52 protein-coding genes and 1 pseudogene are annotated in these 53,423 nt (G+C 73.6%); 17 read left to right on the forward strand and 36 right to left on the reverse strand.

Translation table 11 applies throughout. From position 1 onward, the window contains the following. The 5 genes from IE330_RS17850 to IE330_RS17870 all read right to left on the reverse strand — a co-directional run. On the reverse strand, nucleotides 1-1,833 hold a 1,833-nt coding region (locus IE330_RS17850; RefSeq protein ID WP_229925729.1), incomplete at its 3' end, for a DUF4135 domain-containing protein. A 219-nt stretch (nucleotides 1,834-2,052) separates the two neighbouring features. After that, entirely contained in the window at nucleotides 2,053-2,253 is a 201-nt protein-coding gene (locus IE330_RS17855) for a DUF6229 family protein (protein WP_190137033.1), read from the reverse strand. Nucleotides 2,254-2,439: 186 nt separating this feature from the next. Next, entirely contained in the window at nucleotides 2,440-2,904 is a 465-nt protein-coding gene (locus IE330_RS17860; protein WP_190137034.1) for a hypothetical protein, read from the reverse strand. Nucleotides 2,905-3,142: 238 nt separating this feature from the next. Next, nucleotides 3,143-4,975, reverse strand: a complete 1,833-nt coding sequence (htpG, locus tag IE330_RS17865) for a molecular chaperone HtpG (RefSeq protein WP_190137035.1) — start codon at nucleotides 4,973-4,975, stop codon at nucleotides 3,143-3,145. A gap of 138 nt (nucleotides 4,976-5,113) precedes the next feature. Further along, nucleotides 5,114-5,977 carry a dienelactone hydrolase family protein gene (locus tag IE330_RS17870; protein ID WP_190137036.1) on the reverse strand — a complete coding sequence of 288 codons (864 nt, stop codon included), beginning with the start codon at nucleotides 5,975-5,977 and terminating at the stop codon, nucleotides 5,114-5,116. 129 nt (nucleotides 5,978-6,106) lie between these two features. On the opposite strand from IE330_RS17870, the gene IE330_RS17875 reads away from it, so the two are divergent. Together IE330_RS17875 and IE330_RS17880 are read left to right on the forward strand one after the other, a co-directional pair. Then, nucleotides 6,107-7,096 (forward strand): GlxA family transcriptional regulator, encoded by a 990-nt coding sequence (locus IE330_RS17875; protein ID WP_229925730.1) that lies wholly within the window; start codon nucleotides 6,107-6,109, stop codon nucleotides 7,094-7,096. 155 nt (nucleotides 7,097-7,251) lie between these two features. Further along, complete coding sequence (locus IE330_RS17880) at nucleotides 7,252-8,310, forward strand: NHL repeat-containing protein (protein WP_229925731.1); 1,059 nt, start codon at nucleotides 7,252-7,254, stop codon at nucleotides 8,308-8,310. A gap of 13 nt (nucleotides 8,311-8,323) precedes the next feature. On the opposite strand, the gene IE330_RS17885 is transcribed toward IE330_RS17880, so the two are convergent. Then, nucleotides 8,324-9,496, reverse strand: a complete 1,173-nt coding sequence (locus IE330_RS17885; RefSeq protein WP_190137037.1) for an epoxide hydrolase family protein — start codon at nucleotides 9,494-9,496, stop codon at nucleotides 8,324-8,326. 103 nt (nucleotides 9,497-9,599) lie between these two features. Between IE330_RS17885 and IE330_RS17890 the strand changes: the two genes are divergently transcribed. Beyond that, entirely contained in the window at nucleotides 9,600-10,175 is a 576-nt protein-coding gene (locus tag IE330_RS17890) for a CGNR zinc finger domain-containing protein (RefSeq protein ID WP_190137038.1), read from the forward strand. A gap of 338 nt (nucleotides 10,176-10,513) precedes the next feature. Here IE330_RS17890 and IE330_RS17895 read toward each other — a convergent pair whose 3' ends face one another. Beyond that, a complete protein-coding gene (locus tag IE330_RS17895; protein WP_190137039.1) occupies nucleotides 10,514-11,179 on the reverse strand; it encodes a fasciclin domain-containing protein in 666 nt (221 codons plus the stop codon). 419 nt (nucleotides 11,180-11,598) lie between these two features. Between IE330_RS17895 and IE330_RS17900 the strand changes: the two genes are divergently transcribed. Next, nucleotides 11,599-13,374: a molybdopterin-dependent oxidoreductase gene (locus IE330_RS17900; protein ID WP_190137040.1), complete on the forward strand. Its 1,776-nt coding sequence runs from the start codon at nucleotides 11,599-11,601 to the stop codon at nucleotides 13,372-13,374. A gap of 90 nt (nucleotides 13,375-13,464) precedes the next feature. Here IE330_RS17900 and IE330_RS17905 read toward each other — a convergent pair whose 3' ends face one another. From IE330_RS17905 to IE330_RS17920, 4 genes are all read right to left on the reverse strand, one after another. Then, nucleotides 13,465-14,220, reverse strand: coding sequence for an anti-sigma factor (locus IE330_RS17905; RefSeq protein WP_190137041.1), 756 nt, complete (start codon nucleotides 14,218-14,220; stop codon nucleotides 13,465-13,467). Further along, nucleotides 14,217-14,801 carry a sigma-70 family RNA polymerase sigma factor gene (locus tag IE330_RS17910; RefSeq protein WP_190137042.1) on the reverse strand — a complete coding sequence of 195 codons (585 nt, stop codon included), beginning with the start codon at nucleotides 14,799-14,801 and terminating at the stop codon, nucleotides 14,217-14,219. The genes IE330_RS17905 and IE330_RS17910 overlap by 4 nt, the downstream gene beginning before the upstream one ends. A gap of 615 nt (nucleotides 14,802-15,416) precedes the next feature. Continuing rightward, a complete protein-coding gene (locus tag IE330_RS17915) occupies nucleotides 15,417-16,400 on the reverse strand; it encodes an L-threonylcarbamoyladenylate synthase (RefSeq protein WP_190137043.1) in 984 nt (327 codons plus the stop codon). Between the two features lie 129 nt (nucleotides 16,401-16,529). Continuing rightward, entirely contained in the window at nucleotides 16,530-17,171 is a 642-nt protein-coding gene (locus tag IE330_RS17920) for a carbonic anhydrase (RefSeq protein WP_190137044.1), read from the reverse strand. Nucleotides 17,172-17,416: 245 nt separating this feature from the next. Here IE330_RS17920 and IE330_RS17925 point away from each other — a divergent pair, with 245 nt between their 5' ends. Then, entirely contained in the window at nucleotides 17,417-17,914 is a 498-nt protein-coding gene (locus tag IE330_RS17925; RefSeq protein WP_190137045.1) for a hypothetical protein, read from the forward strand. Between the two features lie 49 nt (nucleotides 17,915-17,963). Here the strand turns inward: IE330_RS17925 and IE330_RS17930 are convergent, their stop codons facing one another. After that, a complete protein-coding gene (locus IE330_RS17930; RefSeq protein ID WP_190137046.1) occupies nucleotides 17,964-18,947 on the reverse strand; it encodes a helix-turn-helix transcriptional regulator in 984 nt (327 codons plus the stop codon). A 206-nt stretch (nucleotides 18,948-19,153) separates the two neighbouring features. Here IE330_RS17930 and IE330_RS17935 point away from each other — a divergent pair, with 206 nt between their 5' ends. Continuing rightward, nucleotides 19,154-20,443, forward strand: a complete 1,290-nt coding sequence (locus tag IE330_RS17935; RefSeq protein WP_190137047.1) for an ATP-grasp domain-containing protein — start codon at nucleotides 19,154-19,156, stop codon at nucleotides 20,441-20,443. After that, on the forward strand, nucleotides 20,440-21,690 hold the full coding sequence (locus IE330_RS17940; protein WP_190137048.1) for an MFS transporter: 1,251 nt from the start codon (nucleotides 20,440-20,442) through the stop codon (nucleotides 21,688-21,690). Before IE330_RS17935 ends, IE330_RS17940 begins: the two co-directional genes overlap by 4 nt. 133 nt (nucleotides 21,691-21,823) lie before the next feature. On the opposite strand, the gene IE330_RS17945 is transcribed toward IE330_RS17940, so the two are convergent. The 3 genes from IE330_RS17945 to IE330_RS17955 form a co-directional block, all read right to left on the reverse strand. Then, nucleotides 21,824-22,414, reverse strand: coding sequence for a lytic polysaccharide monooxygenase auxiliary activity family 9 protein (locus IE330_RS17945; protein ID WP_190137049.1), 591 nt, complete (start codon nucleotides 22,412-22,414; stop codon nucleotides 21,824-21,826). A gap of 240 nt (nucleotides 22,415-22,654) precedes the next feature. Beyond that, a complete protein-coding gene (locus IE330_RS17950; RefSeq protein WP_190137050.1) occupies nucleotides 22,655-23,500 on the reverse strand; it encodes an RNA polymerase sigma factor SigF in 846 nt (281 codons plus the stop codon). 170 nt (nucleotides 23,501-23,670) lie between these two features. After that, a complete protein-coding gene (locus tag IE330_RS17955; protein ID WP_190137051.1) occupies nucleotides 23,671-24,888 on the reverse strand; it encodes a phospholipase D-like domain-containing protein in 1,218 nt (405 codons plus the stop codon). Nucleotides 24,889-25,465: 577 nt separating this feature from the next. Here IE330_RS17955 and IE330_RS17960 point away from each other — a divergent pair. Together IE330_RS17960 and IE330_RS17965 are read left to right on the forward strand one after the other, a co-directional pair. Then, a complete protein-coding gene (locus IE330_RS17960; protein WP_190137052.1) occupies nucleotides 25,466-26,500 on the forward strand; it encodes an ArsR/SmtB family transcription factor in 1,035 nt (344 codons plus the stop codon). A gap of 188 nt (nucleotides 26,501-26,688) precedes the next feature. Next, nucleotides 26,689-27,540 (forward strand): hypothetical protein, encoded by an 852-nt coding sequence (locus IE330_RS17965; RefSeq protein WP_190137053.1) that lies wholly within the window; start codon nucleotides 26,689-26,691, stop codon nucleotides 27,538-27,540. A 24-nt stretch (nucleotides 27,541-27,564) separates the two neighbouring features. On the opposite strand, the gene IE330_RS17970 is transcribed toward IE330_RS17965, so the two are convergent. The 8 genes from IE330_RS17970 to IE330_RS18005 all read right to left on the reverse strand — a co-directional run bounded on the left by IE330_RS17970 (nucleotide 27,565) and on the right by IE330_RS18005 (nucleotide 33,872). After that, on the reverse strand, nucleotides 27,565-28,416 hold the full coding sequence (locus IE330_RS17970; RefSeq protein ID WP_229925732.1) for an ABC transporter permease: 852 nt from the start codon (nucleotides 28,414-28,416) through the stop codon (nucleotides 27,565-27,567). 89 nt (nucleotides 28,417-28,505) lie between these two features. Beyond that, the gene (locus IE330_RS17975; RefSeq protein WP_190137055.1) at nucleotides 28,506-29,522 is read right to left on the reverse strand and encodes an ATP-binding cassette domain-containing protein; all 1,017 of its coding nucleotides are present in this window, start codon (nucleotides 29,520-29,522) and stop codon (nucleotides 28,506-28,508) included. Continuing rightward, nucleotides 29,519-29,947, reverse strand: a complete 429-nt coding sequence (locus IE330_RS17980) for a lasso peptide biosynthesis B2 protein (RefSeq protein ID WP_190137056.1) — start codon at nucleotides 29,945-29,947, stop codon at nucleotides 29,519-29,521. Before IE330_RS17980 ends, IE330_RS17975 begins: the two co-directional genes overlap by 4 nt. Then, nucleotides 29,944-30,204: a lasso peptide biosynthesis PqqD family chaperone gene (locus IE330_RS17985; protein ID WP_190137057.1), complete on the reverse strand. Its 261-nt coding sequence runs from the start codon at nucleotides 30,202-30,204 to the stop codon at nucleotides 29,944-29,946. Before IE330_RS17985 ends, IE330_RS17980 begins: the two co-directional genes overlap by 4 nt. Beyond that, complete coding sequence (locus IE330_RS17990) at nucleotides 30,201-32,054, reverse strand: asparagine synthase-related protein (RefSeq protein WP_190137058.1); 1,854 nt, start codon at nucleotides 32,052-32,054, stop codon at nucleotides 30,201-30,203. Before IE330_RS17990 ends, IE330_RS17985 begins: the two co-directional genes overlap by 4 nt. Nucleotides 32,055-32,337: 283 nt before the next feature. Next, nucleotides 32,338-32,463 carry a lasso RiPP family leader peptide-containing protein gene (locus tag IE330_RS17995; RefSeq protein ID WP_190137059.1) on the reverse strand — a complete coding sequence of 42 codons (126 nt, stop codon included), beginning with the start codon at nucleotides 32,461-32,463 and terminating at the stop codon, nucleotides 32,338-32,340. Nucleotides 32,464-32,635: 172 nt separating this feature from the next. Next, a complete protein-coding gene (locus IE330_RS18000) occupies nucleotides 32,636-33,349 on the reverse strand; it encodes a response regulator (protein ID WP_229925733.1) in 714 nt (237 codons plus the stop codon). Between the two features lie 379 nt (nucleotides 33,350-33,728). After that, entirely contained in the window at nucleotides 33,729-33,872 is a 144-nt protein-coding gene (locus tag IE330_RS18005; protein WP_229925734.1) for a hypothetical protein, read from the reverse strand. Between IE330_RS18005 and IE330_RS18010 the strand changes: the two are divergent. Further along, nucleotides 33,873-34,286, forward strand: a pseudogene (locus IE330_RS18010) (dienelactone hydrolase family protein); the annotation flags it as partial. It lies immediately after the preceding gene. 74 nt (nucleotides 34,287-34,360) lie between these two features. On the opposite strand, the gene IE330_RS18015 reads toward IE330_RS18010, so the two are convergent. Further along, a complete protein-coding gene (locus IE330_RS18015; protein WP_190137060.1) occupies nucleotides 34,361-34,966 on the reverse strand; it encodes a TetR/AcrR family transcriptional regulator in 606 nt (201 codons plus the stop codon). Between the two features lie 275 nt (nucleotides 34,967-35,241). On the opposite strand from IE330_RS18015, the gene IE330_RS18020 reads away from it, so the two are divergent. Beyond that, nucleotides 35,242-35,916 (forward strand): peroxiredoxin-like family protein, encoded by a 675-nt coding sequence (locus IE330_RS18020; RefSeq protein ID WP_190137061.1) that lies wholly within the window; start codon nucleotides 35,242-35,244, stop codon nucleotides 35,914-35,916. Between the two features lie 37 nt (nucleotides 35,917-35,953). Here the strand turns inward: IE330_RS18020 and IE330_RS18025 are convergent, their stop codons facing one another. Then, nucleotides 35,954-38,590, reverse strand: coding sequence for a M48 family metalloprotease (locus IE330_RS18025; RefSeq protein WP_190137062.1), 2,637 nt, complete (start codon nucleotides 38,588-38,590; stop codon nucleotides 35,954-35,956). Between the two features lie 15 nt (nucleotides 38,591-38,605). Then, entirely contained in the window at nucleotides 38,606-39,190 is a 585-nt protein-coding gene (locus IE330_RS18030) for a hypothetical protein (protein WP_190137063.1), read from the reverse strand. Between the two features lie 402 nt (nucleotides 39,191-39,592). Here IE330_RS18030 and IE330_RS18035 point away from each other — a divergent pair, with 402 nt between their 5' ends. Next, complete coding sequence (locus IE330_RS18035) at nucleotides 39,593-39,784, forward strand: mycothiol transferase (protein WP_373314677.1); 192 nt, start codon at nucleotides 39,593-39,595, stop codon at nucleotides 39,782-39,784. A 509-nt stretch (nucleotides 39,785-40,293) separates the two neighbouring features. On the opposite strand, the gene IE330_RS18040 is transcribed toward IE330_RS18035, so the two are convergent. Further along, nucleotides 40,294-41,040: a phosphotransferase family protein gene (locus IE330_RS18040; protein WP_190137064.1), complete on the reverse strand. Its 747-nt coding sequence runs from the start codon at nucleotides 41,038-41,040 to the stop codon at nucleotides 40,294-40,296. 188 nt (nucleotides 41,041-41,228) lie between these two features. Between IE330_RS18040 and IE330_RS39000 the strand changes: the two genes are divergently transcribed. Then, on the forward strand, nucleotides 41,229-41,627 hold the full coding sequence (locus IE330_RS39000; protein WP_229925735.1) for a hypothetical protein: 399 nt from the start codon (nucleotides 41,229-41,231) through the stop codon (nucleotides 41,625-41,627). After that, on the forward strand, nucleotides 41,578-42,504 hold the full coding sequence (locus tag IE330_RS18045) for a hypothetical protein (protein ID WP_229925736.1): 927 nt from the start codon (nucleotides 41,578-41,580) through the stop codon (nucleotides 42,502-42,504). Before IE330_RS39000 ends, IE330_RS18045 begins: the two co-directional genes overlap by 50 nt. Nucleotides 42,505-42,761: 257 nt before the next feature. On the opposite strand, the gene IE330_RS18050 is transcribed toward IE330_RS18045, so the two are convergent. The 3 genes from IE330_RS18050 to IE330_RS18060 form a co-directional block, all read right to left on the reverse strand. Then, entirely contained in the window at nucleotides 42,762-43,577 is an 816-nt protein-coding gene (locus tag IE330_RS18050) for an SDR family NAD(P)-dependent oxidoreductase (RefSeq protein WP_190137065.1), read from the reverse strand. A 173-nt stretch (nucleotides 43,578-43,750) separates the two neighbouring features. Then, nucleotides 43,751-45,241, reverse strand: coding sequence for an alpha/beta hydrolase (locus IE330_RS18055; RefSeq protein WP_190137066.1), 1,491 nt, complete (start codon nucleotides 45,239-45,241; stop codon nucleotides 43,751-43,753). A gap of 204 nt (nucleotides 45,242-45,445) precedes the next feature. Next, nucleotides 45,446-46,555 carry an alpha/beta hydrolase family protein gene (locus IE330_RS18060; protein ID WP_190137067.1) on the reverse strand — a complete coding sequence of 370 codons (1,110 nt, stop codon included), beginning with the start codon at nucleotides 46,553-46,555 and terminating at the stop codon, nucleotides 45,446-45,448. Nucleotides 46,556-46,734: 179 nt separating this feature from the next. Between IE330_RS18060 and IE330_RS18065 the strand changes: the two genes are divergently transcribed. After that, nucleotides 46,735-47,391, forward strand: coding sequence for a GNAT family N-acetyltransferase (locus IE330_RS18065; RefSeq protein ID WP_190137068.1), 657 nt, complete (start codon nucleotides 46,735-46,737; stop codon nucleotides 47,389-47,391). A 107-nt stretch (nucleotides 47,392-47,498) separates the two neighbouring features. Next, a complete protein-coding gene (locus tag IE330_RS18070; RefSeq protein ID WP_229925737.1) occupies nucleotides 47,499-48,356 on the forward strand; it encodes a PaaX family transcriptional regulator C-terminal domain-containing protein in 858 nt (285 codons plus the stop codon). A gap of 79 nt (nucleotides 48,357-48,435) precedes the next feature. On the opposite strand, the gene IE330_RS18075 is transcribed toward IE330_RS18070, so the two are convergent. Beyond that, the gene (locus IE330_RS18075; protein WP_190137069.1) at nucleotides 48,436-48,885 is read right to left on the reverse strand and encodes a carboxymuconolactone decarboxylase family protein; all 450 of its coding nucleotides are present in this window, start codon (nucleotides 48,883-48,885) and stop codon (nucleotides 48,436-48,438) included. An 82-nt stretch (nucleotides 48,886-48,967) separates the two neighbouring features. Between IE330_RS18075 and IE330_RS18080 the strand changes: the two genes are divergently transcribed. Continuing rightward, complete coding sequence (locus tag IE330_RS18080) at nucleotides 48,968-49,846, forward strand: sigma-70 family RNA polymerase sigma factor (RefSeq protein ID WP_190137070.1); 879 nt, start codon at nucleotides 48,968-48,970, stop codon at nucleotides 49,844-49,846. Nucleotides 49,847-49,884: 38 nt separating this feature from the next. Here IE330_RS18080 and IE330_RS18085 read toward each other — a convergent pair whose 3' ends face one another. The 5 genes from IE330_RS18085 to IE330_RS18105 form a co-directional block, all read right to left on the reverse strand. Then, complete coding sequence (locus tag IE330_RS18085; RefSeq protein ID WP_190137071.1) at nucleotides 49,885-51,045, reverse strand: oxygenase MpaB family protein; 1,161 nt, start codon at nucleotides 51,043-51,045, stop codon at nucleotides 49,885-49,887. A 164-nt stretch (nucleotides 51,046-51,209) separates the two neighbouring features. Beyond that, nucleotides 51,210-52,262 (reverse strand): polyprenyl synthetase family protein, encoded by a 1,053-nt coding sequence (locus IE330_RS18090; RefSeq protein WP_190137072.1) that lies wholly within the window; start codon nucleotides 52,260-52,262, stop codon nucleotides 51,210-51,212. Beyond that, complete coding sequence (locus tag IE330_RS18095) at nucleotides 52,255-52,533, reverse strand: polyprenyl synthetase (RefSeq protein ID WP_190137073.1); 279 nt, start codon at nucleotides 52,531-52,533, stop codon at nucleotides 52,255-52,257. The genes IE330_RS18090 and IE330_RS18095 overlap by 8 nt, the downstream gene beginning before the upstream one ends. 153 nt (nucleotides 52,534-52,686) lie before the next feature. Then, the gene (locus tag IE330_RS18100) at nucleotides 52,687-53,064 is read right to left on the reverse strand and encodes a toxin Doc (RefSeq protein WP_190137074.1); all 378 of its coding nucleotides are present in this window, start codon (nucleotides 53,062-53,064) and stop codon (nucleotides 52,687-52,689) included. After that, on the reverse strand, nucleotides 53,064-53,294 hold the full coding sequence (locus IE330_RS18105; protein WP_190137075.1) for a type II TA system antitoxin, ParD family: 231 nt from the start codon (nucleotides 53,292-53,294) through the stop codon (nucleotides 53,064-53,066). The genes IE330_RS18100 and IE330_RS18105 overlap by 1 nt, the downstream gene beginning before the upstream one ends. Nucleotides 53,295-53,423: the final 129 nt, after the last annotated feature.

Genomic DNA, 53,423 nt, shown 5'->3' on the forward strand with positions numbered 1-53,423 from the left:
GTCGCGGGCGCGGCGGCGGCGCGCGCGGTCGCGGGCGTGCGGGGCGCGGGCGGGCTCCCGCGTCCGGCCGGGCAGCGTCCGCTCGTTGAGGTAGGCGCCCACCAGCGCGTCCTGGATCACCGTCTCCTCCAGCGCCAGGTCGGCGGTGCGCCAGTCCTCGACGGTGGCCCGTACGGCGGCCGCGTCGACGGTGAAGGTGACCATGGGCACGTCGCCGACCAGCAGGTCCGCGATCTCGCCGTCGACGGCGGCGCGGTCCGTGGGCGCGCCGGGCAGCACCTCGGCGTTGCGGCGCAGGATGTCCCGGGCCCGCGCGACGGCCGCCGGCTCGTCGTGCAGCGAGGCCGGGTGCCACAGCATCCTGCCGATGTCGACGTACGCCTGCGTCGGGCGCGGGATGCGCCGCGCGGTGACGCCCTCGAAGCGGCCCAGCAGGCGGTACGGGTCGCTCCCCGGCCGGCGCAGGTGCGCGGTCATCTCGCGGAACCCGGCGAGGACCCGGTCCCAGTACGCGCTCAGGACCGGTTCCGGGCCGGGGTGGTTGCCCGCGGCGGGCAGGGGCGCGAGGTCCACCCGGAAGCGGGCCGCCGCGGTGCCGCCGTCCGCGATCACCGGGTGCGGGATCAGCGGCTGCTGGCCGGGCAGCGCCCCGACGCCGGAGATGTCCACGCCGCCGAGGGCGAAGCCGGTGCCGCGTACGGGCAGCAGGCCGGTGCGCAGCACCGTGCGGCGGATGGCGGCGGCCGCGACGTCGACCGCGTCGCCGCGGCCGCTGGGCGGGAAGGGCGCGGGGGCGTCGAAGAGCGTCTCGGCGTCGACGATCACCGCCGCGGGACCCGCGGCGATCATGTTCTCGGCGTGCATGTCGGTGCCGCCGGTGAGGCGCAGGAGAGCCAGCCAGTGGCCGACGCCCCTGTAGAACGCGGCGAGTTCGGCGTCGTCCGCGCAGTAGCGGTGGCGGACGAAGGCGGCCCAGCCGTAGCCGTCGCGCGCCAGGGTCCGCGGCACCCGGATGCGCCGCTCCGGCGGCGGGGCGCCGGGGAAGTCCGCGAACACCTCGTCCAGGAGCGCGCCCAGCGCCACGTCGGCCCCGGACGGGCGGGGCTTGTACATGACGGTGCCACCGGTGAGGTCGACCCGGCTGACGGTCAGGCCGCCCCGGTGGCTGTCGCCCGCGCCGAAGGTGACCGCGCGCACCTCCCCCGGCGGGGCGCCGAGGAGCGGGCGCAGCAGGGCGCGGTCCGCGGCGAGGCGCCGCGCGAAGGTGGCCGTCGCCGCGACCGACAGGCGCGCCACGGAGGCGATCCGCGCGGCGAGGCCCGGGTAGCGGGGGGCCAGGGAGGCGAGGTAGCCGTCCTCGGAGGCCCGCTCGATGAACGCGGCCCACGTGGCGTGCCCGGCGTCGGCCGCCGGGCCCGGGGCGGTGGCCGCTTCGCCGCGGGCCGCGGGGCGCGGTGCCGTGGTTTCTTCACCGTGGGCCGCGGGGCCCGGGACGACGGTGGGTTCGCCCTGGGCCACCGGGCCCGGGCCCGTGGTTCCTTCGCCGCGGGCCCCGGGGCCCGGACCTGCGGCCCGTTCGCCCTCGGCCAGGCGCAGCGCGTGCAGCTCGATCAGGAAGAGGCGGGACAACTTCGCGTGCAGCGACTGGAGCAGGGCGGTGTGCCCGGCCTCCAGCACCACCTCCCGTTCTCCGGCGCCGAGCGCCGGGACGGAGGCCAGGCGGCGGGCGAGCTCGTCCCGCCAGGGCCGGGCGAGGGCGCGTACGGGCCGGTCGAACCACCGCCCCTCGTCACCGGAGGCCACCGACTCCTGCTCCGCCTGCCGGGGCGCCATCCGCTCCGGCTCCGCCTGCTGTGGCCCCGGTTCCTGCGGCTCCGCCGCCCTCGGCCCTTGTCTCCTCCGCCCGGCTGCCTTCGGCCCGGTTCCCGTCACTGTCCACCGCCCCCGTCCCCGCGCCCGCTGATGCCCTTGAGCGACCCCGGCGGGCGGGGCGCGACTGCCTGGTCAGACGGTCGCGCCCCGCCCGTCACGGGCCCCACGACAGCGCGGCGGTCAACAGCAGTAACTGCCGTGCGACCCGCTCGGGCTCGAGCAGTAGCCGTACAGGGAGTCGCTCGGGTCGGTGAGCGCGGCCTCGGCCGCGGCGCCGCCGACGTAGAGCGGCCCGGCCGGGTTCGTCTGGCCGTACGCGCTCTCGGCGCCGGACAGCCAGGCTTCGAGCACGGCGTCGGTGTGGGCACGGGTCTGGGGCATGAGCGGCCTCCGGGTACGGGGGGGGACAGGTTGCCGAGCCCGAGTATCACCGGACGCGGGTCCTCCGCAGGCGGCCTAACCGGCCACAGTCCCGCGGCCCCCGCGCGCTCCCGGACGTCCCGGTCCTCGACCTCGTCCCGGCCCCGTCCCCGTCCCCGGGCCCGTACGGCCCAAGACCCCGGCGGGTCACACGCCCATGGAGGCCAGCTCCATCGCGGTGCGGTAGTTGCGGGCCGCGTTGACGACGCAGACGCGGTAGGTGCGGTTCTCCTTGACGGCGAGGAAGTAGTCGCGGAGCTGCTTCCAGTAGGAGCGCAGATAGCTGAGCCCCGGCACGAACCCCGGCGGCCGCGGGACGAGCGCGAACGCCTCCGAGCAGCGCAGGATCTCCCCCGTGGCCTGGGAGAGGACGTCGGCGACGTCCGTGTTCATGTCCCAGCCCGCGGCCTGGTCGGGCCAGATCGCGGCCGCGATCTGGCGCAGGCGGTCCTGCTCCTCCGGGGGCAGGGAGCCGAACGCGACGGCCTGCGTGGACGCGGGAGGGGCCGCGCGGGTCACCGCGTAGGCCGTCCCCAGCGTGCCGGTGGCGAGCAGGCCGCCCACCACCAGGGCCGCCACCGCGGGTATCGGACGGATCCGCCGAGTCTTCATTCCTGCCCCCTCGCTCGTTCGACCGTACGTGCCAGCCGACCGTCACACGGCGGCGCGGCCCGGGCAACGGCAGCATCCCGTGATGGCCGGATCGCGCCCCTGGACGCCCGGCGCGGCACTGTTGCACGACGGCGGCGGGCCCCCGCTCCGTCCGGTGGAGGCGGGGGCCCGTCGCCCGGAGGCCGTCAGCCGCGGGCCGTCATGCGCGTCCGGACACGCCCAGATCGCGCGGGCACGCTCAGATCGTGCGGCTGAGGCGGTCGGCGAGCAGGGTGGCGAAGCGGGCCGGGTCCGCCAGGTCCCCTCCCTCCGCGAGCAGCGCCGTGCCGTACAGCAGCTCGGCCATGTCGGTCAGGTCCGGGTCGTCGGCGCGCTTCTCGTACGCGGACCGCAACCCGCTGACCAGGGGGTGCTGCGGGTTCAGCTCCAGGATGCGCTTGACCGGCGGGAAGCCCTGGCCCATCGCCTTGTACACCTTCTCCAGCGCGGGCGTCATGCCGTCGTTGTCGCTGACCAGGCAGGCCGGGGAGCTGGTCAGACGGGTCGTCAGGCGGACGTCCTTGACGTCGTCGAGGGTGTCGTTGAGCCAGCCGAGCACCGCCTTGTACGCCTCGGTGTCCTCCTCGGAGACCTCCTCCTCGGCGGAGACGTCGGACTCGCCCCGGGTGACGGACTGGAACTCCTTGCCGTCGTACTCGTGCACCGTGTCGACCCAGATGTCGTCCACCGGGTCGGTGAGCAGCAGGACCTCGTAGTCCTTGGCCTTCAGCGCCTCGATGTGCGGGGAGTTCTCGATCTGGGCGCGGCTCTCGCCGGTGACGTAGTAGATCTTGTTCTGGCCGTCCTTCATCCGGGAGACGTAGTCGGCCAGCGTGGTGGGCTCGTCGCCGGCGGTCGAGGCGAACGAGGCGATGTCGAGGATCGCCTTGTGGTTCTCGGACCCGTCGAGCAGCCCCTCCTTCACGGCGGCGCCGAACTCCCGCCAGAAGGTGCGGTACTTCTCGGCGTCGTTCGTCATGAGGTCCTTGATGGTGGACAGGACCTTCTTGGCGAGGCGGCGGCGGATGAGCTGAATGTGCCGGTCCTGCTGGAGGATCTCGCGGGAGACGTTCAGCGACAGGTCGGCGGCGTCCACGACGCCCTTGACGAAGCGCAGGTGGTCCGGCAGCAGCTCCCGGCTGTCGTCCATGATGAACACGCGCTTGACGTAGAGCTGGACGCCGTGGCGGGCGTCGCGCTGGAAGAGGTCGCGCGGGGCGCGGGACGGGATGAACAGCAGCGCCTCGTACTCGAAGGTGCCCTCCGCCCGCATCGGGATGATCTCCAGCGGGTCGGCCCAGTCGTGGGTGATGTGCCGGTAGAACTCGCGGTACTCCTCGTCCTTGACGTCGGACCGCGGGCGCGCCCACAGCGCCTTCATCGAGTTGAGGGTCTCCTCGCCCATGCGGATGGGGAAGGAGATGAAGTCCGAGTACCGCTTGACGACCTCGCGGATCTTCTGGTCGTCGGTGTAGTCGTGGAGGGCGTCCTCCTCGTCGGCGGGGCGCAGGTGGACGGTGACCGCCGTGCCCTCCGGCGCGTCCTCGACGGTCTCGATCGTGTACGTGCCGCCGCCGTCCGACTCCCAGCGGACGCCCTCGTCCTCGCCGGCCTTGCGCGTGAGCAGGGTGACCTTCTCCGCGACCATGAAGACGGAGTAGAAGCCCACGCCGAACTGGCCGATCAGCTCGGCCGACTCCTTGTTCTCCTTCAGCCGGCGCAGCATCTCGGCCGTACCGGAGCGGGCGATGGTGCCGATGAGGCCCACCACGTCCTCGCGCGACATGCCGATGCCGTTGTCCCGCACGGTCAGGGTGCGGGCCTCCTTGTCGACCTCGATGGCGATGTGCAGGTCGTCCGCGGCCTTGAGGCTCTCGTCCTTGAGGCCGGCGAGGCGCCGCTTGTCCAGGGCGTCGGAGGCATTGGAGATCAGCTCACGCAGGAAGACTTCCTTGTGGGAGTAGATCGAGTGGACCATCAACTGCAGGAGTTGCCGCGCTTCAGCCTGAAACTCCAGCGTCTCGGTGGTCATGGCATCCTTTCTCGTCAGGTGGTGCGCGCGGGTCCGGGGCGCGGTTCACCTTCTGCCGCTGAGGACGAAGCGACACCCCCGTTTCGCGCACCTCGAATTTTGACATGTCGGTCACCGTCCGACCGCGCGTACGGCACATCACCCGCTTCCCCGCACCTTCCGCTCCGGATCGCGCGCCTGCGCGCGCTCTTGGTGGAGCCGCTCCGCGAGGAAGGCGATGATCTCGTCGCGCGCCCGGGTGGTGGGGTGGCCCTCGCGGTCGACGAGGTGGGCCGTGACGACGCTGTGGGGGCAGCCGACGACGTCGCGGAAGAAGGGCGGCGGGTCGGTGTTCGCGGACGAGCCGGGCAGGACGCGGCCGTCGAAGGCGTCGCCCAGCAGTGCCCGGTAGGCCGCGAACCGGCGGCCGGTGCACCAGGTGTCGTCGTCGAAGCGGTAGGCCAGGACCGTCAGGCCGTCCCCGCGGACGCGGGCGGCGACGGCGGCCGCGTCGTCGGCGCTCAGCTCCAGGCCGCCGGGGTCGTCGAGCGGCAGCGACGGATGGTTCAGCACGGGGGCGACGACGACGGGTTCGAGGGCCATGGTCAGGGCGAAGTTGCCGGTGAAGCAGAGCCCCACGGCGCCGACGCCCGGCCCGCCGCACTCGGCGTGGGCGCGGCGGGCCAGGCCGCGCAGCCAGGCGGTGACGGGGCTGGTGCCGCCCCCGGCGAAGGCCCGGAACTCGGCGCTGACGCAGGCGCGCCGGACGACGGTGTCCACGGCCTCGGCGCGCGGGTAGGCACCGTCGACGCCGAACAGGGACGGCATGTACACGGTGAAGCCGGAGTCGCGCAGCCACCGCCCGAACCGCGCGACGTCGGGGCTGATGCCCGGCATCTCCGGCATCAGGACGACGGCGGGGCCCGCCCCGGACACGTACACGGTCTTGCTCGTGCCGTCGACGTCGACGGCCCTGCGGTCGAAGTCCCGCAAGGGGTCGCCGCGGCCTCGTTCGGTTGTCATGGCGGACAGGATGGCGAGAGGCTGTCCTCCCCCGGAAGCGGCGGCATCGCCAGGCTGCGGGGTGATACCGCCATCCCCGTCCACCGACCGCCCGTCGCCCGCCGCCCGCCTGCCCACCGGAGGTGCCCTGTGAGTCCGCTGCGCGTGAGTGTGCTGGCCTACCCCGGCTGCTTCGCGTCGGAGGTGTTCGGGGTCCTCGACCTGCTGACCATGGCCGGGCACGTGGCGGCGGCGCGGGGCGCGGACGGGCCGTCCTACGAGACGTCGGTCGTCTCGCCGCGCCGCCGGGTGTTCGCGTCCGGCGGCACACGCGTCGACGTCGCGGCGGTGCGGCCCGCGGACATGCTGCTCGTGCCGGGCTTCGCGCTCTCCCCCGCCCTCGACCTCGACGCGGTCCTGGCGGGCCTCGGGCCGGAGACCGCCGTGCTGCGCGCGCAGGCGGCGTCGGGGGCCGCGGTCGTCTCGATCTGCGTCGGCGCGTTCCTGCTCGCCGAAGCCGGCCTGCTGCGCGACCGCGAGGCGACGACGTCCTGGCTGTACGCGGACCGGTTCGGGCGCCGGTACGCCGACGTGCGCCTCCGCCCGGAGCGGCTGGTCGTCACCGACCGGGGGGTGACGACCACCGCGGCCTTCAGCGCGATGTACGACTTCGCGCTGCGGCTCGTCCGCGACCACGACGGCCCCGGCGTCGCCCGGGCCACGGCGCGCGTCGCGCTCCTCGACGACGCGCGGTCCACGCAGTCCGCCTACGTCGACCCTGCCCTGCTGCCGGCCGTGGGCAGCGGCTTCTCGCTCCGGGTCAGGCGGTGGCTCGACCAGAACCTCGCGGTCCGCTACGACCTGCCCGCCCTCGCCCGGGCCTTCGGCGTCAGCCCCCGCACCATGCTCCGCCGCTTCAAGGGCGAGACCGGTGAGACGCCGTTGACGTATCTGCACACCGCCCGGGTGCGCCGGGCCCGCCTCCTGCTGGAGACGACCGACCGGACCGTCGCGAGCGTCGCCGCCGCCGTCGGGTACGGCGACGCCGGGGCGTTCAGTACGGTGTTCACCCGGCACACGGGGCGCCGGCCGAGCGCGTACCGCACGGCCTTCCGCCGGTGCGACGACCGCGGGGAGTGAGGCGGCCCCGCCTCGACACGGCCGAGGTGTCCCGGCCGGGGGCCCGGGCGGGGCGGCCGTCGGTCCGCCTCCGCCGCGGGCGGAAAACGGCACGGTGGTACGCCCGTTGTGGTTCCGTGGGCGGGTCGGGTCCCCACTGCGGAAGGACGAAGGCCATGGCAGGCCCCCATCTCCATAACTCCTGTGTCTCCGGTGGCTGTTGCGTCTGCGGTGACTCCCGCGCGGCGCGTGCGGCGCGTGCTCCACAGGGGCCCCGGGTCTCCCGGCGGCAGGTGCTCGGCGCCGCGGGCCCCGCGGGCGCCGCGTCCGTGCCCGCGCCGAGCGCGGCGGCGGCCCGCGCCGAGTCCGCGGACGCCCTCTGGCCGACCGAGTTCCCGCTCCCCGACGGCTTCCGGCCCGAGGGCATCGCGGTCGGGCCGGGGCCCTACGCGTGGTTCGGGTCACTCGGGGGCGGCTCCCTGTACCGCGCGAGCCTCGCCACCGGCCGGGGCGAGACCGTGGACACCGGGACGGACGCGATGAGCATCGGCCTCAAGAGCGACCGGTACGGCCGGCTGTTCATCGCCGGCGGGCTCGCCCGCCACCTGCGCGTCGTCGAGGGCCGCAGCGGCCGGGTCCTCGCCACGTACGAGGTCGGCACCCCCGCCACCGTCGTCAACGACGTCGTCCTCACGCGCCGGGCCGCCTGGTTCACCGACTCCACCCAGCAGCAGGTGTACGGCCTGCCTCTGGGCCCGCGCGGTGAGCTGCCCGCCCCGCGGGACGTGGTGACGCTGCCGTTGCGGGGCGAGTGGGTCCAGGCCCCGGCCGACGGGTTCACCACCAACGGCCTGGCGCGGACGCCGGACGGCCGCGGCCTGCTCGTGATCAACGTCCACGCCCACGGCGGCAGCCTGTACTGCGTCGACCCGCGCACCGGTGACGCCCGCCGGGTCGACCTCGGCGCCCACAGGCTTCCCGACGGCGACGGCGCCCTCCTCCTCGGCCGCACCCTCTACGTCGTCCAGCAGCTCCAGAACGCCGTCGACGTGTTCCGCATGGACGCCACGGGCCTGCGCGGCACGGCGATCGCCCGGATCACGGACCCGCGCTTCCGCATCCCCACGACCGTCGCCGCGTACGGGAACCGGCTCTACCTGCCCAACTCCCGCTTCAACGAGGAGCCCACGCCGACGACGCCGTACAACGCGGTGGCGGTGCGCCGGGTGCGCTGAGGCCCAGTCGCGTTCACCGGCTGGCGGTGAGTACTGCCGCGAGGCCTTCTTGCAGGTCCTTGACGAAGTACTCGGGAACCTCCAGCGACGGGAAGTGTCCCCCGCTGTCGGGCGAGTTCCATCGGACGATCCGTCGGTACCGCTCCTGCGCCCAGGGGCGCGGACACTTCTCGGTGTCGCGGGGATAGGCAGTGATTGCCGCCGGGACGTCGACCCTGAGTTCGGGGTCGAGCGAGTTGTGGCTCTCGTAGTAGATGCGGGCGGCCGATGCGCCGGTCCGCGTCAGCCAGTACAGGGTGACGTTGTCGAGAACGCGGTCTCGGGAAATCGTCTCGAAGGGGCTGTCTTCGGTGTCCGACCACTCGGCGAACTTGTCGAGGATCCAGGCGAGGAGCCCGACCGGTGAGTCGACGAGCGAGTAGCCGATGGTCTGCGGTCGGGTCGCCTGCTGCTTCGCGTATGCCGACCGGTTGCGCCAGAAATCGCGCGTCTCCTCGGCCCACTGGCGCTCGGTCGCCGTCAGAACGTCCGTCGTCAGCCCGGGCGGCCCTTCCGCGAACGTGGTGTGGATGCCCAGAACGTGCGCCGGGAACCTGCCGCCGAGGATCGTGGTGATGTTGCCTCCCCAGTCGCCGCCGTGGGCCGCGAACCTGTGGTAGCCGAGCCTGCCCATCAGTTCCACCCAGGCGGCCGCGATCTTCTCGGTTCCCCAGCCGGTGGTGGTCGGCTTGTCGCTGTATCCGAAGCCCGGCAGCGACGGGGCCACGACGTGGAACGCCGGTGCGTCCGCGGCAGTCGGATCCGCCAGTTCGTCCACGACGTCGACGAACCGGGCAACGCTGTCCGGCCAGCCATGCGTCAGCAGCAGAGGAGTGGCATCCGCGCGCGCCGACCGGCGGTGCAGGAAGTGGATGCCCAGACCGTCAATGGTCGTGCGGAACTGGCCGATCCGGTTGAGGCGCTCCTCGAACGACCGCCAGTCGTAGCCGGTGCGCCAGTAGTCCACGACCTCGACGAGGTCAGCGAGAGGAACGCCCTGTTCCCACCGGCGGGGGCCGGGTGGGGCGCGATGGACGGTCTCGGCCTCCGGTAGCCGCGCCGCGGCCAGCCGCGCGCGCAGATCGTCGAGGTCGGCGTCAGTCGCGTGGGTTTCACATGCTTGTACGTCGCTGGTCGGACGGGGCATGGGACCTCCTGACCGTCGCGGAACCGGCTACGACCTATCGGGAACCGGCTAAGACGGTTCTAGCAGTTCTTCGGGCGGCGCCGCAACCGGCTATGGTGGTTCCATGCGTGCCGGGTTCCCTGACTTCCGCCTCGGTGCCGTGCTGGCGACCAGCTTCACGGGGACGCTGTCGGAGCGTCACGGCGACGCCGTGGAGCGCATTCCCACGCCGCACCGGCTCGTCGACTGGCTGGCGGTGTACGGCCTCGCCGTGGACTCGTGCACCACCGCCCAGCTCGAACTGGCACGGGAACTGAGGGAGTCGATCCACGCCGCCGCGACCGCGGCCGCGCTCCAGGACACTCTCCCCGCGTCCGCTGTCCACGTCATCAACGACCGCAGCGCTCAGGGCCGGGCGACGGCGATCCTGACGCCCGAGGGCAAGCGACGATGGCAGCTCGGCCCGGCTTCCCGCGTGGAAGACGCCCTCAGCGTGATCGCCGCCGACGCGATCAGCATCATCGCAGGCGAGCGAGACGGAAAACTGGCCTTGTGCGCATCGCCAACCTGTCAAGCCGCGTTCTTCGACACCAGCCGAAGCCGCACCCGCAAATGGTGCGACATGAACACATGCGGGAATCGGCAGAAGAAGGCACGCTTCCATGCCAACCGGCGCAAGAACCCCGGATCAGCGGACTGAAGGCCTGCCGGGCGCCCACGGAACGACGGCCCCTGTGCCGCTGAGAGGGGCGATCGTAGTTCCGTCTGACACGGACACCTTCCCGGCCGCCCGCACATGCCGCCGGCGCTTCGTCCGGCGTACCACCGCACCGGGCCCGAACTCGTCCTGCCGGTCCGGGACCTGGCCCGCGGCGAAGCCCCGACATCAGGCGGTAGGTGTTCGCTCCCGTCAGGTACGTGGCCTTGATCGGGCAGGCCTTGGCAGGCGTTGTCGGCTGGTGGCTCCGCGGTATGTGGAGCCACCAGCCGGGACGCGTAGGTGTGCAGGTCAGGCGTCAGGTGTGGGGACTGAGCGGGTCACTTCTTCGGCATGAGGACGGTGTCGATGATGTACACATGCGCGTTGGCGGTCTTCACCTGGCCGCACACGACGTCGGCGGAGTCGTTGACCTTGTAGGACTCCCCTGATCCCGTGGTGCTGATCTCACTCTTCTCCAGCGTCGGGAAAGTACCGTCCTCCAGGTCCGCGGGCGTCAGCTTCTGTCCCACGACGTGGTAGGTCAGGACCTTGGTGAGCTGCGCCTTGTCGTTGAGGACGTTGTCCAGGTCCTTCTTGGGGATCTTGGCGAAGGCGTCGTCGGTGGGGGCGAAGACGGTGATGTCCTTGGCGTTGTTGAGCGTGTCGACGAGTCCGGCCTTCTTGACCGCGGTGACCAGGGTGGACAGGGCCGGGTTGTTCGAGGCGGCCGTCGCGACCGGGTCCTCGGCCATGCCGTCGAAGCTGCCCGCCCCGTCCTCGGGGACCGAGGAGCACGCCGGACCGAAGGGTGCGTCCGTGCCCTTCATGCCGCTGGGGTCGGCCGGGGCTTCCTTGCTCGCGGAGTCCTGCGTGGCCGCGGACTTCTTGTCCGACGCACCGTCCTTGCTGTCGCTGTCGTCCGAGCAGGCCGTCAGGGACAGGGGCAGAACGGCCGCGGCGGTCAGGGCCAGCGCTGCGCGGCGGATGCGGAAGGTGGTGCTCATGTCTTTCTCCTCGGTAGGGGTGAACCGCGCATCTGCGCGCGGGGCGGTGTGCTGGGACCGGTCGTTGTCGTCGCACGCCGGGGAAGGGCCGTTCCGGACCGTCGAGGTGTCCGGAGGTTTCCGACTCGTCCGGGCGGGCCGGGCCTCGGAGCGTGGCCACGGCGTGGCGCGGCCTTGCGCAGTCCTTGTGCGAAGGGGGGCGCGGGGCGGGGGAGACCGGACTGCTGATCTGTGCACACCCTTGATTCGAAGCCGTGGGCCATCCGGCTTGGTTTTCATCCGCCCGGACTGACGTTCTTCTGTTCCGTGCAGGTCGGCAGGGTGCCGACGCCCAGCTTCACGATCTGCTCCACGAACGCTCCGGGCCCCCGACAGCGGGCGGTACCAATCCGCGGGGGCAGCGGCCACGGATGTCGGGCATGAGCGATGAACTGAGGGCGTCACGGCTCCGCTCCGCCTTGCGGCGTAATGGTCTGGGGGCGTTGAGCGGATTGCTGGCGGGCTACGCCGCGCTCGCGGTGGCCGAACTGGTGTCGACCGCTGTGCGGCCCCAGGCGGGTCCTGTGGTGGCGGTCGGTGGTGCGGCCATCGACCGGACTCCGTCGTCCGTCAAGGTGTGGGCGATCCGCGAATTCGGCACGAGCGACAAACTCGTCCTGCAAGGGGGCATCCTCGGCGTGCTGGCCCTGGTCGCACTCGCTCTGGGTGTCCTGGCCGTACGGCACCGGCGGGTGGGTTCCGCGGGTGTGCTGCTGTTCGGGGTCGTCGGGGCGCTCGCCGCGACCGGTCGTCCGGATTCCACGAGCGCCACGGACGCGTTGCCCTCCGCCGTCGGCGCCGTGGTGGGCGCCGGGCTCCTCCACTGGCTGGCAGGACGCGTGCCGACGCAACCACTTGCGGCCGGACGCACGAGTCAGCATCCGACGCCACGCGATGCGGCGGAGGACGGAGCCATCCCCGGACCCCCCGCGCTCGGTGCCGCCGCTCTCGGTGTCGGCGACGGCGGCACCGGCGACCCCAGGCATGAAGGCGAGGGAGCGACACCAGGGGGCCAGGGAGTGGCAGCGGTGCATACCGACCAGCCCCCGGCAACAGGCCCGGCGCCGTGGGACCGACGCGGGTTCGTCGTCGCGGCTGCGGCCGCAGCCGCCGCCTCGACAGGCGCTGGGCTGCTCGCACGAAGCCTGCACGGCACGATCGGCGAACGGGCCGACCGGTCCCGCAGCCGCGTGGTCCTGCCCTCGCCCGCCTCCCCGGCTGCTCCCGTCCCGAAGGGCAGCGCGCTGCGTGTCGCCGGCATCAGCTCCTTCATCACGCCCAACAAGGACTTCTACCGGGTCGACACCGCCCTGGTCGTGCCCAAGGTCGACGCCACGTCCTGGAGCCTGCGCATCCACGGCAAGGGTGTGGCCCGTGAACTGCGCCTGTCCTTCGACGACCTGCTGCGCATGCCCCTGATCGAGCGCGACATCACGCTGACCTGTGTCTCCAACGAAGTCGGCGGTCCCTACGCGGGCAACGCGCGCTGGATCGGCGTACCTCTCGAGGGGCTGCTCACCCGATGCGGTGTCAAGCCTCCGTCCCACGGCGGGCCGGCCGATCAGCTCGTCGCCCGCTCGGTCGACGGAATGACGCTGGGCACGCCCGTCGAGGACGTGATGGACGGCCGTGACGCCATGCTCGCCCTCGGCATGAACGGCGAACCGCTGCCCTTCGCCCACGGCTTCCCGGTACGCATGCTCGTCCCCGGCCTGTACGGGTACGTGTCCGCGTGCAAATGGATCGCGGACATCGAACTGGCCACCTTCGACGACTACGACACCTACTGGGTCAAGCGGGACTGGGCTCGGAAGGCGCCCGTCAAGACCCAGTCGCGCATCGACACGCCCAAGCCCTTCGCCCGCCTCGGAGCAGGCACCATCACGATCGCCGGTGTGGCCTGGGCCCAGCACCGCGGCATCGACAAGGTCGAGATCCGCGTCGACGACGGCCCCTGGCAGCAGGCCGACCTCGCCGCCGAGGACACCCGCGACACCTGGCGCCAGTGGTCCTTCCCGTGGCGGGCAGCACCCGGCAGCCACACCCTGGCTGTCCGTGCCACCGACCGTACGGGCACCACGCAGACGCAAGAACGCACCCGCACCATCCCCGACGGCGCGAGTGGCTGGCACTCCGTCCTCGTCACCGTCGACTGAAGCCCGCAGGAGGTGGGCGACCCGCTGCCGTCACTCGTCGCCGCCCGCCGTCGTTCCGCTCAGGACCATCGGCCCGGATGGCAGGCCCGCTCAGGTGGGAAGGGCCAGGAGGGCGACGGGCGGTGAGGTCGGCTCCGGGGAACCACCGGCGGGTTCGACGGTCATGCCCATGCCGGTGGCCTTGCCGACCGGGCCCTTCATCAGGGTCGCCGTGGTGGTGCTTTCGGGATCCAGCAGCCCGGCGGAGCGCATGGAACCCTGGTCCTGAAACCAGAGCTGGTAGACCTTACCGCGGGGTGGTTTCGCCATGCCGGCGGCCAGGAAGGCGGCTTGGTTGCGGCTGTCGGAGACGACGATCGTCGCGCTGGCACCACCGGCCAGCTTCGCGGTGCGCGTCCTGGCATCGGGGGCAGCCATCAAGCCCGCCAGGTCCTCGGACCGCTCCTGCGTCTGCCGGGCCCTCTCCCGCGCCTCGTCGGCCCGCTGATGCTGCCAGACGGTGGTGCCGCCCAGCGCGGTGGCCGCGGCGGCGCAGGCGGCCAGTGCCCAGCGCGACGCGTGACGCGCCCGGTGCCGCAGGGCGCGGGCCTGCCCTGCGGACTCCGTGAACGGTGGTTCCTGCCGTACGGTGGTGACGCGCCGGAGCACCTCGTCCTTCATGGTGCGGCGCGGCGAGGCGGCCGCCGCGAGTCCGAGCCGCGCGGCGGTAGCCGTCAGCTCCCGGACCTCCAGCAGGCACGACGGGCATCGCGTCAGATGCTCCTCGAACGTGCGACGCTCCTCGTCGCCCAGGGCGTCGGTGGCGTAGGCGCCGGTGAGCGTGTGAGGATCAACGCCGTGGGTCATGCGCTCACTCCCAAGCAGTCGCGCAGCCGGATGAGTCCGTCGCGCAGGCGGGTCTTGACGGTGCCCAGGGGCAGCGAGAGAAGTTCCGCGACCTGCCGGTAGGTCAGGCCCCGGTAGTAGGCCAGGGACACCGACTGCCGCTGCACCTCGGTGAGCGTACGCAGGCAGCGGCGGACCTGCTCCCGCTCCAGACGTGTCTCGACCTGCTCGCTGACCTCGTCGAACGCGGGAGTGTGCGCCAGCAGCGCCGCCTTGTGCTCACGGGCGGAGGCGGCCTCCACCGAGCGGACCCGGTCGATGGCGCGCCGATGCGCCAGGGTCAGGATCCAGTTCATGGCCGTGCCGCGGTCCTCGCGGTAGCGCGGCGCGGTGCGCCACACCTCGACCAGGACCTCTTGAGTGACCTCCTCGGACTGGGCGTGGTCACGCAGCACAGCGCGCACCACACCCAGTACGGGAGCGGCTACGACGTCGTAGACGTAGGAGAACGCCCGCTGGTCACCACGGGCCACCCGGGCCATCAACTCCTGCAGATCGGGCCCCGCAGCCGCCCGCGATCCGATGTGCACGACTTCCTTCACGCGATACCTCTCCAGGACGGCGATTGCTTCCACCCGTATTCCGAGGCTGACGGCGCAGCGGATTGGACGGCACTGACATTGCTTTTCGTCGTCGCGACGCCGAAGGATCGTGCCAAGCGTGGGGCGCCATGCACCACGGAGCGCACACCGTCATGCCGACCTATCGGCGGTGGCCACAGCAGCTTCGGGACGGTATCTCTTCGCGGCTCCCGGGCCGACCGCCTCTTCTCCTGGGGGCGACGCCCTGCTGAGCGGGCGACCCGGGTGTGTCAGCAACGCTTGTTGCTGTCTATGGTCCGGCCCTCCAGTGGGTCATCGGAGTGGCCGGTGGTGCAACCTCTGGCCTGTGGGGCTTGCTTCAAGCCGGAGCGGACAACGACACCCGGCCACTGCGGGAGGACAAGTGGTACTACGTCTGGGCCCTTTCGAGGAAGTGCTACAGCAACATGTTCTGACCATGCGCCGCGGCAGTACCGTCATCCGCAACGGCGTCCGGCCGCGCGCCCGCCGCACGAGGCGGGTCAGGAGGGTCTGCCATGCCGGTGGGCGACCATCTGAGCGTCATCCGTTCCTCCCCGTCTCCGGCGGAGCACGAAGGCGCGGTGCCTGGCGTGATCACACAGTGGTGCGCGGCCCCGCGGCGCGGCGGAGCCGGTTGGCGATCGCGAGGCCCAGGCCCTCCTCCGTGGGCAGGGACGCGAGGATGAGGTCGCACCCTTGCTGGTCGAGTGCGCGCAGGAACCCGTACAGCTCGCGCGCGTAGGCGCTCAGCGCAGCGGGGACCGCCACCTGGGCATGCGCCTTGACCGGGGCGTCGGCGAGGCAGGCGGGCAGGAAGACGCCCACTTGGTGCCCGAGCTCCTGCGCGCGCTCCGCTTCGGCGACGAGGTGCTCCGGCTCGACGAGGACGACGCGGGCGCGCGGCGCGTAGTGGGAGGGATGCTGGCCCGGCACGCGGACGCGGCTGGTGGAGGGGACCGCGAGCGGGCGCCCCAGGACCGCTTCGAGGTCCTCGCGTGTCACTCCGCCCGGCCGCAGGATGCTGGGGACGTCGCCCGTGACGTCGACGATGGTCGACTCGACGCCGACCCCGCAGGGGCCGCCGTCCAGCACGAAGTCGACACCGTCGCCGAGCTCGGCACGGACGTGGTCCGCCGTGGTGGGGCTGACCGAGCCGAAGCGGTTGGCGGAGGGTGCCGCGATGCCGCCGCCGAAGGCCTCCAGCAGCGTGAGCGCGACGGGATGGCCAGGCACGCGCACGGCCACCGTCTCAAGCCCGCCGGTCGCTTCGAGGGGCACCCGGTGCCCGCGCCGCAGGACCAGCGTGAGGGGGCCCGGCCAGAAGTGTTCGGCCAGCAGGCGCGCCGCCGTGGGCACGTCCTGGGCCCAGTCGCCGAGGTACTCCGCGCCGCCGATGTGCACGATCAGCGGATGAGTGGGCGGGCGCCCCTTGACCTGGAAGACACGCGCGAGGGCGGTGGGGTCCTCGGCGTTGGCGCCCAGCCCGTAGACGGTTTCGGTCGGCAGGGCCACCAGACCCCCGGCGCGCAGCACACCGGCCGCCTTGTCGATGTCGATGTCACTGGTTCGTGCGGTCACCCTCGCGATTATTTCACCGTTGTGCTCGCCGCATTCCGCGGACCGGGCTGCTCGTCGGCGCCTGCGACGAGCCGGGGGCGACAACACCGCGCGGGCCCGCCCGTACGACAGGGGCGGGCCCGCCGGGTACTACCGTGCGAAGGCGGCGGGCTCGCTCAGGCCGTGGGAGGCGACGAGCTGCGCGCTGCCGTCGGCCAGCCGGTAGGACAGGCCCACCACGGCGAGGCGGCCGGCCGCCACCTTCTCCGCCAGGACGCGGGAGCGGTCCAGCAGCAGGTCCGCGGTGTGCCGGATGTGCTCGTGCAGGATCTCCTCGTCCTGGCCGCGTCCGGCGGCGCGGGCCGCCAGCACGCTCGGGGTCACCCGCTCGACGACGTCACGGACGAAGCCGGCGGGCGCCCGGCCGCCGTCGGCGGCCTCCTTGGCTGCCGCGATCGCGCCGCACGAGTCGTGGCCCAGGACCACGACCAGCGGGCAGTCCAGCACGCTCGCCCCGTACTCGATGCTGCCCAGCACCTCCGAGCCGACCACGTGCCCGGCGGTGCGGACCACGAACAGGTCGCCCAGCCCCCGGTCGAAGATGATCTCGGCGGCCAGCCGGGAGTCGGAGCATCCGAACAGCACCGCGAAGGGACTCTGCCCCGGTGCGGTCGCGGCGCGGCGTGCGGCGTCCTGGTTGGGGTGCTCGGGCGAACCGGCGACGAACCGCTGGTTACCGGCCAGCAGCGTCTTCAAGGCGTCGTCGGGAGTCGGCGTCAGTGTCTCAGTCATGGCTGCAGGCTATGTGACGTCGAATGCAGTGGGCCGGGTCGGGCGGCCCACCCGAAGCCGACCGCGGCCACGGCAACGACGGGAGCAGGATCACCATCCGGCAGACGCCCCGGCACACCAGCGGCCTGCCCGACTTCCGCACCCACCTCCGACCGCAGGACGTCGTCCGGGACCCGCTGGCCCACCGCGCCCCCCGACCTGGTGTAGCCGGCGCTCGCCCCGCGCTCACCGCATAGGTTGCTCCCATGGGTCTCTTCAGTCGCTTCGAACGCGTCACGCGCCCTCCCGCGGGCAGCGTCCCCCGCTCGCCGGAGGAGGTTCGTGCGGCGCTGCTCGGCCTCAACAGGGCCGGCGCCCCATGGACCATACGTGCCGGGCTGCCCAAGGAGAAAGCCGACCTGGTGGCGCACTGGCACGTCACGGACCCCGCGTGGCGCGCGTACTTCTGCAGGGTCAGAGACGACTCGGTGCCGCAGACGCGGATGCGCTTGATGCCGGACGAGCACCAGGTCCGCTGCCTGGACTACCAGCGGCAGTTGGGCAACGAGAGCGGCGCCCTGTACACCTGGGGCCGAGGCCAGTACCGGTACGTGTCCTCCGCCTGGACGCTCGAACGCGGACCTGACGGGAAGCGCCGGTTCGAGAGGCAGGCAAGGACTGACACCGCGGACCTGAAGAACCCCCTGCGGGACGCGGTGCTCAGCGTCGGCTGGTCCTGGAGGGCCCGCATCTCGAGGCTGTGACCGCCTCAGGGCACATCCAGCGCTCCACCGACCCAGCACGGCGGGCGGCTCACCGTGCCCCGGCAGGGCCAGGCTCCGGCGCGCCCGGCGCGGCACCAAAGTTCACCGCCGCCGAGAAGCGGGCGGCCACCGCCGCCACCGCCGCGCGGAGTTCCGGGCCGCCCTCGACGCGGAACGGGAACGGCATCCTGGCCAGCCATTTTTCCGCGTACATGTCCGGCGTGCCCGTGCTGCCGCGCAGGACGCAGCGGTCGCCGGAGGCCTCCAGTCGTCCCATGGGGGGTCTGACCCAGGGGGCCACCTCGGACAGAGGGGCGTCGAAGACTACGTGGGTGCGGTACTCCCAGCCCGTGCCCAGGTTCTCCTCCAGGGCTGCCACCGGGTCGAGTCCTTCGGGTGGTGCGAAGGTGCGGGTCGTCTCCTGGACCGCGCCTATCCGGTCGACCCGGTACGTGCGGACGGCGTCCGCGCGGTGCGAGCGGCACAGCAGGTACCAGCGGCCGTGGCGGACGACCACCGCCCAGGGGTCCACCTCGTTCTCGGACTCGTTCCCCGCCTCGCTCCGGTACGCCACGCGCACGCTCCGCCGGGCGGCCGACGCCGTGACCAGCGCGCCGGTGACGGCCGGGTCGGGCCGCACCGAGCGCGGGTCGGGCGCGGCCGCCGCGTGGTCGCGCAGCGTCGCCGCCTGGCGGCCGAGCTGCTCCGGCAGGGCCCGGATGACCTTGCCCAGCGCCTGTCCCACGAGTTCGTCGGAGTCGTCGAGCGCGGCCATGACGAGGCCCAGCGCCTCCGCCTCCGTGAAGACCACCGGCGGCAGCCGCGTCCCGCGGCCCAGCCGGTACCCGCCGTACGGGCCCCGGGTCGACTCCACCGGGACGCCGGCCTCCTTGAGGATCGCGATGTAGCGGCGCGCGGCCCGCTCGGTGACCCCCAGCGCCGCGGCGAGCTCGTGCGCCGTCGCGCCGGGGCGGTTCCGGAGGATCTCCATGGTGCGCAGGGCCCGCGCGGTCGGGCTGAGTTCGGTCGGCACCCGAGCAGATTAGGCGGCCCCCTCCGGTACCGGAAGTCGATTGTCCGGAACCCGTCATAGCGTGATGCGGCCGCACGGGAGCCGTGGCCCGGGCCCGGTGCGCCGTGGGCGCAGGCCTGGGCGCCGTCGTGGCCCCGGGCCCGGCCGCGGCGGCACGCCGCCGGGCGAAGAAGCCGCCGGGAGGAAACGTGAGAGAGGGAGCCACCTTGTCCGACGATGTCGTCCCCACCGGCCGACGGTCCCCGGCGCGCACCGCCGGGCGGCCTCGCGTCCTGGTCGTCGGCGGCCGGAGCGCGCACGTGCGCAAGGCGTGGGAGCTGGGCCTGGACGTGGTCCACGTCCAGTACCCGGACGCGTACGACCGCGGCCACCACCCGTGCGTCGACCAGGCGCTGTTGCTCGACTACGGCGACGTCGACCGGCTCCTTACCCTGGTGCGGGCGCTGCACGCGGCGTACCCGTTCCGGGCGGCCGTGTCGCTGTTCGAGCCGGGGCTGCTGCCGGCGGCGCGGATCAACGAGGCGCTCGGCCTGCCGGGGACGTCCGTCGCCACCGTGGAACTGCTGCTGGACAAGGGGCGGCTGCGTCGGCACCTGGCCGCGCGCGGCATCAGTCCGGTGGCCTTCGCGATCGGCCGTCGTACTGAGGACGTACGGGAGTTCGCCGCGGCGCACGGGCTGCCGTTCGTCGTCAAGCCGCTCCGGGAGTCGGGCAGTCTGGGCGTCTTCCCCGTCCGCGACCGGGCCGACGTGGACGGCGTCGTGCGGCGGTTCCGGTCCCTCGGCGACAGGCCCTGGAGGGCCGGGGACCTCGCCGGTGCCGACTCCTTCGACGCGTTCCTCATGGAGGAGTTCCTGGACGGGCCGGAGGTCAGCGTGGAGACCCTGTCCTTCGACGGCCGGCACGTGGTCGTCGCGGTGACCGACAAGGAGTGCGGCGGCCCCGGTTTCGTCGAGGTCGGACACGCCCAGCCCAGCGCCCGCCCGGCCGGGACACTGCGCGAGGTCGCCTGGCTGGTGCGCGATGTCCTGGACGCGGTGGGGCTGCGCGACGGGCCCGCGCACACGGAGGTCAAGCTCACCGCGCGGGGCCCGCGGATCGTCGAGTCGCACAACCGCGTCGGCGGCGATCGGATCAACGAGCTGACGGAGACCGTCCACGGCGTCGACATGGAGCGGTACGCGCTGGGCGCCGCGTTCGGCCTGCTGGAACCGCTCGCCGCAGCACCCCCGCCCCGGGGCGGGGCGGCCGTACGGTTCCTCACGCCGCGGCCCGGGCGGGTCGTGGAGGTGACCGGCGCCGAGGCCGTGCGCGCGGACCCGGCGCTGGTGGAGCTTGAGGTGCGGGCGGTGCCGGGTGCGGTGGTGCCGCCGCTGACCTGGAACGAGGACAAGGCCGGGCACGTCGTCGCCCGGGGCGCCACCGCCGCCGAGGCGGTCGCGCACGGCAGACGGCTGGCCGCGGCCCTGCGTGTGCGGACGGAGCCGGTCGCGTGAGCGCGGCGCCTCCCCGGCCGCACGGGACCGAGCCGCGGTTCCGCGACGCGCTGCGTGGCCTGCCGGGCCGGGTGTGGGTCATCAGCCTCGGCATCCTGGTCAACCAGGTCGGCAACTTCCTGCCCGTGTTCCTCGTGCTCTACCTGACCGGGCGCGGCCACTCCGCCGGTGCCGCGGGTCTCGTCCTGGGCGCGTCCGGGGTGGGCAAGGTGCTCGGCAACGCCGTCGGCGGGCACCTCGCCGACCGGGTCGGCCGGCGCTGGACCATCGTGTTCTCCGCCGTGTCCACGTCGGGTCTCACGGCGCTCGTGCCGTACCTCGGCCCGCTGCCGGTCGTCGTCGCGGTGGTCGGTCTGATCGGGGTGACGTCCCAGGTCTACCGGCCGGCCGCGGCCGCCGCGCTGCTCGACTCCGTGGCGGCGTCCCACCAGGAACGGCTCGCCGCCTTCGGGGTGTTCCGGTTCGCGATGAACGTGGGCGCGGCCCTGGGCGGCGTCATCGGCGGTGTGCTCGCCGCCACCTCGTACGCGGGGCTGTTTCTGGGCAACGCGGTCGCGTGCCTGCTGTTCGGCGTGGTCGTGGGGGTGCTGCTGCGGGACCCGCCCGGGGCGCGGACCGGCCGCGGCGGCGCGCACGCGCGGGCCGACCGGGCGGCGGGGTACCGGGAGGTGCTCGCCGACCGCGCCCTGACGCGCTTCCTGCTGATGACCGTGTGCGCCGAGTTCGTCTACGTCCAGTCCACGGTCGGCCTGCCCCTGCACGTCGACGACGTGGGGCTGAGCGAGCGCGACTTCGGCCTCCTCATCGGCCTCAACGGCCTGCTCGTGCTGGCCCTGGAGCTGCCCCTCACCGGTGTGGTCGCCCGCCGCCGGCCGGAGTACGTCCTGGCCGTCGGCAATCTCGTCACCGGCGCGGGCCTCGCGCTGACGGGGTTCATGACCGGCATGGGCCCGCTGGCGGCGACGGTGGTGGTCTGGAGCCTCGGCGAGATGCTGACCAGCTCCATCTCGCAGGCCTACCTGGGCGGTCTCGCTCCCCCGGGGATGACCGGGCGCTACCAGGGTCTGCACGGCGTCGCCTACACGATCGGGACGGGCGCCGGGCCGCTCGTCGGCGGCGCCGTGTACGCGCTCGGCCCGTGGGCCCTGTGGACCCTGGTCGGCGTGGCCGGCCTGCTGTCCGCGCGGCTCAGCCTGCGGCGCCGTCACACGGCCGCCACGGATGCGGCGCCGGGTGCGTCACCGTGACCGCGAGGCGGGGCGCCGGGCGTCGGACGGCGGGACCCCGGGCCGATGGGCCGGCCCGGGGTCGGTTCGGTGCTCGCCCACCGGGCGGGCGCGGCCGGGTGGTCGTGCGGACCCGGCCGGGCCCGAGGGCACCTCAGAAGCGTACGTCGGAGCAGGCGTAGAAGGCGTTGCCGGTGTCGGCGATGGTCCAGACGCCGAGGATGAGGTGGCGGCCGGTCTTCTGGGGCAGGGTGCCGGCGTGGGTGACCGTGGAGCCGGGCTGGCGGCCGCCGAAGGGCACCGTGAGGAAGGGCTGCGGGTCCAGGTCGGCCCGGGTCAGCGGCTTGCTGGGGTCCCAGCCGTCCTTGGTGATGTAGTAGCGGAAGTCGGTGGTGGCGTGCCGGGCGGTGATGCGCCAGACGAAGGTGTGGCTCTGGCCCGCGGTCAGCTTGGTGGCCGGCCAGTTCCCGCCGCGCGGGTCGTCCAGCTCGGAGAAGCGCCCGATGCCGCCCGCGCAGATGCGGCCGTCGGCGGGCCCGCGCGCGGGGAAGCCCTTGGGGCCCTCCACGCTCGGCGGCTCCCACTGGATCTGGCCGCAGTTGCGGACGGTGCCGTTGCCGCACAACTGCTGGCGGCTGACGGGCGAGTCGGTGTAGCCGTGGCTCTGGGCGCTGCCGCCGGTGGCCAGCACGGCCGACCCGGCGATGCCGAGGCCGACGAGTAAGGAGGTGAGCTTCCTGCGCATGGTGGGCTCCCTGGTCCGAGGTGCGGGTGGGGGCGGACGCACACCTCGGGCGCACTGCCGGGCGAGCGGGACAGGACGGCAGTACGGCAACAACCGGAGGGCACACGTCCGACGCGGTCTAGACCAAGTTCGAGATTAGCTTGACGATTTGAGCATGTCCATACCAATGAACAGCCCGCCAGGGACGGCCTGGCGGGCTGTTGCGGGGATGCGCGGGCCCCACCGTGCCGGCGCGGGGCCTCAGTTCGTGGCGAGCAGGCCCTCGCGGAGCCGGGCCAGGCAACGCGAGAGCAGCCGGGAGACGTGCATCTGCGAGACGCCGAGCCGCTCGCCGATCTCCCTCTGGGTGAGTTCGTCGACGAACCGCCAGTGGATGATCTGCCGCTCCCGCTCGTCGAGGGCGGCGATCATCGGGGCCAGGGAGTGGAAGTCCTCCACCAGTTCGAGGGCGGCGTCGTCACGGCCGATGAAGTCCGCCAGCGGCGTCTCGCTCTCGTCGTCGTGGGTGAGGGCGGCGTCCAGGGAGGCGGCGCTGTAGCCGTTGGAGGCGATGCGGGCCTCGGTGACCTCCTCCTCGCTCAGGCTCATCAGCTCGGCGAGTTCCTTGACGGTGGGCGTGCGCCCGAGGCGGCTGCGCAGCTCCTCGGTGGCCCGCGCGAGGTGCACCCTCGCCTCCTGCAGCCGCCGGGGCACGTGCACGGCCCAGGAGGTGTCCCGGAAGAACCGCTTGATCTCGCCCACGATGTACGGCACGGCGAAGGAGGTGAACTCCACCTCGCGGGAGAGCTCGAACCGGTCGATCGCCTTGATCAGCCCGATCATGCCGACCTGGACGATGTCCTCCAGCTCCTCCGGGTTCCGGCTGCGGTAGCGGCCGGCCGCGAAGCGGACCAGGGACATGTTCATCTCGATCAGCGTGTTGCGCGCGTACTGGTACTCGTGCGTGCCCTCCTCCAGGACGGAGAGCCGCTCGAAGAACAGCTTCGACAGCGCCCGGGCGTCCTGCGGAGCCACCTTGGCGGGGTCACCGATCTCCGGCAGCTCCCGCGTTCCCACCTGGGTGCTGCTGACCGTCATCGTCGTCATTCGTGCCCCTCCTCGCGTGTGCTCAGGTCCGCCGTCCCTTGTCCGGCGAGGCGCCGCCTACCCGCATCGCCGTCGGCCATGCGCCGCGGCCGCCCGCGGATCGCGGCCGGCCGTGCACGGCGCTCGGCCGTGCACCGCGGTCACCCATGCACAGCAACCCGCGGGCCCGCTCACAGGAAACGGCCGATCACCCTGACAGCCGCCTCCTTCGCCCGCTGCACGGCGGCCCGCCGCCGCCAGCGGGCCGGGTCCATGGCGACGCCGCGGGCGAGGTCCCGGTCGTAGTCGTCGTCCAGCGCGGCGGTGAAGCCCTCGTCGAGGACGGCGAGCATGACCTCCTCGTCGTGGTCCATCGAGCGGCGGTTGAAGTTGGTGGAGCCGATCAGGGCGGCCACCCCGTCCACGGTGACGACCTTCGCGTGCATCATCGTGGGCTGGTACTGGAAGATCCGCACACCGGCTTCCAGGAGCCTCGTGTAGTGGCCCTGACCGGCGAGCCGGCAGGCGCGCTGGTCGGTGTACGGGCCCGGCAGCAGGATCTCCACCGTGACACCGCGGCGCGCGGTGGCGCACAGCAGGTCGACGAAGTACGTGTCGGGGGCGAAGTAGGCGGTGGCCAGCCGGAAGCGCTCCTCGGCCGAGGTGAGCACGACGCGCATCAGCGTCTGCATGTCCTGCCAGCCGAGGCTGGCCGAGCCGCGCACCACCTGCACGACCGAGGTGCCGGCCTGCTCGTGCTCGTGGAAGCGGTCCCGGTCGTCGTACAACTCCGTGTGGCACTCGGCCCAGTTCTGCGCGAACGCCGCCGCGATGCCGTCCACCGCCGGGCCCCGCACCCGGACGTGGGTGTCGCGCCACTCGCCCGGGCCGCGGGCGTCGCCGCACCACTCCTCGGCGATGCCGACGCCGCCGGTGAAGGCGGTGTGCTCGTCGACGATCAGGGCCTTGCGGTGGCAGCGGTGGTTCTGCTTGAACGGGGAGAGCCACAGCGGCTTGCGGAACCAGGCGACCTCCACGCCGACGCTGTCCATCTCCTCCAGCAGGTCGCGCTCGATCTCCTTGGCGCCGAAGCCGTCGAGGAGCAGGCGCACCCGTACGCCCGCGCGGGCGCGGTCCGCGAGGGCCGCGGCGAAGTCGCGGGCTATCTGGCCGCGCCAGTACACGAACGTCATCATGTCGATCGTGTGGGTGGCGCCGCGGATGGCGTCCAGCATGGCCGGGAAGATCTCGTCGCCGTTCCGCAGCGGGGTGAGTTCGTTGCCCTCGGTCGCGGCGATGCCGATGAGCCGCTCGAGGCGTCGGCGCAACCGCTGCTTGCGGGTGGCCTGGACGTCGCTGTCGGGTGCGGACGCGCCGGCGGCCGGGGCGGGGACCTGATCCAGGCTCACGCGACCCCCTCGGCTCTGCGGCGGGCCGCGCTCGGGTGGGTCGCGGTGTGGCGCGGTGCCCCTGCCCACCGGTCGGCCTCCGCGACGGCTTCCCGCGCCCGGCGCGCCCTCCCCCGCGGCTGCGGCCGCGGCTTCAGTTCCGGACCCGGCTCCGGCTCCCGTTCCGGCTCCGGCTCCGGCCCCGGCTTCGGGCCGCTGGGAGCATCCTGTTCAGGCATCGGCCTTCCCCCCTCGTCACAGGCCCGGACGCACATCGCGCCCGGGCCACCTTCGTCTCACCTTCTGCCACCGTGCCGGCTGCCGCTGTCGGCACACGGTGCAGAGTTCAGTCTGTCCGGCGACGCGGGCTGTATGCGATCCGCCGGGAGGCGCCGCCCGTGACCGCGGACACCGTGCTGTACGACAGCGGCCCGGAGCGTGGGCAGAGCCTCGGCCGTCGCCGCGGACGCGAAGAGAAGGGGGCGCGGCATCCGTGTGCGGAGCACCGGGGGGCGCCCGGGCGAGGAGACAACCGCTCGTCGCCGGGGTGCGTCTTCCCTGGCAGTCTCCCGGCTCGCGCGGCTTCGAAGGAGGGGACATGCTTCGCATCCACTTCACCACCGACGACCTGCAGAACATCCGGCTGGCGCGGGAGCCCGATCCGCTGTGGGAGATCGTCTGCAGCCTGTGTCGCCTACGGACCGGGCAGGGGCCACTCGAATTCGGCCACTGGCGTCGCTCGGCCCGGCACCGGGTCCCGCGTGACGCGCCACTGCGTCACTCTCTCCGGCACTTGGGCACGCTGGTCCCGAGCTTCGGCTACATCCCGGACTTCCTCACCCCGCCGGTGACCGGGGCCGCCCTGGCCGAGGAACTCGACCTCCTGCGCGCCACCCCGCGCCCGCAGCTCGCCCGCGACCTGGCCCGGCTTGCCGAGTCCCATCCGCTCCCCGGCTGGGCCACGGCTCTGGGCAGGCCGGGCGGCGGTGCCGGACTCACCCCGCTGACCGACGCACTCGCCGACTACTTCAGGACCCTGCTGGAACCGCACTGGGCCGAGGTCCGCGCGGTCGTCCGAGACGACATCGGCCGCAGAGCCCGGGCCCTGCTGGGCGGTGGCACCCGTGCCCTCCTGGACAGCTTGCGCCCGTTCGCCCACTGGAAGAGTCCCCTCCTGGAGGTCGACTATCCCGTCGACCGTGACCTGTACCTTCAGGGGCGCGGTCTGCTCCTCGTCCCCTCGTACTTCTGCTGGCGCCGCCCGACCGCGCCGGCCGACGCGGAGCAGCCGCCGGTGCTGGTCTTTCCCGCGACCAGAAGCCCGCTGGTCATCGCGCACGCGACCGAGGGCGGCACGGCCCGGCTGCTTGGCCGGTCCCGGGCGGCGGTACTGGCGGAGGTGGTCAGGCGCAGCGACGGCCGGACCACCTCCGAGATCGCCACGGCGGTGGGTCTGGCACTGTCGAGCGCCAGCCACCAGCTCGACGTCCTGCGGAACGGCGGCCTCGTGACCAGCCGCCGCGACGGCAAGTACGTGCTGCACTCGGCGACGTCCCTGGGGCTGCGGATCCTCTGCGCCGGCACGCGCGGCACGGCCGCCGCCCCGGACCGCGGTCTCCCCGCCCGCCCATGACGCCACAGCCGTGGACCGCGGGACCACAGCACCACGCCCCGTAGGACCGCGAGAGGTGGAGCTTGGGGACATGGCCGGGACACCCGGCCCGGGTGCCCAGGACGCACGGCGCCCTACGGTGGCGGGCTGTGGGCGACGACCCGTCCGGCCCACGCGGGCGAACACGAACAGAAGCGGGGGAACCTTCCATGTCGAATCCACTCGGCCGACCGCTCGCCCCACCGCTCGACCGGCCGCTCGACCGGCCGCTCGACCGCAGACAACTGCTCCGCGCCTCCGTCGGTGCCGCCGCACTGGCCGGCCTGGTGACGACAGGCATCGCCCCGGCGCGGGCCGGCACCGGCACCGGCACCGGCACGGAGAGGACGTCGGAACTGCCGCCCGTGCCCGGCATGCTGGGCGACCGCCGGGCCAACGAGGTCTGGTACCAGCTCGACGAGGTCGCCCTGTACCGGGCGTCGCCGGAACTGCTCGCCGCGTACCGGGCCATCGGTGCGCACGTCGGCGGCAGCATCGAGAGCGGCTTCCGCACGGTGTGGCAGGAGATGAGCAAGTCACCCGAGTACCCGGGCAACTTCCAGGCCTTCATGGCACCGATCGAGGAACCCCTGCGAGTGGTCTCGCGCATCCAGTTGGAGGTCTTCGACAGCCTGTACCGTCCCTACGATCCCCGGCTGGTCGCCGCCTTCGCCTACTTCGGCCAGGGCGTGCTCTACGACCCGCGCCGCGAGAACGTCCGCTCACCGGTGCACACGATGGACTCGCCGCCCGGCCGTGCCCCGGTCGGCTACCACACCTGGCACGCCTATATGCGGGCGATGATGCTGCTGGGCATCGACCGACCGCGCTGGGTGGCGTTCGCCCCGCTCAACGCGTACGCGTGGGCGTTGCAGTCGGTGGCCAAGCCCTCGACACAGACGCCGAGTCCGCCGCTGCCCCGGGAGACGGTCGTACGGTTCGCCGCGACCTGGCTGCCGCGGGGGCCGCGATGGCTCGACGCCGCATTCCAGTCCTTCCCGTATCCGCGAGGGATCAGCTAACGCCCCTGACGCCCCGCGCGGGACTCACTCGCTGCGGGAGAAGCGGTACGTGGCGACGGTCAGGGCCAGCGCCGCCAGGGCGGCCACGCAGCCCAGCTCCGCGGCCACCGAAGGGGTCCAGTCCCCCCACTGCGGCCCGGCCGCCCGGCCGCCGAGCCCTGCGACGCCCTCTCCCGGGAGGGTGCGTCGCAGGGCGTCGACCGCGTAGGTGAGGGGGTTGAGGCCTACGACGGTGCCCAGCCAGCCGGGCAGTCCGCCGGCCGGGAAGACCGCCCCGGACAGGAACAGCAACGGCATCATGCACAGCCCGATCACGATCTGGAAGGTCTCGGGACGCTTGGCGCACACGGCCACCAGGACACCGAGTGCCGTGAAGGCGAAGGCGATGAGCGCCAGTTCCGCGAGGACCAGGAGGAGTTCGGGCCGGTAGGGGATGCCGACAAGGCCGGCGAGGCACAGCACGGGGATCGCGTAGCCGAGGCCGGCGGTCGCGCCCCCCAGACAGGTTCCGGTAAGGAGCGGGGTGCGGCGGACGGGTGCCACGAGCAATTGGCGCAGGAAGCCGGCTTGCCGGTCCCAGACGACGGACGCGCCCGCCGCCACGGCCGGTGCCTGCACCGCCATGAGGAGGACGCCGGGGAAGAAGAAGGTACGGAAGTCCCCGGCGTCATCCTGCTCGGTGGGCACGGCCGCGTTGAGGCCGGTGCCGAAGACGAGCAGGAACATCATCGGCATGACGACGCTCATCGCGATCCGCAGGCGGTTGCGCCCGAACCGGATGACCTCCCGCTGCCACAGCACACGGACGGCGCGCAGATCCGCGGCGAGACGTCCGCGCCGGGCGGCGGCACCTGCGGTGCGGGACAGGCTTGCCATGCCAGGCGTTCCTGCCATGCCAGGCGTTCCTGCCGTGTCTGCCGTGTCTGCCGTGTCTGCCGTGTCTGCCGTGTCTGCCGTTCCCATGGTCACCTCCTCGAAGCGGGTACCGGCAGCCCGGCCGGCTCGTTGTCGGCCTCACGGATGGTGCGGCCGGTGTAGTGCAGGAAGGCGTCGTCGAGAGTCGGCGGCGTCACGGTCACCGCGTGCACGGTCAAGGGCAGAGCGCCGCAGATCCTGGGCACCCAAGTGGCTCCGTCGGCCACCCGGATGCGCAGCCCGTCCGTGGCCGTCTCCGCCTCGAGGCCGAGGCGTTCGCGGACGGCCAGGGCCGCTGCCGCGTCGTCGGCGGTGCGTACGGTGATGAGGTCGGAGCCGACCACGGCCTTGAGCGCGGCGGGAGTTCCGTCCGCGACGAGTTCGCCCTCGTCCATGATGGCGATCCGGTCGCAGTGTTCGGCCTCCTCCAGTTGGTGCGTGGTGAGGAAGACGGTGACGTCCCGCTCCTCACGCAGTCGGCGCAGGTGGTCCCAGATGGCGGCACGGGTCTGCGGGTCGAGGCCGGTCGTGGGTTCGTCCAGGAAGAGCACCTGAGGCGTGTGCAGCAGACCGCGGGCGATCTCCAGGCGCCGTCGCATACCGCCGGAGAAGGTGCGGACGGGGGCGTGGCGGCGCTCGGTCAGTTCCACCAGTTCCAGCATGTCCATGATCGCGTCGAGCCGCCGCCGTCGCGGGATGCCGAACAGGTCGGCGTGGAAGCGCAGGGTCTCCATGGCGGTCAGGTCGACGTCGAGCGTGGACTCCTGGAAGACGAGGCCGACACGGCGGCGTACTTCGTGGGGTTCGTGCGTCACGTCGTACCCGGCCACCAGCGCCCGGCCGGAGGTGGGGCGCAGCAGGGTGCACAGCATGCCGATGGTGGTGCTCTTGCCCGCGCCGTTGGGGCCGAGGAAGCCGAAGGTCCGGCCGGCCGGGACGGTCAGGTCCAGGTCGGTCACCGCCTGCCGACCGCCGTACGCCCTGGTCAGTCCCTCGGCCAGGACGGCGACGCCGTTCGCGCCACCGGCGGCGCGGCGGCCGGTCCCGGGGGCGACGACCGTGTTCATCGGCGGCCTCCGTCGCGGTGCCGGACGCTCATGACGGTGCGGAAGAGGGTGACGTCACCCGGCTCGCCGACGGCTCGCGCGCCGGCCTCCACCCAGGCGTGGGCGCGGAACGGCTGCGTACGGAACCCGGTGCACCAGTCGGGCCACCGGCCGTGCAGACGGCACAGCAGTACGGTGGCGACGGAGCGTTGCAGACAGCCCCGGCCGGCGCAGCGGGCGCTCACGGTCACCACCGCCCGGCGGGCGTCGAGGGCCTGTTGGTGCGTGGCGGCGCGGGACCCGCGGCGGGCCACCGCCAGTGCCTGGCGCAGGCGGCGCGGGGGCAGCAGCACCAGCAACCGGGCCGCGCCGACGGCCGCCCGCGCGCTCAGTTGCCGGTGCCAGGGCAGCGGGGCCCCGGTCTCTCCGACGACCTGCATGCTCATGCCGTCACCACCAGCCGGGCCCGGTCCAGGGCGGCGAGCAGCGCGCGTACGTCCGTCAGGGCGCGGTCGGCGGCATCGGGGTGGAGCCGGGCGAGCCGGAGGGCGGTCTCTTCGGGCGTGTGCCCGTCGAGGAGCAGCCGCAAGGTGGTCGCGCCGGAGCGGTTGAGCTGCCAGTACCGGCCGCTGCGCTCGTCGAGCAGGACCAGCCCGTCCTCGGTGTCGGTGGCGGTGACGTCGGGTTTCAGGGCGAAGGTCACGGAGTCTCTCCAGCCAGGGACGCGGTCCCGGGCGCGGGTGCCGCCGCGGACCGCAGCCAGCTCTCGCAGGCCAGCGTGTTCTCGTACGGGACGAGCTGCCGGGATTGGGTCTTGGGGCCGAGCAGGGCGGTGCGCAGGGCGTCGGGGTCGACGAGGCCGAGCCGGGAAAGGCGCAGGTCGTCGCAGAGGTCGAGCAGGTCCCCGCGGTTGCGGCGGATGCCCTGGAAGGCCTCGGCGCTGAACTCCCCTTTGCTGCGGCGGGCCAGGATCTCCTCGGGCACGATGCCGCGCACGGCCCGCCGCAGCACGGGTTTGAAGTCCCCGCTCACCAGACGGTCCGCGATCCGCACGGACAGGGCGGCCTCGACGACCCGGTCGTCGAGGAAGGGCGCCTCGCAGGTGACCCCCACGTCCTGGAGCGCGGCGTTGAGCTGGCGCAGGGCGCTGCCCGACTGGACGACGATGTCGAGGGTCTGGTGCTGGGCCCGGTCCCGGTGGTGCGGGCGGGGGCGCTCCCGTTCGGCGGTGTCCCGCAGCAGCCGGCGTACGGCGTCGACGGCGTCGGCGGTCGCCCAGGGCGGCATACGGGGTTCCCAGCCCCAGCCGAGCAGCGCGTCCCCGGGGCCCGGCGCGGGTGCGGTGAGCCGGTCGGCGGTGGACCGCAGCCATGCGGCGAAGGAGGCGCCGTCGGCGAGTCCGCGTACGGTCGACGTCAGGGTCCAGCGGTTGAGGGCCCGGAAGCGGTGGATCCTGGGGAGGCTGCCGAGCGGGTGGCTGCGGACCAGCGACCACAGGGCGGTGGGCAGGACGCCGAACAGTTCGTCGCCCCCGACGCCCAGGAGGTGGCAGCGCGATCCGTCCGTGGCCACGGAGGAGAGCAGGCGCCGCATATGGGCGCGGTTGCGGGCCCAGGGCAGCGGTCCCTCCTCGTGGCCGGCGTCGGCGGTGGCCGGCGTCTCGTACCAGGTGGGGCCGTCCTGGACGGCGGTGATGTAGTGCCGGGCGGCGGGCAGGTGGCGGGCGGCGCGTTCGGCCCATTCGGTGTCGTCGTTCGCGCGGTCCACCGGTGACCAGTGGTGGGTGACGAGGTCGGCGCCCGCCGCGTCGGCCAGGAAGCAGAGACTGGTGGAGTCCAGGCCGCCGGACAGATCGGCGCTGAGGGTGGCACGGGTGCGCGCTCCGACACAGGCGAGCAGGGCCCGGCGGATGTGCCCGGCCGCCTCCTCCGGCGGCGCGTCGGGCTCCGGCGGCGCCCACCAGCGCACTTCGCGGGCGCTGCCGTCCGGGCCCAGCTCCAGCCGGCAGCCCACCCCGAGCGCCGACACCCCCGACCACACCGGGCGCAGGGAGAGCGGCCAGGGCGGGGCCGGGGTCAGCAGGCGCAGCGCGATCAGGTCCCGGTCGGCGGCCGGGGTGGCGTCGTCGCCCCGGCCGGTGTCCGCCCACCGCGCGAGCCGGTGCGGCCCGTCGGCGGCCACGGTGACGCCTCCGACGTCGGCGAAGAAGATCTGCCGTGCGGTGGACAGACTCCCCTGCGCCCGCGTCCACCCGTCGATGGAGGCCACGAGGTGGAAGCAACCGGGCAACGAGCGTGCCACGCCGTCGAGTTGGCCCGCTGTTCGCGCCTCGGCCAGCGCGCGCTCCACCCGGTGCCGGTCCACGGTCGAGCGGCCCAGGACGGCAAGGCGCCGGGGCCCGGCGGTCACCAGCGCGAACTCGTCGTCCGCCCAACGGCCCACGAGCCAGGGGCGCCCCGAGGCGTGGTGGACCACCCGGACATCCGGGCCACGGGTCAGCGGCTCGGCCACGGCCGGCGTGGCCGGGCTGTCGGGCAACACGACGAAGTCCATGTCAGGGCGGTTCCCTTCGTACGGTTCGGGCCGCTCGCCCGGCGACTGCGTCGGCGCGGGGGCGGCGAGGTGCGTGCGGAGGATCGCCGGGCGGCGACTGCCGGGCGAAGGCCAGCGAGCGAGGCTTCCGGGCGAAGGCCACCGGGCGCGACCGCCGAGCGAGGCCGCCGGGCCGGAGCTGCCCCTGTGCGGAGCGGGATCGGCACGGTGGTGGAGGACGTACGGCCTCCACCACCGCGCCGTGGCGGGCACGGCTGCCCGTCCCGCCGACGGGTCCGTCGGATCAGCAGATCCAGGCGGTGCCCAGCAGCCAGTCGTTCTCGACGCACGGCCCGAAGGCCATGGTCAGTTCCGCGAAGCCGCCGATCTCTTCCAGCGCGGGCGGCTCGTAGACGTCGTTCGTCTCCATGCTCGTCTCACCTGTTCCCTTCGACTCGATCACGATCGAGAGACGGGAACGAGGGCACGGGTGCCGGGCTCGCCCGCCTCTCCCGAGCACCTTCACGCTAGGGGGCCCCGAGTCCCGGGTGCCTGAGTGCCTGGTCCCGGTCTCGTCCCGCATGCGCGCCCGTGGTGGCCCGTCAGGTGCCGAGCCCCGCGTCCCGGGCCCGCACCGCCGCCTCCACCCGGTCCGCCACACGGAGCTTGGCGAACACCCGAGAGACGTGATTGCGCACGGTCTTCTCCGAAAGCACCAGCTCGCGGGCGATTCGGCGGTTGCTGAGGCCCCGGGCGACCAGATCGAGCACTTCGCGCTCGCGATCGGTGAGATCGGGAAAGGCGGCCCGCACGGGCAGTTCGTGGACGGCGGAGAAGTAGCGGCCGAGGCGGTCGGCCACGGCCGCGCTGAACACCGCGCCGCCCTGCGCCACCGTGCGCAGACCACGCACCAGTTCCTCGCCCTGGACCCCTTTGACCATGTAGCCCCGCGCCCCCGCGCGCAGGGCGGCCACGACCGCGTCGTCCTCGGCGGCCCCGGAGACGAACAGCACCCGCGGCGCGTCGGGCTCGGCGGGTGCCTCCCCGATGATGGCCCGGGTCGCCTCGATACCGGAGCAGTCGGGGAGCAGCAGGTCCATGAGGACGACATCGGCGACCACATGTCCGTCCCGCAAGGCCTCGACGGCCTCCTCGCCCGTGCTGGCCTCCCCCGCCATCTCCAGGTCCGCCGCGTCCTCCACGACCTGCCGCACTCCGGCTCTGAAGAGGGGGTGGCCGTCGACGACGAACACCCGCGCCGTCACTGCCGCCTCCGTGACGTGCCCGATGTTCCTGTTCCCGTCGGCTTCCGACACCTCGCCGACTCCTGCAGCACCTGCACAGCATCCCCCATGCCCACGTGCCCCACATGTCCACGTGTTCACTTGTCCACGTGTTCGCTTGCCCGCTTATCCATCACTTCAGGAACTAGGTGCCCATGAGCCCCCTCTTGAGACGATTGTCATCAGGTGTCATCAGGTTCGCACCGTGACGGACGGCACGGAATCATTTCGGCGAGGCTCGAAGCGACATGGGCACGGCGCGGGGGAAGTGCAAAGGCCGCAAGGGCGCCTCCAGCGTCGCGGTCATGCGCCTGGGCGCACGTGATACCGGGTGGTGCGCCCAGGTCATGAGCGAGGGACGCCCCGCCAGGGACGCCGGCCGAGGCGGGCCGTCGTACGGCGTCGCGTCCGCTCAGGCGTCCTGTGCCGCCAGTGCCGCGACCGCCGGGATGGCCGCGAAGGCCTGGCGCACGTGCTGGACGAGGGCCGCGCGGTCGCGCCGCGCGGCGCCCGACGAGGTCCAGGCCTCCAGCGCGCAGTGCCAGGCGGCCAGCATGAGGCCTACCTCCGGTTCCTCACCGCCCAGCCCGAGGTCACCACCGGTCCGCTCGCGGTGACCGGCTACTGCATCGGCGGGCTCCTGGCGATGCACACCGCCGCGGCCCACCCCGACCAAGTGGCCGCCGTCGCCGCGTTCCACGGCCCCGTGGGCGCCGACGGGCCCGCCCTCTTCTCCCGGCTCACCGCGCGGGTCCACCTCGGCCACGCCGCGGGCGACATCTCCCCCGAGGGCCTCAGGGAACTGAACCAAGCCCTGGACGCCGCGGGTGTCAGCCACACCTCCGAGATCTACCCCGACACCGTCCACGGCTTCACCATGTCCGACACCGACGCGTTCAGCGCCTCCGGCCTGCGGCGCCACTGGGACCGCCTGCTCCCCCTCCTGGACCGCACCCTGCGCAACGGCTGAGGTCCGGTCAGGCTGCAGCGAAGGGCACGGCTCCGCGTCGGCTGACCGGTACCGCCCGCCGCCCCGGGGGGCCGTCAGTCGGCCCGGGGCGGTGGGGTCTCGAGGGCTGCCAGCGTCGTCGCCACCGTGCGCCGGAGCGTCTCCGCCGCGGCACCCGCGCGCGAGCGCAGGTTCACGCCGTACGCGAGGAGGACCAGCGCCTCGGCGGTGGCGTCGATGTCGACGTGGCGCGCGAGCTGCCCCGCGGCGCGGGCCGCGGCGAGGGCGTCGGCCATCGCGTCCCGCAGCCGCCGGTGGTGGTCGTCGAGGAGGGCGCGCACGTCGGGGTCCTCGGCCTCGCCGCCCGCGTAGGCGTTGACGAGCATGCAGCCCCACCCGGCGTACGCGCCGGAGCAGCGCTGGTCGATCAGCGCGTCGAAGGCCTCCTGGACGGCGGGCAGTCCGCGCCCGTCGCCCGCGAGGCGCTCGCACGCCGGGCGGGCGCGTTCGCGTACGTAGCGGCGCAGCGCGGCCAGGTAGAGCTGCCGCTTGCCGCCGAAGGTGGCGTACAGGCTGGAACGGTTGAGTCCCGTCTCGGCGGTGACGGCCTGGATGGAGACGGTGGCGGCGCCGAGCCTCCAGAAGAGGTGCTCGGCGCGCTCCAGGGCCGCGTCGGGGTCGAAGTGCTTGATGTCGGGCACCGCTTCCCCCCTCCCCGCCTCACCGGCCGCCATCCTGAACTGTTCGGTCCAGGTTAGCCCTTGACGCCCGTACGCGACCACCAGCATCCTGAAACGGTCGTTTCAAGATAGCTGGCGCGACGGCCATGGCCCGTGCCCGCGGAACGACGAGGACGCACAACCGACGAGCACGCGGCACCCACGCGTACGCGACACGTACGCGCCCCACACGTACGCGACACCTACACGTACGCGGCCCCATACGCACGCGGCACCCACGACAAGGACGGCCACGCATGAGCCTGCGCGACGAACTCCGCTTCATCCACGACAACCGGCACCTCCGGCTGTCGGCCGAGACCATGGCGACCATGGACCGCAACGCCGAGGCGCTCGCCGGCTCCGGCATCGCGGCCCGCGCGGTCGGCGTCGGCGCCCGGGCGCCGCTCTTCACCCTCAAGTCGGCGACGGGCGAGGACGTCTCCCTGGCCGGGCTGCTCGCCGACGGGCCGGTCGTGCTGACCTTCTACCGGGGCGCCTGGTGCCCGTTCTGCCAGGTGGCGCTGCGCGCGCTCCAGGAGCACCACGGCGCGATCGCCGCGCGTGGCGCCCGTCTCGTCGCCGTCTCGCCGCAGGTGCCGGACGAGTCGCTGTCCCTGGCCGAGAAGCAGAGCCTCACCTTCGACGTGCTCAGCGACGTCGGTTCGGACGTCGCGAGGAGCTACGGCATCGCCTTCGACCTGGGTGAGGAACTGGGCGCCCTCTACGACAGCCTCGGCTTCGAGCTCCAGCGCGTCAACGGCGGGCACAGCCGCACCCTGCCCCTGCCCGCGACCTACGTCATCGACGCGTCCGGCGTGATCCGCTGGGCCTTCGTGGCGACCGACTACGTACTGCGGGCCGAGCCCTCGGACGTGCTCGCGGCCCTGGACGACCTGGACGCCCTCGGCGCCCCGGCGGCGGACGCCTGAACCCCTTCGCGTCGCACGTGTCGGCAGGCCGCCTGGCTCAGCCGCTGAGCCAGGCGGTCCAGAGGGAATGGTCCGCGGGCAGCGCGAGGACCACGGCCGCGAGGTTTGCCAGGGCGAGTACGACGAGCACGGCCAGGACGACGCCCAGGGCCCGGGCGGGTTCGCGGGGGCTGCCCGCCGTACGCGCGGTGCCCTGCCGGGGAGCGGTGCGGCGGCGCCCGAGCGCTCCGGCGCCCGCTCCCAGCAGGGCCGCGGGGATGACCAGCAGCAGGCCGCGCAGGGTGATGGTCCGCAGGTCCTGCGCGAAGACCTCGGGGGCGAACGGAACGGAGCACCGGTGGCCGGGCACGCCGAAGAGAGCGGTGCACTCGGCCACCGCGAAGGCCGGTGCCCGGCCGAGGGCGGCGGCCAGCGCGGTCAACGCGGTGCCGGCCAGGACGAGTACGGGCCGTAGTCCGCGCCCCCGGGCGGAGATCCAGAGGGCCACCGCGCCTTGGGCGAGGCCTGCCAGGGCGACATAGGTGTGCCAGTAGACGTCCGGGAACCCGGCGTCCTGCCGCGTTCCGGAGTAGTGCAGGACGGCGGACGGCAGTGCGGTCCGCGCGAGGAACGGCAACGCCGTACCGGCGGCGATCACCGCGCCCCCTCCGGCCAGCCCCGCGAGCAGCGCCCTCCGCAGCCGGGGCCGGACATCCACGCCGGGGTCGTGCGCCCTTCCCGCGGCCAGCGCCCTCCGCAGCCGGGGCCGGACATCCGCAGCAGGCGCGTACGCCCTTCCCGCGAGCAGCGCCAGGGCGAGCGGCACCAGCCAGGTCAGCGGCAGGCCCACGAGGGCGAGCGGAAGCCTCCCCTGCACGGTGAGCGGGGGCCAGGTGGTGCCCGTCCACCGGCCGAGCGCCACGTACCAGCCGATCGAGGACCCGATGTCCGGGGCGTCCCCCGCGGCGGGCCGGAACGCGTCGCTCGCGTGGTCGCGCCGGAGGGAGTACCAGACGGCGAACCACGGGGCGAAGGAGACGACGGACGTGGCCACCACCGCGTAGAGGGGTCCACGGCCGCGCGCGTACGGGAGTAGGCCGCGCGCCACGGAGACGAGCCAGACCGTGACGCACGCGGCCCCGGCGAGCAGCGCCGGCCCGGCCCGCGGCAGCCAGGCGAAGCCCTGCGTCTCCAGGCCGGTGGCGGGGAGCACGGTCCCGTCGGCGAGGAGGGGCAGGCTTGCTCCGGCGAGGTACCCGCCGACGAGTCCGGCGGGAAGCGCCCACACGACGGCGGCACGCGGGGACCCCGGTGCCCGGCCGGGCGCGCGTGCCCGGGCGGACCCGGGTGTCCGGCCGGCCCCTCGTGCCCGGTCGGACGCCGCGACGGCCCGCCAGACCGCCGCGGCGAGCACTCCGGTGAGCCCGGCGCCGATCGCGCAGCCGACCGCCAGGTCGCCCGACCGGGTGTTGAGCTTTCCCCAGAGCAGGCGGAAGAGCGTGTCGAGCACCGGGTCCGCACCGGCGGTGAGGACACCGGCGACGACCCCCGCGCCGAGCATCTCCCCCACCGTCGGTCGGGTCAGGAGGGTCGGGTCGAGCAGAACGCGCCGCCGCGTCTCGGGCGTCGGCCAGTACCCCAGTCTCCGTACGAGCCCGGAAAGGGCGCGGCGTACCGGGCCCCGGCCCGGGGCGGCGGGCGCGGGCAGCAGCGCCCGCTGGACCGCAGCGGCTCCCTCGGCCACGCCGTGCGCCGCGGCCAGGGCGTCGGCGTGCAGCTCGCGCGCCCGCAGGACCGCGTTCCGTACGAGTTGGACGAGCAGGGTGAGCGCGGCCGCCAGGCCCAGTGCGTGGGGCACGTCCACGAGGTACGGCACGACGCCCGGAGGGAGCGCGGGCGGCCCGCCGGACACCGCGTGGTACACGGTCAGCGCGCCGAACGGCAGCACCGCGACCGTCAGGAAGGCCCACCAGATGCCGAAGGCGAGGTAGGTCTTGTCGACGTCGTGGTGGCGCAGGTGTGCCAGCTCGTGCGCGAGCACGAGGCGGAACGTGTCACGGTCGGTGTCGAAGTACGGCACCAACGGGGCGTCGATGATGACGTACCGGCGCCGGGGAAGGCCGAAGGCGAGCCCGCTCGCGGTGCGCGCGGAGGTGTCCAGCAGCCAGACGGGAGCGGGGTGCACGCCGACCGCGTGGCATAGGTGGTCGAGATACTCCGCCAGGTCCCGCTCCTGGGGGTCGTCCTTCCGCGGGAACCGCGTCAGGGACCGCGCGCGCAGGCTCGGGACGACGGGGAGCCACGCGCACCTGCGTCGCGTCACCCACCAGGGGTGCGTGGCGTACCAGGCCGACGAGACGGCGCACAGCAGCAGGAACCCGAGCCCGAGCCACTGTGCCTGGTCGGCGAACGCGGGCTGCTGACATCGCACCAGCAGGCGCCGGGACTCCTCGTACCCACCGTCGTTTTCTCCCGGGAGCGCGATCCGCGGGTCCTGGAAGCAGCGGCTGAAGGTGCCGAAGAAGAAGTCCGTGTTCCGCGGGACGAGGAAGTACGTCTGCAGGAACACGTAGAGCCCGCCCGCGCCGACGGCGGCGCTCAGCAGGATGAGCCGACTGGTCGTGCCGCCGGGGAGGGCGGCCGACGCCACCGGCCCGTCACGCCGCCCGGAGGCCGCCTCCTCGAACGCCGTCATGGCGGTGCCGCCGCGCTAACCGGCCGTCCGTGGGGCCTGACACCGGCCGATGATCGCGTCCGTGATCACCCGCGCGCTCTCCGGAGCGGTTCCGCAGTCACGGAGCGTGGCTTCCACCGCGTGCCGGAGCCGTTCGAGGTCCTCGGGCCGCAGCGGGACGGCGTCGAGTGCCCCGGGGGCGGGGTCCGGGGCGGTGGCTGGGGTTGCCCCGGAGGACGCGCCCGGGGTTGCCCCGGAGGTCGCGTCCGAGGCCGTCCCGGAGGCCGCGTCCAGGGCAGCGCCATCGGCTGCCGCGGCGCCCGGCGGTCGCTGCCGGAGACGGAAGACCCTACGCAGGGCCGCACCGGTGCCTTCCCCGGTGGTGCGTTGCAGCACGATGTCGGCCACGCACTCGACCGCCTTGGCCGTGGCGGCCAGCACCACGGGCGTCAGGATGAACTCGACGGCCTCGGACCCGAAGCCGAGCGGCGCCTTCCGCGTCCCCTTCGCGGACAACGCCCGCCGCGGATCGGCGAAGTACGCCCGGCTGACCGCGGAGAACAACGGCATCTCCTCCCGGGCCACCTGCTCGACCACGTCCCTGGCTATCTCCGTGATCACCTCTCGATGGGGTGTCTCACCCCCACGCGCCCGCCTACGCACCACGGCCTCTCCCCCGCCCCCGCCCGTGCCCCCACGACGTCACGCCATTATCGGGCGCGGGGCCGTTGACCGAAACAGAACGGCCACCGCTCGGCTCCGGCGCACGGCGGCGCCGGGGGGCGCTCGGTGCGTACGTCGGGGGCGGGGGGTGCCGCCGCGGCGGAGTGGGGGCCACGTGCCTGAAGTGACCGTTGGGCTGGGCCTGTTGCCTGGCATCCTGAAGCGCTCGGTGAGCCGGATGTCAGTGGGGCCGCCTAGGCTCCGGCCCATGGCTGACACGGAACTGACGACGCTGCTGGGCATCCTGAACGGCGCACGCAGCACGTCCTGGACATCCTGGAGGGCCTGGACGAGGACGCGCTGCGGCGGCCGGTTCTCCCGTCCGGCTGGACGTGCCTCGGGCTGGTGCACCATCTCGCCCTGGACGACGAGAAGTTCTGGTTCCGCGCGGTGGCCGCGGGGGAGCAAGCGGCGATCGAAGAGATCCTCGGGGCCGGGGAGCGCGTGGCAGCCGCCCCGGAGAAGACAGCCGAAACCGCGCCCCCTCACTGAGCTGACCAGCGCATCGCCGCTTCCCCGCCCAAGTGCACAGCCGCTGAGCCGGGCGCCCCGGCCCCGGGGCTGTGGTCTCATCGCTGGGTTGCAGCAGTTCGGTCTTGCTGTGTAAGTACCGGTACGGGCTGCAGGAATCGGTCTCGAAGGCCGCAGCGGGCTTGCGTACGCCGGAGCACCATGCATGACGAACGCTTCCCGACGACATCGGAGGAGCCCCGCAGTCTGCACGGCCACTCAGTCTCCCCGCCGGAGGACCAACCGCCTCAAGCCGCGCAGGGCAACCGCGCACGCAGGTGGTGGCTCGCTCTCGTCAGGCATCGCCATGACCACGCGGGGGCCGCGACGACCTCCACCACGTGTTCGTCGCCCTCGGCTGAGCCATCAGCGCTTCGCGCGGCGGCTGCGCACCGTGCTCCGTTGCGGAGGGTGGACCGCCCCCGGAGGTGGGTCGCTCGACGCGTAGGCAAGGGGCAGAGAGCGCACCAGGCAGTCGGGCCCGCCCTGCCTCACATGTGGGATTTCAGTACGTCCACCTCACAGCCCGGTGCGAACGGGTCGAAGCCGTGCTCGGTCAGCCAGCGCACTGCCAGCAGGCTGCGCAGCGACCACCACGCGTGGATGACGTCGAGGTCGATGCCGGTGCCGTAGCCGGCGACGACGTCGTCCAGGTGCTCCTCGTGGCCGAGCGTGAAGGTGGCGAGGTCGTACAGGGCGTCGCCCTGGCCCGCCTCGGACCAGTCGATGATGCCCGTGACCTCGGCGCCGTCGACGAAGACGTGCGCGATCTGCAGGTCTCCGTGTGTGAACGCCGGAGTCCACGGCCGCAGCGCGGCCTCGGCGACCTCGCGGTTGCGGGTGACCAGGTCGGCGGGCAGGATTCCGCTGGTCACGAGCGACTCGCACTCGGCGTCGAGTTCCGCCTCCAGCGCGACGACGCTCCGGCCCGCCCGGCCCTGCCAGGGCGGCGGCGGCGCGTCGTGCAGCTTCCGGATGGCGGCGCCCGCCGCGGCCCACGCCGCCGGTGACGCGGTCGACGGCCCGCCGAGGCGCCCGAGCGTCGTCCCCGGAAGTGCTGCGATCGCCAGCACGGGCGGCTCGCGCCACAGGACCTCCGGAGTCGGGACCGGCGCGAGGGACATCGCCTCGACCTCGATGTCGACGCGCGCCTGATCGGCGTCCACCTTCAGGAACACGTCACCGACGCGCAGCGTCACACGTTCGGAGTGGGCGACGACTACTTCGACCTGGTCCATGGGCGACCAGTATTCCGGGGGTGATCGCCTGCGTCGCCGGGTTTTCGCGTGCGGTCACGCGGCCGGCACCGCGCCCCGCCGCCCAGCGGCTGCACGCACGACGCCGACCTTGGGAAGTGCTTAGGCTGCCGGGGAAGCCTGTCGTGGGACGTGGGCGGGCCCAAGGTCGGGAGTGGGGAGGGCGCGGGGTGCGTACGCCGGTCGATGGTGAAGTGTTCGTGCACTACAGCCAGATCTGCGTCGAGAGCGACCCGGACGGCGACGGTGCGGACCTTGAGGGTGCGTTCGCCGGGCAGAGCGCGGGGCTGTGCGGGGCGGGGATCCCTGGAGCGCTGTGGCTGTCGACGGGCTTGCACACGGGCGACGTACCGTTCCGCGTGGAAGTGCACGACCAGGCGCCACCGTTGGACGACGCGTGGGAGGACGTCGTGGAGGTGTCCTTCCGCCCGGTGTCGGCGCACACGGTACTGATGCAGTGGGCGGGTGAGGACACATGGGAGTTGGGGCTGCGACAGGTCGACTACCGGGTACGTTACTGTGCGCGAGGGATGGACGAGGGCGACAAGGCTCGATACGCGGACGGATGACGAACCCCCGCCGGCGGAACGCTATCTGCTGCAATTCTGGCCTGCTCCTCCCTCGCCGGACCGGGTCCTGAGGTGTGGTTCGCGGTGCGCCGCCCACCGGCACGACTACGCGCGCCGACTGCCGCCACCGCCCACCCCCGAGGAGCGCGCCGAGGCCGAGCGCCTTGCCCGCCTGGCGGAGGAGGAGGCCGAACGGCAGCAGGAGTTGGCCTACGAGCGCTGGGAGTGGGGCGGTCGGCTGCCGAGCGAGGCCTTGCGCCGGGTCGAGGGCAACGTGCTGGGCGTACGTGACTTCGACCCGGACCTGGTGCACGCGATCGACGCCGCCCCTGTCGTGGTACAGCGCGCGGTGGCGCTGCTGGCGGCTCGCCGCGCCTGCGAGGTGTCCGGCCTCGGCGGCATCGGCTGGATCGAGGAAGGGCTCGCCGCACTGGCCGCGGGGCGAGAGCTGCCCATGCTGTACGCCGACGAGGAGCGGGTATGGGACCGTCTCGACGCCGACCCGCGTGTCCCCCAGCGCACCGTCCGCCGACCCACCGCGCCCCGGCGGCCCCCGTTCCGTCCGCTGATGCTGCCGGACGGACAGCACGCGGAGGAGGACTGCGAGGAAGCCCTGGTGCTGGGGCCCGCCGGCCGCACCCTGTCATTCCGTACCTCCGAGAGGGACGTACACACAGTGGTGGCCCGGATCGGCGGCGCGGCGGGGCCCTTTCCGGTCCTGGAGATGTCGCAGCCGCACTCGGCCCTGTCCGCGCTGATGGGTGCCGCCGAGGCGGACCCCCTGCGGGCGGCGCTCGACGCGGTGTACTCGGCGATATGCGCCTACGGCGAGGACTACCCCGTGCTCCTGGAGGAGGTCGCACGCGCCTGCGCGTAAGGCGCCGCGGTCCTCGTACCTGGTCACGGCCACCTCCGACTCGTGCACGGGGGAGGCTTTCCAGGGGTACGGACGGTGGGCGAGGATGGAGATCGACAAGGAGCCACAGGGCTCCGCCTGAGCCGCACGCCAGAACTCCGTCTCGCCCTGAACCGGCCGCGGCCTCCCTCGATGGTCGGGGTCGGTCCGTTCCTTCCCAGGCCGACCCCGGCCCCGCAGGCGCTCCCCCTCCTGGGCAGGCCCCGTCCGCGGCCCCGCTACTGGCGCGGGGTGCGTGCCTCGATGCGGTGGTCGAAAGCGGCTCCGCCGACGCCGACCGCGGTGACCCCGCCGTCGATGGTGAGGACGGCCCCGTTGGCGTAGGACGCGGCGGGCGACAGCAGCCAGTTGATCGCCTCGGCGACCTCCCGGGGCTCCCCCGGCCGCCCGGCCGGAGTCAGCCGGTTGGCCTCCTCGTACGCCGCCTCGGTGCCACCCTGAAGGCCCGCCTCCGCCGCGAACCGCGCCATCCGCTGGTCGGCCATCTCCGTACGCACCCAGCCCGGGCACACCACGTTGGCCCGCAGCCCCTGCGGCCCGTAGTCGACGGCCAGGGAGCGGCAGAGGTGGAGCAGGGCCGCCTTGGACGTCGCGTAGGCGGCGTTGCCGGGGCTGTTGCGCAGGGCGCCGACCGAGGCCACGCCGACCACCGCGCCGCGCGCCGCCAGCAGATGCGGCAGCGCGGCGCGCAGCAGCACGAACGGGCCGGTCAGGTTGGTCCGTATCAGCGCCTCCCAGTCCTCCAGCGTGGTGTCACCGACCGCGCCGCCCCGCCCGATCCCGGCGTTGAGCACCAGCCCGTCGAGCCGCCCGTAGGCCCTCACCGTCGTGTCGACGAGCTCGCGCACGGCCTCGGGATCGGCGGCGTCGGAGGGGTGGGCCAGCGCTCCGGTCTCCTCGGCCACCCGGCGCAGCGGCTCGGGCCGCCGCCCGGAGATCACGACCTGATGCCCGGCCGCGCGCAGCAGCCGGGCGGTGGCGGCCCCGATCCCCGTCCCCCCGCCCGTCACCAGGACAACACGCTGTTCCGCCATGGTCGTTCGCCTCCACTGCTGGTCTACTTCCGGTCCCCGTACAGTGATCTTACGGATGCGGACGCCGGGTCAGGCCCGTACGCCGGGTCAGGCTCGTACGCCGGGTCAGGCTCGTACGCCCGGTGGAGCCCGTCATCGCTCGGGAGTTGGACGTCATGGACGGGAGGGGGATGTCACCGGCCGCTCTCCGGCTTCGCGCAGGTCACGTCGGTGCCGGGCAGCGTGCCGTCGCGCAGGTAGGTGTTGACCGCGTCGTCGGCGCAGGGGACGGGGGTGAGGCCGTCGTTGCCGCGCCCGTAGACGCCGTGCGCGCGGATGTCCGCGGTCAGGAGGCGGGACCCGGTGAGCGCGTGGTGCAGGGCGAGTGCGCCTTCGTAGGGGACGTTGTTGTCGTGGCGGGCCTGGAGCAGCAGGACGGGCACGTCGTTGTGGATCCTCGTGCCGGGTTCGCGGGGCTCGGGCTTCCAGAACGCGCACGGGGCGATCATCCCGTTGACGTACGGCCCGAAGACCGGCTGGGTGGCGCGGCTGCGCTGCATGTTCCTCCAGTACGTCTCCGGGTCCTTCGGCCAGCCGCCCGCGGGCCACCCGCCGTCGCCGCACATGAAGAGGGCGCCGCCGACCATGCTGTTGGCGAGGTCGGGCGAGGAGAGCAGGTCGAGGAGGCCGGAGAGCGCGGGCCCCGGCTCGAACTCCTTCCCCGCCGCGGCCTTCTTCAGGTCGCTGACGACGCTCGCGAGTCGCGGGTCGTTCTCCTCGTGCTGGACGAGCTGCTTGAAGATCATGCGCAGCAGTGGTGCGTCGAGCCGCTGTCCCTTGACGGTGAGAGGGTGCCGTTCGGCGCGTGTGAGCAGGGCGAGGACGTCCGCGCGGACCCGGCCGCGCAGGGCTTCCTCGGCGGGCCTGCCCGACCGCTGGAACAGTTCGTACTGCGTGGCCGCGGGGTCGGTCGAGGAGTCCAGGACGATCCGGTCGGCGCGGCGCGGGAAGAGCTGGGTGTAGACCGCGCCCAGGTCGGCGCCGTACGAGACGCCGTAGTACGACAGCTCGCGCTCGCCCAGGGCGGCGCGGATGGCGTCCATGTCCCGGGCGACGTTGCGGGTGGAGGCGTGCGGGAGCAACTCCGCGTTGTCGCCTTGCTCCTGGCAGCGGCGCGCGGTGTCGCGCGCGGCCCGTACCGAGGCCTCGAAGTCCTTGCGCGGGGTGGTGGTCCGCGCGGGCGGGGCCGGGCGCGGGGCGGGCCCGCAGCCGATGGGGGTGCTCTCGCCGAGGAAGCGGGGGTCGAAGCCGATCAGGTCGTAGCGGTCGGCCACGTCCCGCAACGCCGGGCGCAGGGCGAGGGTGTGGGCGAGGCCGGTGCCGCCGGGGCCGCCGGGGTTGGAGAGCAGGATGCCGCGCCGCTCGCCGGGGGACTTCGCCTTGACGCGGGAGATCGCGATCTTGATCGTACGGCCGCCGGGGTCGGCGTGGTCGAGCGGCACGGTCACCTTCGCGCACTGCGCGCCCGCCTCGGCCAGCTCCTTCTGGTCCGCGGGGCAGGGACCCCAAGCGAGGGGCGCCCGGGGCTCCTTCGCAGCCCCCGGCGGGGCCGCCGAGGCGGTGGCCCCACTCACGAGGAGACCGGCGAGGCCCAGGCCCGCGGTGACTGCTGACGCGACGCGCATCGTGCTCCTTGGTGCGGCGGTGGACGCCCCGGCCGTCCGGCCGGGGAAGATCACCACCACGCTAGGCACACGGGCGGTGCCGGACCATCGGGCCAGCGGGCCAACGCGCCCTGGGGGCAGCCCCCGTAGGGTTCTGGGGCTGCCCGGAAGCGCCGCCGCCACGGCGGGTGCGCGAGGTGCGGGGCGAGCGGCCTCAAGGGCCGGTCAGGGGGCTGCCTTGCCGGTGTCCGGCCGCCCGCCCCTCTCGTCGCCCCCGCCGCCCCCGTCGCCGTCGGGCAGTCCCCGCAGGAACCGGGCCTGGTCCGCGAGGAACCCGTCGGTGTAGACCTTCCTGGGCGCGGCGATCGCGGTCAGGGTCAGGCGCCACCCCGAGCGCTCCAGGTCGTGATCCACCATGGCGTGCGTGGCGCCGGGGTAGCGCGCGAGGGTCAGGGACCGCGGGGGCAGCACCGCGCGGTAGACGGCCTCGGTCTCGGTGACGTCCACGTTGACGTCATGACCGGCCAGGGCCAGCAGGGTCGGCGTGCCGCGCGAGGCGTACAGGTCGGCGGTCGCGTCCGAGCGGTAGTTCTTGGAGACGAACGACCAGCGCGCCGGTGTCATGCCGTCCACGTCGCCGACCGCGGCGCGGTACTCGGCGAAGGACGCGCCCCGTTCCAGCAGCTCCAGGGTGGTCCGGCTGCGGCGCAGCGCCGCCGCGCGCTCCCGGGCGGTCGCGCCGTCCCTGCGCAGTTCGGCCAGGAGGTTGTAGCGGCCCTGCCGCAGCCAGTTGACGGCCGGGGAGACGGCGATGACGAACTGGAGGCGCCGGTCGCGGGCGGCGACCTTCGGCAGCACCCAGCCCGCCTGGCTCGCTCCCCACAGGCCGACGCGGCGGTCGTCGATGTCCGGCCGGGCGCGGGCCCAGGCCACGGCGGCCAGGGTCTCGTCGGCGCGGTCGGCCATGCTCTGGTCGAGCCAGTCGCCCTCCGAGCCGCCGGTTCCCGGCTTGCTGTACGACAGCGAGGCGTACCCGGCCCGGGCGAAGGACTCCCACAGCGGCCGGTAGAACGTCTCGTGCGTCGCGTCGACCGGGCCGTCACCGTGGACGAAGACGACCAGGCCGAACGGCCCGTCACCGCTCTCGGGCCGGGCCAGCACCCCCTTGAGCAGCTTGCCGTCGTGCCGCAGCGACACCGTCTCCTCGCGCAGCGCGTAGGTGTTCTGCCACACCACCACCCCGACGATCCCGGCACCGGCCAACACCACTCCCACCAGCGTCCACACCAGCCACCGCCGCCGGAGCCACCTCGGCGTACGGAGTCGTCCGCTCATGCCCATGCCCCTGCCCATGTCCCCATCCCCGCCCCGTGCCATTCGTCCCGTCCTGTCCGCCCGGTCCATCCGTCCAGGTCCCGCGCATCGTCATTTTCGTTCACATCAGGAACGCTCGTTTCGAGAATGAGCGTATTACACTCGCTAGTACGAGCACACAGGGAGCCGGAGGGAGCGGTATGGGCACGGCAGAAGGCACGGCCGATGGGGTGCGGCACGAAGGGCCGTTGGTGCGCAGGGGTGTGCCGGAGGGCTGCGAGGAGCAGGTGGCGGCGCTGTACTGGGAGGCGTTCGGCCGCAAGCTCGCCCCGGCCCTGAATCCGCCCGACAAGGGGCGGGCGTTCATCGCGGCCCACCTGCGGCACGACCGGGGCGTGACCGCGCTGGCCGACGGCCGGGTCGTGGGCGTGGCCGGGTACCGCCTCGGCGACCGCGCGCTGACCGGCGGCGGCGTCAAGGACGTCCTGTCCGCGTACGGGCCGGTCCGCGGGCTGCCGCGGCTTGCGCTGCTCGCCCTGTTCGAGCGGACGCCGGCGGCGGGCGAGCTGGTGATGGACGGCATCGCCGTCGACGCGGCGCACCGCGGCGCCGGCATCGGCGGGGCGCTCCTGCGGGAGGTCGCGGCCGTCGCGGCCGAGGCCGGCTGCCACCGCGTCCGCCTGGACGTCATCGACGTCAACCCCCGTGCACGGGCGCTGTACGAGCGGCACGGCTTCACCGCCGTGCGCACCGAGCAAACCCCTTACCTGCGGCGCCTGATGGGCTTCGGCGCCGTGACGACCATGCACCGCCCGGTCACCGCGGCGGACGCCACCGGCGTACGGGAGGCACGGTGACCCCAGGCACCACCGCCACCACCGCCGATACCGACACCGGCACCAGCACCGGCTCCGGTTCCCCGGCCACCACCGGCGGCGCCCAGGACCGGGGCGACCGGCCGGAGATCCCCACCCGGCTGCTGGTGCACGCCCTGGTCCGCGAGGACGGCACCGTCGACGCGGGTGAGCTGTACACCGTCGCCGGTCTCCTCGGCATGACGGACCAGCAGGTCAGGCTGTGCGTCAAACGCCTGGTCACGGAGGGCCGGTTCACCCAGGAGGGCCGCGGCCGCAAGGCGACCCTGCGCGCCGTCGCCGACGTGACCGGATCGCTGGCGCCCGACGCGGCCTACGTCCGCCACGCCTACCGGCAGGACGCCGGGCTCGCGCCCTGGGACGGCACCTGGCACCTGTTCGCCTTCGCCGTCCCCGAGGCACGCCGCACCGCGCGGGACGCCCTGCGCGAGCACCTCCTCCACCTCGGCGCCGCGCCCGTCCAGGGCGGTCTGTACGTCACCGCCAACGACGTCACCGGGCTCGTCGAGGCCCAGGCCCGCCACCTCGGCGTCCTCGACACGCTCAGCCACGCCTCCAGCACCGACCTGCGCGTCGGCGGTGTCACCGACCCGCGCGCCCTGGCCGCCGCGCTGTGGCCCCTGTCGGAGATCGCCGAGCGGTACGAACGGCTCGCCGCCTTCGCGGGGTCCCGCCTCGCCCGCCTCACCGAAGGGCCGGAACCGTCGAGCGCCGAGCGGCTCACCACGGCCGTGGAGCTGGCCGCCCACTTCACCGCGGCGATGGGCCCCGATCCGCTCCTGCCGCCGGAGCTCCTGCCCGCGCCCTGGCCCGGCAGCCGCGCCCGCCACCTGGCGGCCGCGTACTGGGCGGCGCTCGACGGGACCGGCACGGCCGGTGCCGCACCCGCCCCGCGTCTGTTCGCGCTCTACGACGAGGCGCTGCGCCCGGCGGACAGCGACGGGTAGCGCCGGGTCGGCCGGTCGCGCCCCCGGATGCGGGAAGGAGCGCCCCTTGCGGGATGCCCCGCGGGGGCGCTCCCCCGGTTCACCAGGTCTTGCCCGCCTGCTCGCGGGTCGTACGGTTGATGCGGTTGAAGAAGTTGGTGAGTGCGATCTCCAGGGTGAGCGCGCTCAACTGTTCCTCCCCGAAGTGGGCGGCCGCGGCGTCCCAGATCGCGTCGGTCACGCCCGGGGCGCCGTCCTGGAGCCGGGTGGCGGCCTCGGTCAGGGCGAGGGCCGCCCGCTCCTGCCCGGTGTAGAAGGGCGTCTCGCGCCAGGCGACCACGTGGTGCAGCCGCTCGTCCGTCTCACCGGCCTTCCGCGCCGCGTCGACCGAGGAGAAGACGCAGGGGGCGCAGCCGTTGATCTGGCTGGTCCGCAGGTGGATCAGCGACAGCAGGCGCCGGTCGACGCCCGCGGAGTGGATCACCTTGTAGAGGTGCTGGATCGCCGTGATCATGTCGGGGTGCACGGGGCCGGTCGTACGTGCTGGCATCGGTGCCGCTCCTTCTTCGGTTACCTGTGCCCTTCCGGGCTCGTCACCTCCATGACGGAGTGGTTCCGAGGGAGGTAACACCATGCCTGACACCAGCCCGGCGGCCCCGACGGCAGAGGCGTTCGAGGCCCACCGCGACCGGTTGCGCGCGGTCGCCCACCGCATGCTCGGGTCGTACGCCGACGCCGAGGACGTGGTCCAGGAGGCCTGGCTGCGCCTGTCCCGCCAGGACACGACGGCCATCCACAACCTGGCCGGGTGGCTGACCACGGTGGTCGGCCGGATCAGCCTGGACGTGCTGCGCGCACGCCGGTCCCGCCCGGAGGCGACCTACGGCGACCGCCTGTCCGAGTACGTGGTGACCCTCGACGACGGCCTCGTGCCCGAGGACGACGCGGTGCTCGCCGACTCGGTCGGGCTCGCGCTGCTCGTCGTCCTGGACTCCCTCGGGCCGAGCGAGCGGCTGGCGTTCGTGCTGCACGACTTGTTCGCGGTGCCGTTCGACGAGATCGGCCGGATCCTGGGCAAGTCCACCGCCGCCGCGAAGATGCTCGCCAGCCGCGCCCGCGGGAAGGTGCGGGCGACCGAGCGGCCGGCCGGCGCGGGGCGGGAGCAGCGGGAGGTGGTCCAGGCCTTCCTGGCGGCGGCCCGGCGCGGCGACTTCGAGGAGTTGCTGCGCATACTCCACCCGGAGGTGGAGCTGACTGTCGACACTCCCTCGGGCGTGTTCGTCACCCTCGGCGCCACCAAGGTCGCGGCCGGGGCGCGCCTGTCCGCCGGCGCGGCCGCGCACGGACGGGCGGCGCTCGTCAACGGCCTCCCGGGCCTCGTCTCCTGGCGCGAGGACGGCGCCCCGCTCTCCGTCGTGGCGTTCACCGTCGTGGACGGCCGGATCACCGGCATGACGGTCGTGACCGACCCGGCCCGGCTCGCCCTGATGGACCTGCCGCGCCCGGCGTGAGCCCCTGCCTGTTCCCGCCGTCCCGTGGTCCTCTCGTACTAGGGGATCGTGGCCGCGGGCGGCGTCCAGCGGCGGGACGGGGGCACGGTGGCGCTGACGCCGAAGTCCTTCTTGAGTTGTTCGGGGATGGCGTAGTGCATCACGCGCCCGCGGGTGAGGGAGGACAGCTCCAGGACGGTGGTGAGGTGGCCGAGGCGGTCCAGTGCCCAGGCGCCGAGCGGGGAGCGGTCCTCGACGGTCTCCAGCACGCCCAGCAGCCGGGGCACGGCCTTGACGAGGGTGTCCCACGGCGTGCGGGTCACCTCCAGCCAGTCCGCGCAGGTGTCGCCGACGAGGTAGCGGATCAGGGCGGACACGACGGGGTCGAAGAACGTGCCCGGCACGACGTCCTCGTAGAGGTCGACGAGCTGCCGGGTGAGGTGGACGCCCTCGGCGGAGGGCCCCATGTGCCGGACCATGTACAGGTCGAGGAACGCGCGCGCCTCGTCCAGGGTCGTGGGGACGGCGTCCTGGTCGACGCCGAGCATCGCGCCCACCACGCGCCAGGCGTAGTAGTACGCCTCCGCGCCCTCCTGCGACATGTGGATGCCGAGGCGGTGCAGCGAGTCGAGGACGAGCAGGGAGAAGAACATCTGCCCGCCGATCATGTCCTCCTGGCAGATCGGCACCCCCAGGGCCCGGGCGTCCCAGCGGTTCTCGCGCGTGAGGTGGTGGCGGATGGAGGCGTGCAGCAGGCGGACCTTCTGCGCGGCGGGGATGAAGCGGCTGCCCGCTTCGAAGGCGTCGGGCCGCATGAGGAGGACGGTGAACTGGCCGGTCTCCGCCATGCGCTTGGAGGGGTAGTTCAACCCGTGGGTGGTCGACAGGAGCCGCGCCACGTGCGGTACGACATAGCAGGCGGGCATGGAGGCGAAGGACAGCGCGGTGGAGATGTGCACGTTGTTGTCAATGAAGAACAGCCGGGCCTTCTCCATCGTGTCCCAGTCGACCCACGACGGCGGCGCGCCGGTCGCTTGCAGGTACTCGCGGGCGACCTCGGGCAGCCCGTCGGGGAGGGGCGCGCCCGCGGTGGAGACGTAGCGCATCAGGGTGTTGAAGGTGCCCACCTCGCCCCGTTCGAAGAGGGTGGCGACGGTGGCGTCGGCGAGGTCGTCGCCGGACCGGCGCAGGGCGTCCATCGACGCTTCGGTGTGGGTCATGCCGGAACTCCTACGGTGCGGGTCGCGACGTGTGGGCTTCTGCGGTGCGGGTCGTGCCGAACTCCCGGTGAGGGGACGGGTTTCCGTGTGGGTGGGGGCGGCCGGTGAGCGCGGTCCGCCGCCCCCACGGCAGGGGTCAGGCCCTCCGCCCCGGGGGGCGGGGGTCAGGTCGAGCGGTCCGTCGCGGTGTGCGCCAGCGCGGTCAGGGCCGTGGCCGCGTGCGCCGGGACGTCCAGCTCGTGCAGGGCGGCGAGGGCCGTCCCGACGCGCGCGCCGATCATGTCCTCGACGCGGTCCGGCGCTCCCAGGCGGCGCATCACCTCGCGGACCGCGTCGAGGCCGTCGGCGTCCAGGTCGCGCCGTCCGAGCAGGGCGCGCAGGCGCTCCCGCTCGGCCTCGTCGGCGAGGCGCCAGGTCTCCGCGAGGAGCGCGGTGGGGCGGTGGGCGCGTACGTCGTCGGCGTTGGCCTTGCCGGTGCGTCCGGGGTCGCCGAACAGGCCGAGCAGGTCGTCCCGCAACTGGAACGCCTCGCCCAGCGGCAGCCCGTAGGCGCGGTAGCCCTCGCCCAGCCGTCCGTCGGCCCCGGCCAGCGCGCCGCCGATCAGCAAGGGGTGCTCGACGGTGTACTTGGCGGTCTTGTAGCGGATCACCTTCAGCGACGCGGCGGTGTCCGGCTCCGCCCCGGTGCGCAGGATGTCCAGGCACTCGCCCGCGACCAGTTCGCGGGCCAGGACGGTCCACAGGGGGCGGGCCCGGGCCAGGTACGCCGCGGGCAGGCCGCTGGTGGTGAACAGCTCCCCGGCCAGCGCCATCAGCAGGTCCCCGACCAGCATCGCCAGGGAACGGGCGGCGGCCACGGCACGCGGGCGACGGCGTACGGCCGCGCGCAGCGCGACGTGCGCGGTGGGGCGGCCGTGCCGCAGCGCGCTGTCGTCGACGAGGTCGTCGTGCACGACCGCGGCGGCGTGCACCAGCTCCATGGAGGCCGCCGCGCGCACGAGCGCGTCGCTGTCCGGCTGCCCCGCCGCGCGCCAGCCCCAGTAGCAGAACGCCGCGCGCAGCCGCTTGCCGTCCGCGACGGCCGCCTCCACCTGCTCGGCCACCGGCCCCAGCACGGGGTCGACGGCCGCCAGGTGGTCGGCCTCCCGCGCGACGAAGGCGCGCAGCACCCCGTCGACGCGGCCCTTGAACGCGGTCGGCTCCCAGGGCTCAGCCATCGCCCGCGGCCCGCCGGGCCGTCGCGTGCCGGGCGAGGACCTCCAGGTGGGCCGGGGGCACGGCCGCGTACCGGTCCAGTACGAGACGCCCGCGGGCCCTCAGGTCCCGCTCGGCCTCCGCGGCCAGCTCCGCGGTGTCCGAGCGGCGCAGCAGTCCGCGCACCGTACCGGCGGCCGAGCCGAGGGCGCTCACCGCCAGATCGGCCAACCCGGCCACCAGGAGGACCGCCTGCTCCTCCGGGCCTCCGTACCGTCCCTCGCTCCGCGTCACGCCCGCCCCTTCCGTTCCGCGTCCGAACGGTGCCGGTCGGGCACCGCCCCACTCAGGATCGCGCCGCAGCCGGGCGCCGGGAGGGCCGGACTCACGATCGGGCGACCGCCCCGCACGTCCGTACGAGACGTGGCGCACGCGGGACGCGCCGCGTCACAGCCTCCAGGACCGCAGCGCGGCGGCGACGGCCCCGACCCGCGACCGCTCGTCCCGTACCGCGCGCACGAGGTCCGACAGGGCCCCGTAGGGCGGGTCGATCCCCTCGCCGGACTGGGCCATGTACTGGGCGGCGACGAAGGCCGCGAAGAGGCTGTTGCGGTGCGGCAGCGGCTCCAGGCGCACGATCGTGTGCAGGAGCGCGGCGGCGCGCCAGGCGGCGTCCGGGTCGGAGGCCTCCAGGCTGGGCAGCCGCGTCTTGTGCCGGGCGACGGCGGCCACCAGCGCCGAGTAGTCGGAGACGGACACGTCGTCGTGGCCGAGCGCGGCCTCCTGGACGTCCAGGAGCCAGGAGACGTCGACGTACAGCACCATCAGGCGGCCGCGGCCCCGTCGCCGGGAGGCTTCTCCTCGGGGAACGCCTCGTCGAACTCGCCCCGCAGCCGGTCCGCCCACGCCCCGCAGCCGGCGACGAACTGCCGCCGGTGCAGCTCGCGGACGCCGAGGTCGTGGAGGTACTGCTTGAGGCTCTTGCCCTCGGCGGCGGCGGCCGCGCGCACGGCCTGCATCTCCTCGTCCGTGAAGGACACATTCAGCGACGGCATACCCGGATGGTACCTAACAGGTACCGCGTCCGGGACCGTACCGCGGCGCCCCCCCTTCCGTCCGCCGCCCGCCGCCCACGGCCCGCCGTCCACCACCCGCCGCCCGCCGCCCGCCGCGCGTCGCCCGCC

The organism is Streptomyces longispororuber, assembly GCF_014656095.1.
Lineage (GTDB): Bacteria > Actinomycetota > Actinomycetes > Streptomycetales > Streptomycetaceae > Streptomyces > Streptomyces longispororuber.

What these genes read in the sequence shown, in the direction of transcription:
- IE330_RS18005 (WP_229925734.1), bottom strand. Translation starts at nt 33,872, where the DNA reads ATGCTGGCCGCCTGGCACTGCGCGCTGGAGGCCTGGACCTCGTCGGGC.
- IE330_RS17970 (WP_229925732.1), bottom strand. Translation starts at nt 28,416, where the DNA reads ATGGCAAGCCTGTCCCGCACCGCAGGTGCCGCCGCCCGGCGCGGACGT.
- IE330_RS18085 (WP_190137071.1), bottom strand. Translation starts at nt 51,045, where the DNA reads ATGACCCACACCGAAGCGTCGATGGACGCCCTGCGCCGGTCCGGCGAC.
- htpG (WP_190137035.1), bottom strand. Translation starts at nt 4,975, where the DNA reads ATGACCACCGAGACGCTGGAGTTTCAGGCTGAAGCGCGGCAACTCCTG.
- IE330_RS18065 (WP_190137068.1), top strand. Translation starts at nt 46,735, where the DNA reads ATGGGCACGGCAGAAGGCACGGCCGATGGGGTGCGGCACGAAGGGCCG.
- IE330_RS18025 (WP_190137062.1), bottom strand. Translation starts at nt 38,590, where the DNA reads ATGACGGCGTTCGAGGAGGCGGCCTCCGGGCGGCGTGACGGGCCGGTG.
- IE330_RS18100 (WP_190137074.1), bottom strand. Translation starts at nt 53,064, where the DNA reads ATGGTGCTGTACGTCGACGTCTCCTGGCTCCTGGACGTCCAGGAGGCC.
- IE330_RS17920 (WP_190137044.1), bottom strand. Translation starts at nt 17,171, where the DNA reads ATGACTGAGACACTGACGCCGACTCCCGACGACGCCTTGAAGACGCTG.
- IE330_RS17905 (WP_190137041.1), bottom strand. Translation starts at nt 14,220, where the DNA reads ATGACCCACGGCGTTGATCCTCACACGCTCACCGGCGCCTACGCCACC.
- IE330_RS17860 (WP_190137034.1), bottom strand. Translation starts at nt 2,904, where the DNA reads ATGAAGACTCGGCGGATCCGTCCGATACCCGCGGTGGCGGCCCTGGTG.
- IE330_RS17990 (WP_190137058.1), bottom strand. Translation starts at nt 32,054, where the DNA reads ATGGACTTCGTCGTGTTGCCCGACAGCCCGGCCACGCCGGCCGTGGCC.
- IE330_RS17980 (WP_190137056.1), bottom strand. Translation starts at nt 29,947, where the DNA reads ATGAGCATGCAGGTCGTCGGAGAGACCGGGGCCCCGCTGCCCTGGCAC.
- IE330_RS17880 (WP_229925731.1), top strand. Translation starts at nt 7,252, where the DNA reads ATGGCAGGCCCCCATCTCCATAACTCCTGTGTCTCCGGTGGCTGTTGC.
- IE330_RS17995 (WP_190137059.1), bottom strand. Translation starts at nt 32,463, where the DNA reads ATGGAGACGAACGACGTCTACGAGCCGCCCGCGCTGGAAGAGATCGGC.
- IE330_RS18040 (WP_190137064.1), bottom strand. Translation starts at nt 41,040, where the DNA reads ATGGACCAGGTCGAAGTAGTCGTCGCCCACTCCGAACGTGTGACGCTG.
- IE330_RS18055 (WP_190137066.1), bottom strand. Translation starts at nt 45,241, where the DNA reads ATGCGCGTCGCGTCAGCAGTCACCGCGGGCCTGGGCCTCGCCGGTCTC.
- IE330_RS18105 (WP_190137075.1), bottom strand. Translation starts at nt 53,294, where the DNA reads ATGCCGTCGCTGAATGTGTCCTTCACGGACGAGGAGATGCAGGCCGTG.
- IE330_RS17975 (WP_190137055.1), bottom strand. Translation starts at nt 29,522, where the DNA reads ATGAACACGGTCGTCGCCCCCGGGACCGGCCGCCGCGCCGCCGGTGGC.
- IE330_RS17925 (WP_190137045.1), top strand. Translation starts at nt 17,417, where the DNA reads ATGGGTCTCTTCAGTCGCTTCGAACGCGTCACGCGCCCTCCCGCGGGC.
- IE330_RS18090 (WP_190137072.1), bottom strand. Translation starts at nt 52,262, where the DNA reads ATGGCTGAGCCCTGGGAGCCGACCGCGTTCAAGGGCCGCGTCGACGGG.
- IE330_RS18020 (WP_190137061.1), top strand. Translation starts at nt 35,242, where the DNA reads ATGAGCCTGCGCGACGAACTCCGCTTCATCCACGACAACCGGCACCTC.
- IE330_RS17965 (WP_190137053.1), top strand. Translation starts at nt 26,689, where the DNA reads ATGTCGAATCCACTCGGCCGACCGCTCGCCCCACCGCTCGACCGGCCG.
- IE330_RS17950 (WP_190137050.1), bottom strand. Translation starts at nt 23,500, where the DNA reads ATGACGACGATGACGGTCAGCAGCACCCAGGTGGGAACGCGGGAGCTG.
- IE330_RS18060 (WP_190137067.1), bottom strand. Translation starts at nt 46,555, where the DNA reads ATGAGCGGACGACTCCGTACGCCGAGGTGGCTCCGGCGGCGGTGGCTG.
- IE330_RS18080 (WP_190137070.1), top strand. Translation starts at nt 48,968, where the DNA reads ATGCCTGACACCAGCCCGGCGGCCCCGACGGCAGAGGCGTTCGAGGCC.
- IE330_RS17960 (WP_190137052.1), top strand. Translation starts at nt 25,466, where the DNA reads ATGCTTCGCATCCACTTCACCACCGACGACCTGCAGAACATCCGGCTG.
- IE330_RS18075 (WP_190137069.1), bottom strand. Translation starts at nt 48,885, where the DNA reads ATGCCAGCACGTACGACCGGCCCCGTGCACCCCGACATGATCACGGCG.
- IE330_RS17945 (WP_190137049.1), bottom strand. Translation starts at nt 22,414, where the DNA reads ATGCGCAGGAAGCTCACCTCCTTACTCGTCGGCCTCGGCATCGCCGGG.
- IE330_RS17885 (WP_190137037.1), bottom strand. Translation starts at nt 9,496, where the DNA reads ATGCCCCGTCCGACCAGCGACGTACAAGCATGTGAAACCCACGCGACT.
- IE330_RS17870 (WP_190137036.1), bottom strand. Translation starts at nt 5,977, where the DNA reads ATGACAACCGAACGAGGCCGCGGCGACCCCTTGCGGGACTTCGACCGC.
- IE330_RS17855 (WP_190137033.1), bottom strand. Translation starts at nt 2,253, where the DNA reads ATGCCCCAGACCCGTGCCCACACCGACGCCGTGCTCGAAGCCTGGCTG.
- IE330_RS17890 (WP_190137038.1), top strand. Translation starts at nt 9,600, where the DNA reads ATGCGTGCCGGGTTCCCTGACTTCCGCCTCGGTGCCGTGCTGGCGACC.
- IE330_RS18050 (WP_190137065.1), bottom strand. Translation starts at nt 43,577, where the DNA reads ATGGCGGAACAGCGTGTTGTCCTGGTGACGGGCGGGGGGACGGGGATC.
- IE330_RS17895 (WP_190137039.1), bottom strand. Translation starts at nt 11,179, where the DNA reads ATGAGCACCACCTTCCGCATCCGCCGCGCAGCGCTGGCCCTGACCGCC.
- IE330_RS17900 (WP_190137040.1), top strand. Translation starts at nt 11,599, where the DNA reads ATGAGCGATGAACTGAGGGCGTCACGGCTCCGCTCCGCCTTGCGGCGT.